Source organism: Candidatus Poriferisodalis sp. (assembly GCF_965208895.1).
GTDB lineage: Bacteria > Actinomycetota > Acidimicrobiia > Acidimicrobiales > Poriferisodalaceae > Poriferisodalis.
The window spans coordinates 1,312,964-1,370,486 of record NZ_OZ242363.1 but is presented as its reverse complement, the minus strand read 5'-3'; the positions used below and the strand labels follow the sequence as shown (position 1 = coordinate 1,370,486).

Sequence of the window (57,523 nt, the reverse complement as noted above, 5' to 3'; positions counted from 1 at the left end):
TCAGCACCGGCGCCAGCACGTCAGCGTCGAGTCGCAGGCCGGGGCTGGTGGAGAGCCTGCCGGTGGCGAAGTCGTCGACGAGCTCCGATGCCAGCGCCTCAACAGCGGTGGCAGCCTCGGACGGGTCGGACTTCAGGCCGATGCTCGCGCCGCTGCGCTGCTGCTCGAGGGTGGCGAACACATAGGTGAGGTGTCGCACGAGCATCGTCGCATTGCCGGGGATGAGGCGGCTGCCGAGTCGGGTCTCCCCGACGTAGTGCTGGGCGCCGGGCAGGTCATAGATGACAAAGCCGGGTGTCGATTCGAGCTGGCGGGTCTCCACAGGCCAAGTCTGCCACTGCCCGCCCGACAATCCCTGAGTGCTCGCAGATGGAACTGCGTCCGCGGGGCGGCCGGTGTCTTGACATGCACTATTTGTAAGGTAGTGTTACTAACAATATGGCAGAGGCATCGGGTACCGCCGTGCTGAGACTGCTCAGCGGGCAGCGAATCGCCGACGCGCTCTTCGCTGCGCATCCGGGTCGGATGTCGCGTGCGGATATCGCTCGCGCCACCGGGCTGTCGAAGCCGACGGTGTCGGCGCTGATGGCCGACATGGAGTCGGTCGGCCTGGTTCGGATGGCCGAGGCGAGTGCCCGGTCGGGTTCGATTGGTCGACCCGCATCGCTCTACGAGCTCGTTCCGTCGGCCCGTCACTGCGTCGTGGCCGATATGGGAGCGACGCGGATGCTCATCGGCCTGGCAGACCTGCTGGGCAACGTGGTCACAGAGGTAGAGCTCGAAACTGGTCCCGATGCGCATACGGCGTTGGAGCGGCTCGTGACGGCGGCGTCGTCGATGCTCGCGGAATCCGGACGGCCCTGCCATGCGGTGTGCGTCGGCGTGCCGGGGATCTACCGGCCCGAGCAGGACCAGGTTGAGCAGGCTCTCAACCTGCCCGGCTTCGACGGTCTCGAGGTCGGCGCCTACCTGAGCGAGCGCTTCGGTGTCCCCGCGTTCGTGGAGAACGACGTCAACTTGGCCGCCTTGGGCGAGCTTGCTCGCTTGAGCGATGAGGAAGCAGGCGGAGACTTCGCTGCGGTGTTCGCTGGTACCGGCATCGGTTTGGGCTTGGTGGTCGGGGGAGAGCTGTATCGCGGCGGCACAGGCTCGGCGGGCGAGCTGGGCTCGCTGGCAGTGGCCGTTCCGCAGCGCGATGCGACCCCCGTCACGCTCGAAGACGTGGCGTCGGCCCCGTCGATCCGCAAGCGCCTGGGAAGGGCCATCGAGGATGGTCGCCCCTCGACGCTCGATCCAGGCGCCGACATCGCAGAGATTCTCGCCGCAGCGGGACGTGGCGACACAGCGGCCACCATGGTGCTGAGCGAGGTCGCGGGCGCGATGGCGTTCGCGGTATCGCATCTGTGCCTCATCGCGGATCCGACTCGCATCGTGTTCGGCGGACCGGTCGGCGCTGATCTCGTCTTCATCGACGCCGTGCGGGATGGCCTGTCGAGCCTCGTCACGACGGCTCCGGAATTGATCGCTTCCAGTCTTGGAGATCGGGCAACGCTCATCGGCGCGGCGTCCATGTCCCTGCGGCACGTGCGCGAATCGCTGATTACGGAATTCCTCGGGGAGCAGCAGTGAGCCCGGCGCCCGACCGCGCCCCACCCGCCCCCGCCCCCGCGACCGCGCCAGAACGCGCCGCGGCGACCGTCGACGGCGACGAGGTCGTTCGGTTGGTGCGGGAAGCCACCGCCATTCCCAGCGTGACGCCCAACGAAGGGCCCTTCGCCGAGTGGGTGCTTGACGCCATGAACGCCGCCGGCGCTTTCGACGACACCGGTTCGGCTGCGTTCGAGCCCGGCAGGCCCAACGTGTGGGGCTCGGTGGGGGGTTCGGAAGGCCGGTCCCTGCTGCTTGCCGGCCACCTGGACACGGTGGCCACGCAGGATTGGTCCCAACACTGGAAGGGCACCGAGCGCGCGGATCCATTCGGCGCTCATGTGATCGACGGCGAGATCTGGGGCCGCGGCGTGGCAGACCAGAAGGCAGGGATCTGCGCCATCGTCGAAGCGGTCAGCGCGGTCCGGCGTGCCGGGCTTCGGCCCGCCGGCAATGTGTCGGCGCTGTTCGTGTGCGACGAGGAGTCGGGCCAGCCCGGCAGCGGTGTGTCGGCCGGCATACGTGCGGCTGTGCAGGGACGCAGCGGCCCGGTCCCGAGCGCGGACTTTGCGATTTACACCGAGCCCACAACTTCCGCGATCTACACGGCGCAGATGGGTTTCTTGATCGCCGACATCACACTCACCGGAGTGTCGGCCTATTTCGGCCGGCCCGAGCTGGGCGTCGATGCGTTGCGGGCAGGTCATTCGCTGCTGGCGCGGCTGTGGGAATGCTCTGAGGGGCTGCGGAAGTCTGTGCCGTCTCACGAATTGCTGGGTGAGGCGTTCCTGCTGGTCACGTCGGTCTCTGCTGGCGGCAACATCGCCGTGCCGGGCCGGTTCGACCTGTCGCTGATTCGCAAGCTCCTGCCGGGCGAGAGCCTCGACGATGCGGCAGAGCAGATCCGCTCGATCGCTGTGGACGCAGCGGAGGCCCACGGTGTCGACTGCGCCGTCGAGTTCAACGCCGCTCGCGACCACCCGGTGGGCGGCACGCCCGACGAGATCGGCGCCGGCCATCCCGGAGTGCGGGCGCTGGCTGACTCGATCGAGGCCGTGACCGGCGAACCTGCACGTGTCGACGGCGCTCCCTACTGGTCAGAGAAGTCGTTCCTGGCAGACCTGGGGATTCCCAGCGTCTATTTCGCTCCGGGCGACATCTCGAATTGCCATACGCCATTCGAGCGGCTCGGCATCGACGAGCTCGTGACGGCGACCCGCACCCTCGCGCACTTCATCGCTGCGTGGTGCGAGACCACTGATCCATAAACGGAACCCTGGGAGGGGACATGATCAACAACACACGGACACCCCGGCTGCTGTTGTGGGTGTCGCTGATCGCGGCATTCACACTGTTCGCCGCGTCGTGCGGCGATGACGGCGGTGACGGCGACGGTGCAACTCCGGCGACCGCCGCCGCGCCAGCAGCGACGGAACCCGAACCGGAACCTGAGCCCGAACCCGAGCCGGCACCCGAGCCGCCGAAGACACAAGGCCCCGGCGGCGAAGAAGCCATCGCGTCGGGCCAGATCACGCTGAGCGACGACGAGATCGCCGAGGTGCAGCAGGGGGGCTACACAGCGGCGCTGCTGTGGCACACGGCCGGCGCGTTCACCGACGCGGTGAGCCAGGGCGCCCGCGACGCATTTGCAGAACTGGGAATCGAGGTGGTCGCCGAGACGAACGCGAACTTCGACGCAGCCCAGCAGGCCAATGACGTCGAAACGGTCATGGCCCAGCAGCCGGACGTCATCATCAGCCTCGCCATCGGCCCCGATGCGGGTGCGGAGGCGTTCCGCCCGGCGGTGGAGGCGGGGGTGCAGCTCGTGTTCCTGTCCAACATCCCGCAGGGTTACGTGCACGGCGAGGACTACGTGGGCATCGTGACTGATGACTTGGCCGCCATGGGCATCACCGCGGCAGACCTGCTTGCTGAAGCCCTCGGCGGCGAAGGCGAGGTGGGCTACATCTTCCACGATGCTGCGTACTACGTCACCAACCAACGGGATCAGGCGTTCAAGTCCTGGATCGAGATCAACTATCCCGGCATCACGATCGTCGCGGAGCAGGGGCTCGCCGACCCGGCCGCCGCTGAGGAGATCGCCACGGCGATGCTGACCCGCCACCCTGATCTGGATGGCATCTACGCCCCGTGGTCGGCCGGCCCAGCCGACGGGGTGCTGGCCGCCCTGCGTGCTGCGGGCGCCTCCGATGTAGCGCTGGTGACGATGGACCTCGACACCAACGTGTCCCTCGATCTCGTCGAGGGCGGCAACGTCGTGGGAATCGCAGCCGACGAGGCATACAACCTCGGTCGCACGATGGCGCTGGAAGGGGCCTACGGGCTGTTGGGCAAATCGGCACCGGCGTTCGTCGTGGTGCCTGCGATCGGTGTCACCGCCGACAACATCGTGGAGGGCTACCAGCAATCGCTCGCGGCCGATCCCCCCCAAGAAGTGCTCGACGCGCTGGACCGCTGACGAGGAATCCCTCCCCGTGGCTCGTGCCCCGTCGGCGAGACTCGTCGGCGGGGCACGAGAATTCCATCGTCGTCTACATGAGTGAGTTGCGGTCGGTCAGTTGACTGAATCTTCGATCAGACGGTTCGCCCAGCGCAGGCAGTTCGCCGCGCCTCGCCAGTATGTGGTCTATGCCGCCGCGGGCCTCATCTTCGTCCTGTTCGCTGTCGTGCTGCGTGACGACGGGTTTGTCACCGTCTCGAACCTGTTGAACATCGGCCGTCAGGCGGCGCCGATCGCTGTGATGGCGGTCGGAATGGCGTTCGCGCTCGGCGCAGCCGAGATCGATCTGTCCATCGGCTCGGTTGCGGCGCTGTCGTCGCTGGTGGTGGCTGACGCTGTCGGCAGCTTCGGGTTCGCTGCCGGTGTCGCGATCACGTTGGCGATCGGCGTCGGGATCGGGGCCGTCAACGGGCTGATCGCCGTCAAGGTCCGCATCCCGTCGTTTCTGGTCACGCTGGGGACGCTCGGCATTGTCAGCGGCATCGCCCGCAACCTCAACAACCTGCAGTCGCTGCCGATCCGCAACGACACCTACCTGAACGTGTTCGGCGCCGGATCGCTGGGACCGATCTCGTCGCTGCTGATCTGGACCGTCATCGTCGGTGCCGTCGGCCATCTGGTGCTGCACCACTTGCGCTGGGGCCGACATGTGCTCGCCGTCGGCGCAGATCGTTCCGCTGCTGGGGCGTTGGGGATCAAGACGGATCGGGTCCGTATCACCGCGCTCGTCGCCAGCGCCTCGGCTGCCTCGCTTGCGGGGATGCTGCTGGCCGGCCGGCTCGCTATCGGCCGCCATGACCTCGGCGAGAACCTGCTGCTGACGGTGATCGCCGCGGTGGTCATCGGGGGTACCAACCTCTTCGGCGGGCGCGCCTCGGTCGCAGGCGCCATCACTGGATCGATCGTCATGGCGATGCTCAACAACGGCCTGATCCTGATGGGTTTGCGCGTCGCTGATCAGCTCATCGCCCGTGGGGTGATCATCATCCTCGCCGTTGCGCTGAGCATGCGAGAGCACAAGGAGGCCTGAGGTGTTCCTGCGCACGCTCCTGCAGCGCAACCCCGGATTCGTGCGCGCTGCCGTCGATCTGCACCAAGCCGGCGTGATCCCTGCCAACAGCTACGTGCTCGACCTCGACGCGATCGAAGCCAACACAGCCGGTCTGTGCAGCCATGCCCGAGATCTGGACCTCACCGTGTACGCGATGACCAAACAGATCGGTCGCGCACCCGCAGCACTCGACGCGATCGCGGCAGGAGGCGCCGACGGGTTCGTCGCGGTGGACATGGCGTGTGCGCGCCCGATTGTGCGCCGCGGCCACAGCCTCGGTCATCTCGGCCACCTCGTGCAGGTGCCTCGCGGGGAGGCTCCCGAGGCGGCCGGCTTGGCGCCCGACTACTGGACGGTGTTCTCGCGCAACAAGGCGGACGAAGCTGCCGCGGCCGCTCGCAGCCGTGGCCGCTCGCAGCCGCTGCTGGTGCGCGTCTTCGACGATGGCGACGAGTTCTACGCAGGTCACGAGGGAGGGATTCCGCTGAGCGACCTGCCGGCCATGATCGACCACATCGCCTCGCTTGACGGCGCGACCTTCGCCGGGCTCACCACCTTCCCTGCACTGCTGTACGACGGGTCGTCTCAGAGCGCTCGCATCACCCCGAACATGAGCACCCTTGCTCGGGCCGCCGCCGTCGCCCATCGCCGTCATGGGGCCCCAAGCCAGCTGCAGCTCAACGCCCCCGGCACCACCTCAACCGAGGTGCTGCGGTTGCTGGCCGAGGCCGGTGCGACCCAGGTGGAACCTGGCCACGGCCTCAGCGGCACCACACCGCTGCATGCGGTGCGCGAACTCCCCGAGCTGCCTGCAGTGCTCTACCTCAGCGAGATCGCCCACCTGCACCACGGAGTTCCGCTGTGCTTCGGCGGCGGCCTGTACATCGACCCGGTGTTCGGCGACTACCAGGTGCGCGCTGTCGTGGCCGACGATCCTTCGGAGATCGCGACGCCGCCCGTGCCGGTCGAGATGCCCAGCCCGGCTGCGATCGACTACTACGCCAAGCTGGTCCCCGCGGGCGAGCGCACCTTCAAGGAAGGCTCGACGGTCATATTCGGTTTTCGGGTGCAGGCCTTCGTCACCCGTGCGTTCGTCGCCTGCGTCGCCGGTGTTGCCCACCGCAGGCCTCGCGTCGTCGGCGTCTGGAATGGCTTCGGCGACCCGGTCCAGTTCGAGGAGCCGGCATGAACGCCGGAGCAACGGTCGCCGCCCTCGAGGTGGAGGGCCTGTGCAAATCCTTCCGGGCGGTGCAGGCCCTGGACCACGTAGATCTCGTGCTCCGCTACGGCGAGGTCACAGCCCTGCTGGGCGATAACGGCGCGGGCAAGTCGACGCTCGTGAAATGCGTCGCCGGGGTGTACGCGCCCGATGCGGGAATGATGAGGGTCGACGGCGCCGAGACGTCGATCACCACCCCCGACGCAGCCCGAGCGCTGGGCATCGAAACCGTCCATCAGACGCTGGCCGTCATCGACACGCTCGACGTCGCAGAGAACCTCTTCCTCAACCGCGAGCACACCCGTGGGGGGCCAATCGGCGCGTGGCTCGGCGTGCTCGACAAGAAGCGCATGCGAAGCGAGACCGAGCACATACTCGAACGGCTCGGCATTCGCATTCCGTCGCTGCGACATTCCATGGGCGCGCTGTCAGGCGGCCAACGCCAAGCTGTCGCCATCGGACGAGCCACCGCCTGGGGCCGCCAGATCGTCATGCTCGACGAGCCCGCAGCAGCCCTTGGGGTGGAACAGGCGGCCCGAGTGCTCGACCTGATACGGAACCTGCGCGACGGCGGAGCGGCGGTGCTGCTCATCACCCACAACATGGATCGGGTCAGCGACGTCTGCGACCGGGCGGTCGTGCTGCGCCAAGGGCGCAAGACCGCCGAGGTCGCCGTCGCCGACGTCACCAAGGACGACCTCGTCGCCTACATCACCGGCGCCAAGACCCAGCAGGTCTTCCGATGAGCACCATCGCCGCCGCCGACCCTCTCAACGACTCGCCACCCGCCGATCGCGACGGCCTGGCCGCGCAACTCGGCATTGACGTCGGCGGCACCAGCATCAAGGGAGCCATCGTCGACCTGCACACCGGCCAGCTCGCGGGGCCGATCCACAGCGCGCAGACACCGGGCACGGCGACACCAGAACAAGTATCGGCACTCGTCCGGCAGATGGCTGCGGCAGAGCACTGGACAGAGCCAGTCGGAGTCGCATTGCCGGGCGTGATCGTCGGATCGTGTCTGCGCCACGCACCGAACCTCTCCAGTGCGTGGGAGCGTGAGGGCGCACTGGATCGGCTCCGGACGCCAGGCGACGCGGAAATCGTGCTCATCAATGATGCAGACGCCGCCGGACTCGCCGAACTCACCTACGGACAACCCGACAGACCCGACAACGGTCTCACCGTCGTGCTCACGTTCGGCACCGGCATCGGAAGCGCCCTGCTCCACGACGGCAACCTCATCGCCAACTCCGAACTGGGCGGACTCGCGGTTGACGCCGTCCGGTTCGAAGATGTCGCGTCGGGACGTGCCATCTCCGACGACGAGCTCACGCCTGCGGGGTGGGCCGAACGCGCCCAGCCGTACTTCGATCAGCTCGAAGCAATGCTCAACCCGGGTCGGTGGGTTCTCGGAGGCGGGCTCAGCGAGAGCTTCGAGAAGTATTCGTCTCGGCTGAAGTTGTCCAAGCCGGTGGACATTGCGCACCTCGGCATGCATGCCGGAATCGTCGGTGCCGCAGCCGCCGTCGAACGGTCTGGCCTATCGGGTAGGCCATCGGATCGGCGATGAGAATCGTCGTGGCCCCCGACCGGGCTGCGGCGGCGCAGCACGCGGCGGACATCGTCGAACGATTCGTCAACAGCGCCGTAGCGACAGCGCTGGGCATCGCCACCGGCGAAACCATGGAAGGACCTCTCGCCGAGATCGCCGGACGCTGTCAGCGGGGGGCACTGAGCTTGGCTCATACCGAGGTGTATCTGCTCGACGAGTACGTCGGCCTCAAACCCGACGATCCCTGCTCATTTGCCAGCACCGTCAACCGGCTGCTTGTCCAGCCCACCGATCTCTCGCCGGGCGCCATGCACGGGCCCAACCCGCACAACCCGGACCTGTACGCCGAGTGCGCCGACTACGAACGACGTGTACGCGCCGCCCGCATCGGGCTCCAACTGCTCGGCATCGGAACCAACGGTCACATCGCCTTCAACGAACCAGGTTCGTCTCTCGCCAGCAGCACGCGCGTGGTCCAGCTCAACGAGCAGACCCGCAGCGACAACGCCCGCGCCTTCCCCGACGGCACCTGCCCGCCAAGAGCGGCAATCACACAGGGAATCGCCACGATCCTCCTGGCCCGCAAGCTGCTCCTGGTCGCATGCGGACAACCAAAAGCCCGCCCGGTCGCCCGGGCTCTCGAGGGACCGGTCACCAGATCAGTGCCTGCCTCGGCGCTGCAACTGCATCCCGACGTCACCGTCGTCGTGGATCCTCCAGCCGCAGCACTCTTGGCAGATGAGCCCAGTCAGCCTTGCCGCCAAGCCTGAGAAACCGAAATCCCGCGCGGTGTCTAGCCTTGGCCGTTGTGCGGCGAGCGGCCATTGTCCTGTGTGCATCGGTTCTCGTCGCCGCTTGTGGCGGCGATGTGACAACACCGACCACCACTGCGCCAGCCGGCACCGAATCCGCTGACGCGCCCGTGGTCACCGCGCCAGTTGATGCGCCGGCTACTTCGGCGGAGGCCACGTCCGCTTCAGACGCGCCGCCTGGCCAGACGGAGGTGTTCGGCACGGCGCTGCCGCAGTTCGAGCAACTGGAAGACGACCCCGCCGTCGGGCGAACGCCGCCGGTGGTGGTCGGCCCAGACCTGCTCACCGGCGAATCTGTGCGCATCGAGAGTCAAGGACGGCCGATGGTCGTGGCCTTCTATGCCCACTGGTGCCCGCACTGCCAAGCCGAGGTGGACGATCTCACCAAGTGGCTGGAATCCAATGAGCTGCCCGCCGGCGTCGACTTCTACGCCGTCTCGGTGCTCGAAGATCCCACCCGCGGCAACCATCCGCCGGAGAAGTGGCTGCGAGACAAAGGCTGGCAGCATCCCGTCGTTGCCGACACGCCGGCGCTGTCAGTCGTCGATGCATTCGGTCTTCAGTCGGTGCCGTACCTCGTTGCCGTCGATGCAAACAACGAGGTGGTCCTGCGGTTCGCCGGCAACATTCCCGGCGGCCCGCCGGAACTCGCCGCATTGTTCACCTTTCTGCTCGAACCCCCCTCCTAGAGGGTTTGAGCTGCGAGACGCAGATGCCATAGCGGGCGCACCAACGCGCGCGACCACGAGCAGGGCTGCCACTCTTTGCCTATGGCAGAGGGCGAAGCTGCGCCGCGCCGCGCCCTGAGGCGCACCGGCACGCAGACTTGGCGCGCCCTCGCAGGGGCCGCCCGCGGGCGGCCTGCTGGCCGCGCATTACTCCGTCCGGTGGCCAGGCTGCACCCGTTCGGCTTCTTGCGCGGCTTGCTCGGCCCCGACATCACCGGCGCCCGCCAGAGCCTCACGGCGCTCGCGGTCAGCAGCTTGACCGCCACAGCGGCAGGTGTGCTGCTGGCCGCGGTCACCGGGACGCTCGAGCGCCTGCCGGGCCTGCTCGTGCTGGTTCCTGCTGCGATCGGCATGCGGGGCGACATCTTCGGCGCGCTCGGCAGCCGTCTCGCCACGACCATTCACGCAGGGACGTTCCGCGCGACGGCTCGGAGCGACACGATCGTCGGTCAGAACGTGATTGCCGCAGCCGTGCTGACACTCGTGACGGCGGTGGCGCTCGGCGTGATGGCCAAGGTGCTGGCGCCGGTGTTCGGGCTCTCCGACATCATCGGTGTCACCGATCTCATCGTGGTCTCCGTCGTCGGAGCGCAGCTCGCTTCCATCGTCGTGCTCGTCGTGACACTTGGGCTCGCAGCGAGTTCCACACGGCGAGGCTGGGACCTGGACAATGTCAGCGCGCCCCTCATCTCCGCGATGGGCGACGTCGTGACGCTTCCGGCGCTGTTCCTGGCCAGTTACCTCGTCGGGATCACCGCCCTCACGCCGCTTATCGCGATCGTCAGCGCCATCGGGGCCGCTGCTGCGATGGCTTGGGCGTGGCGTTCGGGACTGGAACAGCTCTGGCAGATCCTGCGCGAATCCATACCGGTACTGTGCGTCGGCGGCCTCGTGCTCATCGTGGCCGGCGTGGTGATCGAACACCGTCTCGATGACTTCATCGACAAGCGGGCGGTGCTCATCTTGGTGCCCGCGTGTCTGGCAGCCGCGGGTGCCATCGGCGGCATCTTGTCGAGCCGGCTGTCGACCAAGCTGCATCTCGGCGTCATCGAGCCCCGGGCGCTGCCTCAACGCGGCGCTCGGCTCGACATTCTGTTTGCCTTCACCCTGACCGTGCCGGTGTTTGTGCTGAACGGCGTGCTCGCCAGCGCAGCAGCAACCGTGTTCTCGATGTCGACACCGGGTGTGGCTCGGCTCGTGGCCATCTCGCTCATCGGCGGCATGATCGCCACGGCGCTGGCCGGGGTCATCGCCTATTACGGCACGGTTGTTGCCACTCGTATCGGCGTCGACCCGGACACCTATGGCATCCCGCTCGTCAACAGCACGGTCGACCTCGCCGGTGCCGCGGCGCTCGTGCTGGCCGTCAGCTGGGTCGGCCTGTCATGACAGGCGCAGTGCAGCAGCCTGTCATGACAGGCGCAGTGCAACGGCCAGTCGTGACAGGCGCGATGTGGCAGCTGTCATGAATTCAATCTTCCTTCCCGTGCCGCTGTGCCTACGCTGTGGGCGGCGGCGCAATCGTGTCCCCAAGCTGAATGGAGCTCGTCGCGTCGCCCGCTGACGATCTGAAATGCGATCAGACCCTGAAGACAAACCCCGAAATCTGAAATCCATGCTCGCGGAGGCCAAGGACGCGTCCGAGCTCATGGTCGATCTGGCCTACGCCGCGCTCTACTTCGACGACGAGGGCATGGCCGACGCGGTGCTGGGTCTCGAAAAAGACATGTCCGCCTTGGTGCACGAGATGCGGTCGCTGGCGATGCTGGCTGTGCGGCACCCGCGCGAGGTGGACGGAATGAGCTCGGTCCTGCAGGTGGTGTCATCCATTGAGCAGATTGCCAATGCGGCAGTGGACATCTCCAAGACGGTGCTGCACCACCTGGGCATTCCTCGTGCGCTCATCGTGGATCTGGCGCAAGCGGCCGAGGTATCGCACCGGTTGGTCGTAGCCGCCGGCAGCCACTTGGCGAACCGGCCGCTGCGTGACATGGAGCTGCCGGTAGCCGTCGGCATGCGCGTGGTCGCCATTCAGCGAGGACGTCACTGGCTGACCGACGTCGGCGGCGACAGCATCGTGGAGCCCGGCGACGTGCTGTTCATGCGCGGCGACCCAGCGGGCATCGTGCGGCTGCGGGAACTGGCCGCCATGGAGCGCTGGAACCCTCCCGAGCCCGACGAAGAGCATGCGCTCAGCGACCTCGATCGGGCCGTCGACACGCTGGTCGAGATGAAGAACCTGTCCGAAGCGGCCATCGGACTGGCATATTCCTCGCTCGTGTTGCACGACCTGTCGCTGGCCCGCGAGGTGCGGTCCATGCAGGAGCGGCTTGACGGCATGAAGGTCTCCATGCAGACGTGGGTGCTGCGCGCAGCGGCGGATATGGCCGCCGATGCCCCAGACGCCGATCCCGCGGGCCTGCGCGGCCTGCTGCACGTGGCCGAAGCAGCGGAAGACATCGGTGATCAGGCTCGCAACATCACCTCCCTCGTCCTCGAAGACGAGGACATACACCCCGTGCTGGCGCTCGCACTCGGCGACACCGATGACGTGGTGGTTCAGGTGCCGGTCGCACCCGGCTCTGAGGCCGACGACTCGACGCTCGCGTCACTGGGTTTGGCGGTGGACCCCGGTTATCACGTGCTGGCCATTCGCCGTGCCGCCAGCTACATATACAACCCGCCGCGCACGGTGCGGCTGTGGGTCGGAGACGAGCTGCTCGCATCGGGGCCCGAGGAGGGGCGCGACCGCCTCGCTGCGATCTGCGGCTACTCCATAGACGTCGATGAGGAAACCGGGCACATCGAGCTGACACCGACCGGATGACCGCCGTGACTCTCTCCGGCGGCCTCCGACAGACAGTCGGCGCAGCGCTCATGCCGATAGCTTGACCGCCGATGTCGCAGGACACAGGTCTGTCAATTCTCGCGGTTCATGCTCATCCCGACGACGAAGCATCGAAGGGCGCGGGCACGGTCCGCCGGTACGCCGATGAGGGCATCCGCACCACGCTCGTGTGCTGCACCGGCGGCGAAGAAGGCGACATCCTGAACCCGGCGATGGACCGGCCCGAGGTGAAGGACAATCTGGCTGAGGTCCGGCGCGCAGAGCTGGATGCGTCCGCAGCGGAGATCGGATACGACGAGGTGGTCATGCTGGGCTACCGCGACTCCGGAATGCCCGACACCGAAGCCAACGCCCATCCCGACGCTTTCGCCAACGCAGACCTCGACGAAGCCGTTGCCCGGCTCGTGACCGTGATCCGCCGAGTGCGCCCGCACGTCATCCTGACCTACCCGCTGGTGCAATCGCGCTACCCGCATCCCGATCACCTGCAGGTCACCGCAATCTGCATTCCTGCCTTCGCTCACGCCGGCGAGCCGGCCTGGCGCCCCGAGTGCGGACCGGCCTTCACGCCGATGAAGATGTACGCGCCCGTCTGGTCCCACAAGCGGATGCGCCTCATCCACCAAGCCTTCCTGGACCTGGAATTGGAGTCTCCGTTCGACGAGAAATGGCTCGGAAGGCCGAGTCGGGACGACCGCATCACCGCGGTCGTCGAGGTCGACAACGCGGTGCGGCGCAAGGCGCTGCTGGCCCACGCCACCCAAGTCGACCCCGACTCGCCGTTCTGGTTCGGATTGCCTGACAACGTTGCCGATTCGATCCATCCGTACGAGGAGTACATGTTGCTCGAGTCGCGCATCTCGACCGAGCCGATGGAGAGCGATCTGTTTGCCGGACTGCGCCGGTGAGCTTCCTCGACGACGAGTTCCTGGCGACGTGGGCAGACGCTGGCCATGAGCCTCTCGGGACGGTGTCGGGCACGATCGTGATGAAGACTGCCGGCGGCCCCGACGGCAAGGTCGCCGTCAGCCTGTTGTTCGAATCCGGCGTTTTGACGTCGGCGTCTGCGGGAACCACCCGGGGTGCCGACCTGACGCTCGAAGCCCCGTGGCAGCTCGCAGCCGACGTGGTTTACGGCGATGCCGATCCCGCCCGGTACTACATGGCCGGGGATCTCAAGGTGTCCGGCGATATGGCGCTGTGGCTGGAGCTCCTGCCGGCATGGCGCGCCGCGGGCTCACTGGGCGCACCAAACTGAGCAGAGCCGGCGTGGGTCAGCCAGCGCCGGACCGCTGTAGCGCCCGCAGCTCCCGATAGCCCACGAGCCAGATCCCGCTGCGCTCGATATGTGTGCGCAGCTCGGCGTTGTCACGCAGGTGCAGCAGGTCTTCGACGCGCGAACCCCATTCGGCGGTCAGCGACCTCCTACGGTTCACTGTTCGTTGCAGCCGGGTATGCGTTGATCGTGCCGATACTAGTACATCTGGCCCAAAACGCGACACTAGCTGTGGTGGGGAACCGAACAGCATGACATTGCTACCGACGCTCGTACTAACGACTAGCGTTGCTGCCGCTTGGTTTGCAATATATCGACTGCCGTTAGCCGATCGACAGCGCGCGAATCGCGTTGCCTTGGTGTTGGGTACGATCACTTCGCTTCGCCCCGCGTTGGCATACGCCATATCTGGCACGATCCTCTATGCCGCTCTAGGTATGGGAGCATGCATAATTGTTGCTGATCTCGCACGCATATCGTTCACGGATCTTTTCCTAACGAATCTCAGTTTAGAGCTGCTGGCTTCAACATGTCTAGGTCTGATCGGTAGTTTGTCTTGGGTAGCCATGGGTGTGGGTACTGTGATGGCGATTCGACCGGCTACTGACCTCCGGAATTCGATTTGTAAGGTACGTTGGTTGGCCGTACTCGATGCGATCCCGCTGAGAGTGCGATTTGCTGCACCGATGCTGGGCGCCTTGGTTGAGGAAATCTACTTCCGTGGCGTGGTATATGCAGCAGTTGATGCCGCGGGTGGCAGCGCATGGCTTGCTTTTGCGACGGGCGCGCTATTGTTTACGGCAGGCTAGGTCATGTTTTGCGATAACAAGGTGGCTGCCTTGGTGATCGGTTCGGCGAGCCTAGTTATTTCGGTCTTCGGTGGTATTCTGGTGGTCGCCTACAACAACGTCCTCCCGGCCCTGGCAGTTCATATGTCATTTGCATGCTACTATTCAAGTATGTCTTTCTATTCTGGCGAGATGAGCCGCCAATCGTGACCTGTTCGGTTGCCACCTGCTTTTTGCGCCGGGCCGCCCGGAGACCGTGGCCATCGTGAAGCTCAATACATCACCGCCCCTGCGGGCACGAAAGGTAAGCGTCAAATACGGCGATCTATATGGTGTACGTGACGTGGATGTCGATCTTGATCCTGGCGAAATCCTGGGCATCATCGGACCCAACGGCGCGGGCAAGACATCGTTAATTGAGTGCATTGAAGGATTACGTAAAGGATCGGCTGGCGAAATCAGGCTCTTCGGCCTGGATCCCATCAAGCATCGGGGCAAGTTGGCCGCTCGGATCGGTGTACAGCTCCAGCCGACATCTTACCCGTCGCGTACAAGAGTGAATGAACTATGCGAATTGTTCACCGGCTTCTATGAGTCTCCGCGTTCCTTCGCCGATCTGCTCGCTCAGTTTGGGCTAGATGCACGGCGAACCGAGTACGTAGACAGGCTCTCAGGCGGTGAGCAACAGAAGCTGTCACTCGTCTTGGCCTTGATTGGACGACCCGAGATTCTGTTTCTGGACGAACTCACGACAGGCCTCGACCCGGTGGCGCGCCGTGCGACCTGGGAGATACTACGGACGCTGAGCGAAGCCGGCACAGCGATTGTGCTCACATCGCACCATATGGATGAAGTCGAAACACTCTGTGATCGCGTCATGTTGCTCGTAGACGGCGCCGTACGCGAGAGCGGAACGGTAAAGCACTTTATCGATCAGTGTTCAGATTGGAATCATTACGTTTTGGATGCGAATATTGGTGACAGGCTTGATCTCGATACGCTCCAGCGCCTCAATCATGTCACGGCAGCAGAACGTCAAGGCCGTCGTATCGTCCTGCGTGGGCCATATCCGGCTGGCCACGACGCGATAGCGGCCGCCGTGCGTGACCATGGAGGCGACCCAAGCCAGATTCGTCATAAGTCACCGAGTATGGAGGATGCCTTCATCTATCTCACGGGTTTAGCGCCAGAGGAAGGCTCCAATGCTCGTTAGTGCTATCCGCTTTGAGTGGCGTCGAATCCTGCGCTTCTTTCCCACCGTTTTCTTCTCGCTGGCATTTCCAGTTATGATGTTGCTGATTTTCGGTTCGATATTCGGCAACGGGCCAGCCGAAATATTCGATGGCCTCGGTACGGTAGACATCACGGTCCCCGCCTATATGGCATTAGTAATTGCTGTTACCGGAGTGATGAGTTTTCCGCTGACTATGGCAGAATATCGTGACAAAGGAGTTCTGCGTCGCCTGTTGGTGACGCCGGCGAAGCCATCGACGTTACTGTTGGCACAGTTGATCGTCAATCTGGTACTTACACTTGTGGGACTGATCCTCTTGGTGGTGGTCGGGGCCCTTTTTCTGGATCTTCGCATGGCTGACAACTGGTTCGGATTGGTACCGGCACTGCTGTTGGTGTTGATGTCAACCTATTCGATCGGTTTCCTCATCGCATCATATGCACCGAACGAGCGAACTGCCACCGTTGTCGCTATGCTCGTCTATTTTCCCATGATCTTCTTGTCGGGTGCTACATATCCCTTAGAACTGATGCCGCCGGCGTTCCAGACCGTAGCTAAAGCACTGCCGTTAGCGTGGGGTATCGATCTTTTGCAAGGCGTCTGGCTTGAGGCTATCGATCCAAACTGGACTACTGGAACCGCGATCTTGGCGGGATCTACATTCGTCTGTTCTGTGCTGTCAATCCGCTGTTTTCGATGGGATTGAACACGTCCTATGCGCGATAACCTAGCTAGTTGGCCTCGTATCGAGACGTTTCATGCGGCGTATGCTGCCGCGCTAGCTCGGTCATTTGAGGCTAAGAGAGCGGATGCCTTGGTGGTAGATAACTTGGCAGCCCTGTTTCTCGCCGACTCACCAGTCGCCTACTCACGGTTGGTTGCTCTGCTTGGTGATAGCGCAGATCTAATTGCATTGAGATCGCTTATGTTCGACAAGCTCATTGCTGATTCGATTAGTGAAGCTCGCATCAGTGATATCCTTAATGTGGGCGCAGGCTTCGATACCAGACCCTACCGAATGCGCTTTGCCGATGAAGTTAGACTTATAGAGGTTGATGATCCCAGAGTCCTTGAATGCAAAACGCAGTTGTTGGTGAATCACTCGTCGACGACGAGACTCGTGCGATGTGCACTTGATGTGGGATGCTCGGGTTGGTTTGACGCGCTCCTTGAACATGTACCGGACATTGACGGCGCTGCTGTCGTTGCAGAGGGATTCTTCATATACCTTAGTCGTCCTGAGGCCCAGGTTCTGATGGAAGAACTTGCGCGGTCAGGACGCTGCCGCTATCTCGTAGGAGATCTTGTTTCGCCCGGCCAGCTGCGGAAACTGCGGGATACTGCAGAGCGTTTAGGAACTCGATTCGGTTTTTATGGGTTAGAAGACTTGCAGATATTCGAGCGCGCCGGGTGGCTCTGTATTGACTACTGGCCGATGATGACGGCTCTGCGGCGATATCGTCCTCGAAGTCCGATCGCGGCGATGATGCCCACAACAGTTTCGAGCGCTGCTGAGCGGGGTCTTATTGATGGTGTCGCCGTCTTCGAGCTACTCTGAAATCTGGTGTGAGACTTTCAGGTAGCCTCTCTGGTAACTAGTTGAAGCTAGCTCAGGGTGCTGGCTTCGGACCGCTGCAGCCCCCGCAGCTCCCGGTAGCCCACGAGCCGGATCCCGCTGCGCTCGATATGTGTGCGCAGCTCGGCGTTGTCACGCAGGTGCAGCAGGTCTTCGACGCGCGAGCCCCATTCGGCGGTCAGCGACCGCAGCTCAGGCAAGTCCGCGGCGGGTTGCAGTTGCAGCTCGGTCAACCCCGGTTCGAGCGAGTCCAGCAGCGCCTCGATACGCCGGTATCGCCCCATGGCTCCGGGCGCAATGCGCACGACCCGATCTGGTGTCACGACGCCCTCGGACTCGATCAGGTCTTCAGCAGGAAATCCCAGCTGACGTCGAGCCTCGGTAGAGATGAGCCGCACAGGCAGCCCGAACTCGACCGCAAGTTCCAAGTACACGTCGAAGAACTCGGGACGCACGCTCAGCACGTCGAGGTGGCTGTCGAGGTGTGTGACGTCGAAGCCCCACAGGATTGCCCGTTCGATCTGCGCTCGGCATTCCCGTCGGACCTCATCGAGATCGGCGTGGTCCCACACGTCGCTCACGGTGCTGGGCATCCCGCCGTTGCCGTCGAGCAGCGACGGGGCGTAGGTGATCGGTCCCCACCGGTACAGCTCGAACTCGGCATTGAGCGTGAGCGAGACGCCGATGTCCTCGCCCCGGAACCTCGCCGCGGCCTCGCGCGACCATGGGCACGGCACGAGCAGCGTTCCGGTCGTTGCCAAGCCGTCTCGCAGAGCGGCGTACACGCCTTCGTTCATTGCGTGGCAGCCGCCGAGTCCGGCCGCGCTGATGATCAGCAGTCTGTCGTCGGGGCCGTATCCGAGCCGCTGCGGCAGCGGTGCCACGCCGACACGCTAACTGGCGCCTTCGAGCTGCCGGTTCGGACCGCCGCAGTCGGCCCAGATTCCCCTGCGGGCAGCGCGCGCCTCGGCCTCGGCAGCGTCGAGCACGGCCCGGTGCTCGGTGTTCGGCTCGAAGTGCATGGTGCCGGCGTAGCCGTCGAGCACGAGGTAGCGATTCACGAACAGTCCGTCGGCTGCCCGGTAGACGTACGCCAGTACTCGGTCATACCGGTCGTACAGCTCGATGTCGCGCTGCAACAGCACATCGGTGCCAGGCGGGAGCAGCTCCGCCGTTCGCTGAGTGGCCGCATCGCCGCCGCACTCCGCCGGCAAGTAGCCGCCGGTTTTCTCCGGCGTGTCGATGCCGAGAAATCTCACGGTCGCACGGCGCCCGCCGAGATCGACGTCCATCGTGTCGCCGTCGATCACTGCCAGCACGACAGCATTCGACTCGAGAGCGGAACTTGCGACTTCCGCTCCGGGTGCCGGTTCGCCCTGCTGGGCCGAACCGGCGGCGGCTTGGGGCTGCGGCTGTTGAGGGGCGCTGCCGGCGGGGCTGACCGAGGCCGTGTCCGGCAGGCGCTGTGCCGACGACGTCTGCGCTGCCTCGTCGGATGCGCCGAAGTACTGCCACCCGCCCCACGCTGCTGCACACGCCGCGGCGAACACACCGATGCGCGCGACCGCTGTGTTGCGACGCCGTCGAGCGGGCCGAACGTCACGGGCACCGGGCCCGACACGATGATCGGCATGGTCGGGCGATGCTGGCCAAGACATTGGACGAGGGCGCCTCGGTATGTCACCCGGCGGTCGGCGACCAACGCGTTGGCACGTCTCGCCTTGGCGGATTCGACGATGCTCGATTGGCGCAGATCAGAGTCGCTCGAGAAGGGTGCCGGTGCCCAGCCCGCCGCCGCAGCACATCGTGACGAGCGCGGTGCTGCGGTCGGCTCGGTGCAGCTCGTGCACCGCCTTGGTCAGCAGGATCGCACCGGTGCCGCCCAGCGGATGACCCAGCGCGATCGCGCCGCCGTTGGGGTTGACCCCGTCCATGTCAGGGTTCACCTCACGCTGCCAGGCCAGCACGACCGACGCGAATGCCTCGTTGATCTCGACGATGTCAATGTCGGACATTTGCATGCCGTTGCGTTCGAGCAGGTAGTTCGTGGCCTCGATCGGCCCCGTCAGCATCAGCACGGGGTCGCTGCCGACCAGGCAGGTATCGACGATGCGGGCGAGCGGTCGCAGACCCAGTTCGGCGGCTCGGCCGGCACGCATGAGCAGCACCGCGCCCGATCCGTCGCTGATCTGCGAGGAGGCGCCCGCTGTGTGCACGCCGCCTTCCATCACCGGCGTGAGGCCCGCAAGCCCCTCCGCCGTCGTGGGCCTGATTCCGCCGTCTCGCACGACGTGGCGAACCTCATCGGTGGGCTTGCCGTCTTCGTCGAGCACCGGCGCATCGATCTCGACGATCTGGGTGCCGAAACGATCTTCTTCCCACGCCCGGGCGGCGTTGTTCTGGCTGCGCAGGCCGAAGGCGTCGCATTCTTCCCGGCTGATGCCCCACTGCTTGGCCATGAGCTCGGCGCCCTGGAACTGCGTGGTGTACTCGTAGTGCTCCTTGTAGCGGGAGGTCGCGGTGCGCTGCCCCTTCTTGTAGCTCGAGCCCATCGGGTTGCGCGTCATGGACTCGACACCGCAGCCGATGGCAGAGTCGACCACGCCGCTGGCCACCAAGCCATACGCCAGCGTGGTTGCCTGCTGGCTCGAACCGCACTGTGCGTCGACCGTGGTGGCGGCAACCGACAACGGGTAGCCGGCGCCGAGCCACGCCGTGCGTGCGATGTTCGCCGTCTGCTCGCCGGCTTGGCTGACACAGCCGCCCACAAGCTGGCCGATGCTGGCGGGGTCGACTTGCGTGCGCTCCATCAGCGACGTCATCACATCACTGAGCAAGTCGGACGGATGCATGCCGCTCAGATCCCCGCCGCGTCGGCCGACGGGGGATCGGACGGCGTCGACAATGACGATGTCGTCGGAGTGCGGGGTCACAGATGCGCTGCTCATGGCCGGCACTGTACTTGCGACCCTGCACAGCCTGCCCAACGGATTGCCCGACGTCGGCCTGCCTCCGCCAACATCAGGCGGCGTCAAGGTCGATTTCAGGGGGAGGTGCCGTAGCGGCCAGCGCCAGCCGTGCCCGGGCGACGCCACGCAGTCCTTCCTGACGGGTCGCGCGGGTCAGCCGGTGGGGCATCCGGCTGGTTGACACCAGTCTGAGCTGGGGTACGAGATCAAGCTGTTCTGTCATGTGCCCAGTGTGATCAGGGGGTGTTACACGAAAGCCTGCATCGGGTTGCGCCGTACTGCCGCGCGGCCGACCAGATGTCACAGAGTCCAGACGTCACAGCAACCAGACGTCACAGAGATACGTCTCGTCACGGCTCACTAGCCTGCGCGCCGTGACCGACAATCGACACGGCTGGCGCTACGGCATCACGGTTCCCTTCGGCGATCCCCTCCACGCCCAAGCCGACCTCTATCGCGAATTCGCCGACCTTGGCTACACGGAGTTCTGGAGCTCTGAAGCGGACGGCACAGACGGGTTCACCCCGCTCGTCCTGGCCAGCCAATGGGTACCTGAGGTGCGACTGGGCATCGCCATCATCCCGGTGTTCACCCGTGGGCCTGCCCTGTTGGCCCAGCAGACGGCGTCCATCTGTGAGGCCGCGCCCGGTCGCTTCGCCATGGGCATCGGCGCATCCTCCAACGTCATCGTCGAACGCTGGAACGGCATCCCCTTCGACGAGCCGTTCAAACGAACGCGTGACACGGCGCGGTTCTTGCGCCGGGCCCTGACCGGCGAGCGGATCAGCGAGACCTACGACACCTTCGAGGTGCAGGGCTTCCGTCTCGGCCGACCGCCCGAGGTCCAGCCGCCGATCCTGCTGGCCGCCCTGCGCCCCGGCATGCTGCGGCTGGCGGGCAGCGAGGCTGACGGCGCGATCATCAACTGGCTCTCTGCCGACGACGTTGCCACGGTCCGCCCCTACGTCGACGAGGGCGGCGAGGGCAAGGAAGTGGTGGCGCGCATCTTCGTGTGCCCCAATCCCGACGCCGACACGGTCCGGACCGGCTTCAAACGGGCGATGGCTGCGTACCTGAACGTGCCGGTCTATGCCGAATTCCATCGTTGGCTCGGCCGAGGCGAACTGCTCGCCGCCATGTGGGAGCGGTGGTCTGAGGGCGACCGTCGCGGCGCGCTCGAAGTCATCGATGACGACCTCGTCGACGAACTGCTGGTGCACGGGCCCCCGGAAGCGTGCCGGGAGCACATCGACCGCTATCACGCCAACGGCGTCGACGTCTCGGCCATCTCGATCATGCCCTTTGGCGGCATCGACCCAGTCCAGGCCGCCCGAGACCTTTCGCCCGCAGCCCGTGGCTAGCTCGCACGAATGCCCGCCAATCGGGGCGCGTAACCTCCCGATGAGCCCCCAAACGGACGCACCACAGGAGCAGTCATGGATTTGGAGACGATCACCTACGACGTTCGCGACGGCGTTGCCCATGTGCGGTTCAACCGCCCGGAAGGCGCCAACGCAGTGAATCCGCAGTTCTCGCGCGAGCTGCGGGCTGTCATGCTTGCAATCGAGTTCGACGACGCGGTCAAGGCAGCGTCGGTCACGGCGGAAGGACGGGTGTTCTCCGCAGGCGGCGACCTCAAAGAGTTCCATGCGGCAGGCGACGGCCTGCCGCAGCTCGCATCGGACATGGTCATCGACCTCCACGCAGCGATCAACAAGATGAACCGCACGCCGAAGCCGTTCGTTGCAGGTGTGGGCGGAAGCGTCGGCGGAGCCGGCATGTCGCTGGCCGCCTCATTCGACCTGGTGGTCGCAGGCGAATCTGCAAAGTTCACCATGGCCTACACGCGGGCCGGCGTCACGCCCGACGGCACGTCGTCGTACTTCTTGGCGCGCCACATCGGGCTGCGCCGGATGCTCGACCTGACCCTCACCAACCGGGTGCTCTCCGCGCAGGAGGCCGAGCAATGGGGGTTGGTCAACCGTGTTGTTCCCGACGATGAAGTCGACTCAGCCGCAGCCGAGCTCGCCCAGGCGCTGGCCGACGGCCCGGCCTGGGCACTGGGCCACGCCAAGCGGGTGGTCTACGCCGGCATCGACTCGCCGCTGGAACAGGCAGGCGAGTTCGAAGGCAAGATGATCACCAACGCCATGCAGACCCACGACGGCCGCGAAGGCATCGCAGCGTTCGTGGAGCGTCGCGCGCCGAACTTCACCGGGAGATAGCGCCGTCTCGGGCAAGGTACGCGCCGCTCGGGACTGCCTGAGTCGCCAGCCGCAAGCAGCGAGAGAGTCCGCGACCGCGCAGGCGCCTGCTGATACGCCATCGACCCTCGCCCTCAGATGCAGGGCGGCAGCTCAGCGTCGGCACGGCGCATCAGCGTTGGGCACATGGGGGCAGCACCGGTCCTAGCGTCGAACGCTTGCGCGCACTAGACAAGGCGCGGGCGACATCGGTCGTGTCGCCGTTCGCGCGCGAGGAACACGCACCATGCCGCCACAGGAGATCACGCCGGAGCATTTTCCGTGGCTGGACACCAGCCGGTATTCCTTCTCACCGGGCATAGACGCACATGGCGCGGCGTGGCTGGCAGGGCAGACGGCAGGCGCGTACGACGCCGAATCGGGCCGCGTCACGGTGCGCGGCGACGGTGCCGAGCAGGCCAGCGTGTGCTGGGCCAAGGTGGAAGCCGTGCTCGACGCGGCCGGCCGGGATGTCAGCGACTGCTCGGAGGTGACCGAATACATCACCGTGGAAGGGGCGCCCGAGAGCGATGCGATCGCGGGGCAGCGGCCGCACAGTCTCGGTTCGTCGGTGGGCGGGGTCCGCCCCTCGACGTTCATCGTGGAATCGCTCGTGCGGCCCGAGGCACTGGTCGAGGTGGAGGTGGTGGCGGGCCAGGTTGACGGCTTGGTCCGTGTCCCGCAGGTGATGCCCGTCGACGACGACGGCAACGTGGTGCTGCCCGGCGATTTCGTCGGACAGTGCGAGTGGGCCCTCGAAGAGGCCGGCCGTCGGCTCGAGCCCCACGGCATGGATCTGTCCAACGTGGTGCGGGTGGTGCAGCAGACCACCGCAGCCACCCGCCGCCAGTACAACGAGACCGCAGAAGCACGGCGGCGGCTGCTCAGCCCGCAATTCCCGTCCTCAACCGGGTTGCTGATGGGGCAGCTGCCTCATCCCGATGCACTCGTCGTGCTTGACATGTGGGCGTCTGCGCATCCCAAGACGGTGGTGCCTTTCCGGCCCGAGGCGTACTCGTCGCTGACCTTCAGCCCCGCAGTGGAAGCCGGCGGACTGCTGTTCGTCTCCGGTACGACGGCGTTCGACATGTCATCGGGCGAGACGGTGGCGGAAGGCGACATCGGCGGACAGGCCGAGTTCGTGTACGGCGAGATCGCCGCGATCTGCGAGATGGCCGGAACTTCCATCGACAACCTCGTCAAGACCGTCGAGTACGTGACGCCCGACGGAGTCGAGGGCTACCGCGCTGTGGGCGATGTGCGTCAGCAGGTGCTCGGCAGGCCGTTCCCGGCGTCGACCGGAGTAGTGGTCGGCGGCTTGCTGAGCCGCCGTTGGCTGATCGAGGTGGAAGCCATCGTCTCGATGCCCTGAGACTTGGCCCGAGCAGTCTCATGAGCCAGCTGCTGACCGAACAAGTGCGTGCAGCACTCGGTTGGACGGTGACCTACACGGCACCGGAATCGCTGAGCCGGGCCTCGATCCGCTACTTCGCACTGGCTATCGGTGCCGATCCGCAGCGTTGGCGTGACGAGGCGCCGCCGACGCTGATCTGCGAGACGGCACAGCTCACCGGGCGCGCTGTTCCCGACCGAAACTCATATCTCGGGCACGTGTGGGAGCTGCCGCTGCCGGTGCGCTGCGCCATGTTCCGCGGCGGCAACGACTACCGGTTCGATCGGCCTGCGCGGTTCGATGACGTCATCGACACGACGTGGACCTTGACCGATGCGACCGAGCGCCGCGACCGCGACGGCGACCCGCTGTTGGTCGTCACCGCCGAGGCGGTCTATTCCGTCGGCGGCGATCGGTTGGCGACCAACGCCGAGACGATGATCTTCCGCCCGCTCGGTGCCGCTCAGCCCGATCGCGATGCCCGACCTGAAGAAGCGGACCACGAGCCCGCAGCGGACACCGCGCCTGCGACATCGCAGCCCGATGACGACGCCCCGGACGCCGCTGGTACTTCGGATATACCAGAACCGCTGCCCAGAGCCGCGTTGCGGCCCGGTCGGCCCCTTCGGCCGCTGCGCAGGCGCATCGCGCTGGCAGACATGGTCGCCTACGGCGCCGCCACCTGGGACTGGCACCGCCTCCATTACGACGAGGCTCACGCCCGCCGTCTGGGAGCGCCGGCACCCGTTGTCGACGGTCAGATGCTCGGCGCACTGCTGGCCGAGTGCGTCGTGCGAGATGCGGGTGCTGGCGCCCGGCTCGTCCGGCTCGCGTACCGCAATCGTGCACCGGTGTACGCCGGGGAGACGGTGGTCTGCTCCGGCACGATTGCGACGTCCGACGATGCAGGCTTCAGCGTCGACCTGTCGGTCTCAGTCGGTGACCGGATTGTGGTGGCGCCCGCCTTCGCCCAGTTGGCCTGGACCTCGGGCTGACACCTCTCGCAGCCCGCTGTCGCCTTCGCTCAATTCCCGAGCCAACCCGCCATAACCTTGCTGCGAGCCATCTCGGAGGACACTCAGGTGCCACTCAGCGACGACGAACTGCGGACGCGCCTGCAACTCGGAGAGGATTCGCGCTGGGAGTTCAAGCAATTCGAATTCCGCGAAGACCGGCCCACGTCGCCGCAGCGTGACGATCTGGCGCAGGAAATTGCGGCTTTCGCGAACGCTCAAGGCGGCGCGCTGCTCTGCGGCGTCACCGACGATGGGACCATCCAGCCGATGAGTCGGCCGCAGCTCGACAGCGTGGAGACGCTCATCGTCGAGATCAGCCGCGATTCGATTGAGCCGCCGCTGGCGCCGCAGATCCACCGTCGGGAGCTGGATGCTCGGATATTGCTCATTGTCGAGATTCCTCCAGGGGCGAGTGCTCACGAAGTCAAGGGCCGGTGCTTCGTGCGTATCGGCAGCTCAGCGCGCCTGATGACCAGCGACGAGCGACATCGCCTCGCCGAACGCCGCGCACAGTCGCGGCACATGTGGTTCGACGAGCAACCGGTGTCGCATACTGGCATTGCCAGCCTCGATCCGACACTGTGGCGTCCGTTGCTCAGTGCGCGGGGCTCTGCCGATCCCGAACGCGCGTTGCGCCAGATGGGCATCTTGAGCGACGATGCACAAGGCATTCCGCGGGCGTCAGTGGCAGGAGTCCTGCTGTGCAGTCAGACTCCGCAGGACTGGCTTCCCCAAGCCCGCATCACGGCAACCCGATACTCAGGCAGATCGCAGGCATCTGGTCAATCTGACACTCGCGAAATCGACGGTCCGCTGCGGACCCAGATAACCGAAGCCATGGCCTTCGTGCGGCGCCACAACCGGGTCGCAGCCCGCAAGACGCCGGCCCGAATAGACATGCCCGAATACAGCACGAGAGCAGTGTTCGAAGCCGTCGTGAATGCCGTGGTGCATCGCGACTACTCCCTGACGGGCAGCGCGATCCGCTTGATGATCTTCAATGACCGTCTCGAAGTGGTCTCGCCCGGCAGCTTGCCCAACGGGCTGACGCCGGAGGGCTTGGCGTCACGCCAAGTCACCCGCAACCAAGCCCTGGCGTCTGTCGTGCAGCGCGTCGAGGCCACGGACATCGAAGGTGCCGGGGATCGGCAGTTTCTCATGGAACGACGCGGCGATGGTGTGCCGATCATCTTGGAAGAGACGCGCGCTGTGAGCGGCAAGGAAGCGACCTACCGGCTTGTCGATGACACGGACCTCATTCTGACGATTCCCGCCGCGACCCTCGAGAGTTCTCCGGCCGCGGCCGTCGTCAGCGTGTACTCGAATAGCCGGCCCCAAGGGGGAGTCGATGTGGTGGCGTTGTTCCCCAACAGGACGTGGAACCGGGTCACCACCGACGACAACGGCGAAGCAGTGCTCGACTTGTATGCCACGCACCTGCCGATGACCGTTTTTGCCGCCGCGCCGGGTCGCTGCGCGGGTCACATCGAGCGGTGGGTACCTGCCGAGGGGGCGCTGACTGTCGAGATGGACGGTCTCGACGAGGGCGGTTCGGCGATTCTTGCTGAGGCAACGGGGCAAGTCCCGGGCTTGAACGGGCGACTGAACCTGAAGCTGGATACGCACGGCCGCACTTACGTGTATGCCGACAACGTCGCTGTCAACGACGGCCAGCCCCAACCGGTGAACTTCATGTACGGAGAGCCGCTGGAGATGGTCGACGCCGACGGCAACCGATTCGAGATCGTTGTCGTGGACATCGTCGGACGCTCGGCGCTGCTGCAGTATCGCCGCCTGCCGCGGCCATAGGCGAAACTGACGCAGCCTCCGCTGCGGCAGCCGGCATGGAACGGCTGGACTCAGCGCCGGGACCTAGCATCGGGCGCCGACACGGGGCCGAAGCAAGGGGGCACAACGTGGACTTCTCCATGAGCGACGAGCAGGCGCTGATCGTCGAGACGGTGCAGCGCTTTGTGGAGAGCGAGATCATCCCGCTGGAAGCTGACCTCGATCCTGACGCCGGCGAGCTGAAGCCCGATGATGCCGCCCGCCTCACCCAGATGACCCGTGACATGGGCTTCTACGGCCTCGACATCCCCGCCGAGTACGGCGGACCGGGCCTCGACACGACCACCCGGGCGCTCATGGCCATCGAGATGTCCAAGCACCGGGCCGGGCTCTACAACCCGTGCTACGGGGTATTCGGCGGCGCCGGGCTGGCGCAGCTGTACGAGGCCACCGACGAGCAGAAGGAGCGGTGGCTGTACCCGACCCTGCGCGGCGAGAAGATGGGCTGCTTCGCCCTGACCGAGCCGTCTGGCGGCTCCGATCCCGGTCGGGCCATTCGCACCCGGGGCTTCAAGGACGGCGACGAGTGGGTGTTGAACGGCTCGAAGCTGTTCATCTCCGGTGCCGACAAGGCCGACTATGCGCTGCTGTTCGCTCGCACATCCGACGATCCGGGGCGCAACGGCGTCACTGCCTTCATCGTCGACACCGACACGCCTGGATTCAACGTGCGCCGAGTGGTGCACACGCTGCGTGCGACGCGCTATGCCACCGAGCTCGAGTTCGTCGACATGCGGGTGCCCGAGAGCCACGTGCTGGGCGAGGTGAACGGCGGGTTCGGCATCGCCAACGACCGGCTGAGCCGCCAGCGCATCCCGTACGCGGCGGGCTGTTTGGGCCCCGCGATCATGGCCCAGGAGATGGCGATCGATTGGGCCCGCAGCCGTGAGACCTTCGGCTCGGTGCTGGCTGAGAAGCAGGCGGTCCAGTGGATGATCGTCGACAACGAGATCGACATCCGCCACGGGCGCTGGTGCGTGCTGGAGGCTGCCCAGAAAGCCGACCAAGGCGAGCGGTTCCGCACCGAGGCGGCAATGGCCAAGCTCGTTGCCTCCGAGGCCGCTGGTCGGGTGGTCGACCGGTGCATCCAGATTCACGGCGGCATCGGCGTCACCAAGGACCTTCCGCTTGAGCGCTGGTACCGGGAGTTGCGGATCCGCCGTATCGGCGAAGGCCCCAGCGAGGTGCAGCGCTTGATCATGGCCCGCGACATCCTCGGCGGCAGCTTCAAGTGAGCGATTCGGACGCGGGGTAGGAGCCCCGACCCGGCCGCCGCCGCTCATCACTTCGAGCCATGCATCATCGAGCATATGGAGGGTGTGGTAGCCACTGGTCAGCGGACGGCTTGCAACGAGCCGTCTCACCACAACTCGATGCTCGACAGGAGTCCACGACGCGTCATCAACGCCACAACTGTCCCTCTGGTGACAACTGTAACCTCTCAGGTGTGGACGCATTCTTCAGCGGCATTCGACGGGTTCAGATTGTGTTGCGAGCACAAGTCGTTGCCAACTGGACTACGGATGTCTTGTAGTTTTGATGTCCGCGCGCAAGACGGCGAAAGACCGTGTCGGTTGGTGCCTAACAGCATCCTTGGTCGGCCTGTGTGTTTTGCTGCTACTTGGCTGCCGCACTGGCGATGAAAGAGCCTCTGCACCGTCATCGGTATCGGGTAGAGATCTCGCCACCAAGGCAGCGTCGTGGCGTCAACAGAATACGGGGCACCAACGAGTTCTCGCCAGCGGTTGGAGGCTCTGTTGAGTCCGACTAAGGAAGTCACGCGGCCTTCCCGACATCCTCCAATAGATCCGAACGCGTCAGGGACAACCGAAATCGGCTCTGTTCCAGTCGCGTTCGCCGCGGCTGAGTTTCGCATAATGCATATCCCGACGGAGGATTATGACAACATGGGTTTGCCTGGATACTTACGCATCGAGGATGATTGCGTCTATTTGGACTCATTCCATTCTCCCGAACCGGGTCTATCGAGCTCACTACGGAGCGTCCTGTCATTTCCACGCAGCCGTACTCGGTATGACGTGGCCCGTGAGAGGATATATTTCGTGGAAGATGACGGAAGTGCGCGAGGCCCCTTCGAAGACGGCGACTTCGTCCTGGCTGGTGGTTCGCCCCGGGAACTGACTGACGAAGTCTGTATTGGGCAAGCGGCCTTCGTCTCACATGGACTGTCCCGATGTGACAAAAGCAGTCGGCCTCGGCTATGCACAGACAGCGACTATGCATCGTTATTCGCATTGGATGAATCCGAGGCACAGTGTCGCTTAGACCGGATTCCGGAACTCGTATCGTTGCTCGATGAGCTGCGAGTCATCGAGGCTGATCGTGTCGCCGCTTGGGGTATCTGTCACAGACCATTCTTCGGCGCTCGTTTGTTTCTTATCGGTGGGACCGAGCCAAGTGAAATCGCGCAGGCAGTTGTTGAAGGCTATGACGATATTCGGATATTGGTCGGAGCTTCGGACCGGCACCGAGATTTGATGAAGACCCCGGCTGAACAGATGCAAAATGGTTCGGCGCGAAGTTCGATCACCGGTTGCGAATAACTGAATGTCGGCGTGGAGGGGTGCTTGCGTCGAGCGCTCTACTGCGCCTTCATTCTGTTCGGACACGGTAGCCGCCCGAGGCTGGGTCTGTCAGGTTCGTCAAACGCCACCTTGTCAGGCGGGGGAGAGGCGACCGATTCGCTGTGCTTGGTCGGTCTGGGGCTCGGGCAATTCGCCATGGTCGGCGAGGTGCAGCATCAGCAACTCGTCCCAGCGGCTGCGGTAGTTCGACGTGAACTCGTAGCGAAACTGGGTGGCAGCTTGGCCGAGCTGTTCGGTCTCGCGGCGGAGCGCTGACTGCATCCCGAACGGCTCTCGTGCGCCGGCAAAGCCGACCGACAGCACTGTGCCATCCGAATCGGCGACGTGGTACACGCCGAGCTGCGACGGCAACGCTTCGATTGCAGCGTTGTCGAGTCGCTGCCAGGGCTTGTCGAGCCGGATTCCCATTAAGCGATGACCTCTCTTCCAAGGATCGTGTTTCTGACGTCTGATTTTTTCGGTCGGCGTCCTGCGCGTTTCGGGATTACGCAGCAGCTGCCACGACGGGCACGTCCGCCGCCGCGGTACCCATCAGGTCCTCGAAATTCAGCCGGAAGAACCGCTCCTGCACGTCGGCGGGCAGGTGCTCCACCTCGCGGTCGAAGCGCCTCAGCGGGTTGCGGCCGCCCTCCACGTGGGGATAGTCGGAGCTGAACATGCAGATCTCCGGTGCGGTGTTCTCGATGATCCAGCCAGTCGGCTCGGTGGGATAGGGGGTGACTCGGACCTGGCGGTGCACGTACTGCGAGGGGCGCAGGCTGAGATTGCCGAGCCGCTGCTCGTGACGCTCGAACGCATCGAATGCCGCTTCGAGCTGGCGCATGAATCCCGGCAGCCACACCGCTCCCAGTTCGATCACGCCGATCTTCAGGTCGGGAAACCGCTCGAGCACGCCGTCGAAGATCAGCATCGACAGCGCCTGCAGCGGTGCGGCGGAGATGGCCATGTACGACACGGAGCGGAAGTTCTCGCCGCCGCCGTGGAAGTCGGGCTCGGGCGGCAAGCCGTTGTTGCGATGCTGAGGCGGCATCACCAGGTCGGGCGTGGCCACGTGCATCACGACGGGGATGCCTGCCTCCTGGGCGGCTGCCCAGACGGGGTCGAAGCCGACGTGACTGTGGGCGTGGAGCTTCGGCATGCGGTTGGGGATGAGCAGCGCCGCTGCGCCGTCGTCGATGGCCTGACGGGCATGGGGGCCGGCGTGTTCGATCGACTGCAGCGGCACCGAGCACACCGGCAGCAGCCGCGGATCGACCGAGCAGAATGCGATCTGGGCCCGGTTCGCCGCCGTTGCCGTGGCGTAGGTGAGATCGGGTTCGGCGGTGTGCTCCATCTCCTCGATCAGCGTGTTGGGCATGGAGGGGAAGATGAGCTGGCTGGAGAATCCCAGGTCGTCGAGGGCTTGGGACCGGTCAGCGGGATCCCAGGCGCCGGGCGCGATGTAGTTCTTGCGCAGCATCACCTCTGCGGCGGCGCCGGCACGGAACTCCGGGTCGGCCTGGCGAGCCCGGGCCGTTTCGATGTCGGCGAACGCCTTCTCGTTGTCGCCTATGGAGAAATGGTCGAGCGCGTACCGCGCCACCTCAGCGGAAGCGAACGGCTCCAGCCACTCCGGCGGCTCCATGGTGTGCGCGTCCGCATCGTGGATGATCCGGTCCTCGACGTAAGCCATGGCAGTGCCTCCCTGTATTCCCAGCGGCGCATTCGACGATACCGCTCCCATCGCCGCCGCTTCCGGGCTCGGATCGGCTGGGCAGACGCGCGCTCAGCATCACGGCGGTCATCGCACGACGACTGGAGAAGGGGCGCCTGCCTGGGCGGCTTCGAGCCAGCGTGTCGCGCAGAAAGCACCGTGAGACCCGAAAATTCCTCGTGACAATTCGGAGTGTGCGCATAGCCTCGCCGCACGTGGCGGAGGTGCAGTCACAAGCATGATCGAATTCGTCGTGGTCGGAACGCCAAGGAGTCATAGGGCTCGTTCCCGATCACAGTGGCAGGCCACCGTGAAGAACGCCGTTCCAGCACATGTCGGTGTTCTCGCCGGAGCCCTACGGCTGCGCATCGATTTCTTCTTCGAGGACACAACCGACCTGGATGCAGACAACATCATCAAGTCAATCCAGGACGCACTCGAGGGCATCGTCTACGTGGACGACGAGCATGTCGTGGATGTCTGTGCCAGAAAGATCAACCAACAACATCTGCCGCCGATCATCGATCCGTCGACGATGCTGAGCGACGCCCTTGCACTGCGTCCAGGCGACTTCGTATACATACGCGTCGCCACGGCCCAACCGGAAGTGACATTCTCATGAGCATGGCAGGCGAGGCCCACGAGGCGCTGCTCGACGCCAAGGCGAAGTACGAGGCCGAGGGCTACATGGTGAGCCTGTCCGAGAGTTTGCCGAGACCCTTCGATGCGTTTACGGCGGACGCGATCGCTCGCCGGGGCGATGACGTCGTGGTGGTCGAGGTCAAGTCGGCGAACATGAATGATTGGTCACGCGGGAGGCTTGAGGAACTCACAGAGATCCTGCGAACCGAATGCGGTTGGCGTCTCGACATCGTCACCTACGAGCGCGAGCCGTCCCCGTCGATGCCGGATCTGAAACTCGTGGACCAGCGAGTTCGTGAGGCACAGCAACTCGCCGAGGCGTCGCCTGACGCCGCCTGCCTGTTGCTGTGGTCAGCAGTCGAAGGCGCCTTGCTCTGGGAAGCCAACAAGCGACAAGTCGCCCCGACGCGTTCGTTGCCGCCGCGCAGCCTCGTCAAGCAACTCACCATCGACGGCGTGCTCAGCGACAATCAAGCGTCAGAACTCAGGGACTTTGCGATACGTCGTGACGCGATTGCGCACGGAATGGCCGCCAATCCGCCTGCTGCCGAGCAGTTTGACTGGCTCTGTCGATTCGTCATCGCTGTTGCACGGGATCAACACGCCGACCTGCATGACATGGCGGAGTGGTTTCGCGCGAACTACGCCTTGCCTGAGGATGTTGGCGTGCCGTACGCCAGTGATCTCGGCAGACATATCTGGGACAACAATGGTCCTTACGACGCCGAGGATGTCCTGCGAGATCAATTCGAAGATGCCCTGGACGCGGACATTCATGAGGCGGTGCAGATGCTCGAGCGCGACGGGACCATATGGGCGCAACGAGACCAACCTTGAGGTCTGGCATGCCGGGTCGGGGGTCGGCCCGAATTTCGTCGTTCAGGTCGACGTGGGCAGCAGGAAAGCAGACATCAGATCAATCCGGGCACGAATGCCTTCCTTCGAGACCTCGATGAGTCCCGCGTCCTCAAGTCGGTTGAGGTCGCGAGCGAGCGTGCGAGGCCCGGTGCGTGCATACATCTGCGCCAGTTGCGGGGTCAAACCGGCGACATCTGGCCGTGGAACTCTCACCGCTGGCTCCAACGCCATTACCAGCGCGCGTTGGCGTTCCGATGCGGGACTTGTCGGGAACCGTGCCATCGTTTCCGCGACGTAGCCCTGCCACGCAAGACCTAGGTGCTGCGCTCTCACAGCCGCCGAGTGCTCGACGAGTCCGTCCACGAGCCCTTCGATTCCGTATTCCAAGAATCCCAGGACATCTCGTTCGCGACTGGCCGCCGCGAGCCGCGAGTAGTACCTGTCACGCGTGAGGTTGAAGTGATTGGCCATCAGATTCGCCGCAGCCAGCGGGACCCTGCCCGATCTGGCGAGGATCAGGTATTCAAGCAACCGTGCAGTACGGCCGTTGCCATCGCCGAACGGGTGGATCCAAGCGATGTACAGGTGCGCGAGCAAGGCGCTCAGCACGGTGCGAGCGAAAGCCTCGCGGCTGTCGTCACCCTCGCTGCCGCTGGGTCGGAAGTCGTCGCCATCGAGCCAGTCGGCTAACCGTTCCAGCAGGTGCCAGCAGTCACGTGCGGAAGGACCGACATATGAGCCGACGACAACTGAGTGCGTTCTGGTGGCACCCGGTTTCAGCGCAGCGTCGGGGTCGACTCCTTCAAGCACCCATCGGTTCAGATCGCAGATCAACTCGGCGCTCAGGCGGAGGTCGCCATCTTCGGTCACCATGTCGTCGAGTCGTTCGAACGCTTCGAGGACGTTGCGGACCTCGCGCTCCTGATACGCGCGGGATTGGGGTGCGGAGAAATCTCCGGCGTAGATGCTCTGCACCTGCTCGAGGGTCAGCGTGTTGCCCTCGATGGCCACCGTGGCCTGGGCTCCTCGGATGAGTGCATGTTGGTGAAGCGTTTCAGCAACGGCCGGGGCGAGGGGTGTTCCTGAGAGTTCTGCGCACCTCGCGTATGCCTCGCCAATTTGCATCCACGAACGAGCGCCCAGCCGGTTCGCGATACTCGCATCGAAGTCGATCCATGGATGCGTTCTGAGGTACTCACAAGTCTCGTCGCGGCAGGTCACCACAGTTCCGCCTGATAATGAGCGCTCATCGGTGCAGTGTAATCAGGTGTAATGCACTATTGGTATCTAGTTTTGACCTAACCAATGTCAATCAAGGTGTCACTCGGCTTGGCCGGTATGACCTGATATTGGGCGCCGCAATTCAGTTCTTGTGGAGTTCGGGGTTGATGCCTTCCCAGCGACTGGGGTCGGCGACCCGCATCTCTATGGCACCGCTGGTGCTGTTGCGAATGAGCAGCATCCCCGAGCGGCCCGAGATGTCGCGACCCTTGACGACCGAGCCATCGGGCAGAGTGACCCGGCTTCCGGCAGTGACGTACAGGCCCGCCTCGACGGTGCAGTTGTCGCCGAGCGCGATGCCGATACCTGAGTTTGCGCCCAGCAGGCAGTGCTCGCCGATGGACACCCGTTCCTTGCCGCCACCCGACAGCGTGCCCATGGTGGAGGCGCTGCCGCCGAGGTCCGAGTGCGCTCCGACGACGACGCCCGCAGAAATGCGACCCTCGACCATCGCAGGCCCGAGTGTTCCGGCATTGAAGTTGATGAACCCTTCGTGCATCACCGTGGTGCCATCTGCCACGTGAGCGCCCAGCCGCACTCTGTCGGCGTCGCCGATGCGCACGCCCGACGGGATGACGTAGTCGACCATGCGAGGAATCTTGTCGACCGCGGTGACAGTCACCGCCTGGCCACTCGCAGCCGCCATAGAGCGCAGGTCGTCGACGCGTTCGGGCAGTACCGGCCCGGCGCTGGTCCACGCACAGTTGGTCAGCAGGCCGAAGATGCCGTCGAGGTTGGCGTCGTGGGGCTTGATCGCCCGGCGGCTGAGCAGATGAAGCCGCAGGTATGCATCAGCCAAATCGGCGGGCGGGGTGTCAAGATCGTCGATGGTGACCGTCACCGCCTCGCCCGCGATCACGCCGAGTTCGACGGCCAGGCACGACCGGGCCGGTGGCTTCTCGGCGGTAGCCCCTGCCGGGAACCATGCGTCGAGCGGTGTCCCTGTCGCCGCGTCCACATAGCTGTGCCCAACTGCGGTGATGCTCCCCGAGATGCTCATGGGCGCATCCTGCCAGCACGAGCCGCCAACCCGTCGCTGAATTCCCTTCGCGAAGACGCTGTCTTCGCTCGCGCGACGCTTCCCGCAAGACGCCCAGTCATAGGCTCGACCCGGTGGTTCGTCAGCGACGCTCGGGGGTAGTGAGGTGGCTGTTCGTGTCGCTCGGCGTCATGGTCACGGCATGGGCATTGACGGGTTGTGGCGGCGATGAGAGCGGTGTGGTCGCGGCTGAGGGGAGCGACGGGGCCGAGCAGGTTGTTGACGTCGAGGCGCAGCAAGGCACTTCCCAGCGGATCGAAACGGTCGATACCGATGCCGCGTCCTCGCAGCCAGCAGTGCAGTCCGATCAGGCGGATGCAACCGGAAGTCTCGACGACGGCGCAGTGGCCGCGGTTCCCTCGCCCGAGGACATGTCCACCGGTCCGGTCCTGCAGTGGACCGAGATCGAGCTCGATATTCCCTATGGCATCGCCCTTCATGCGACTAGCGACGGCAGAATCGTGGCGGCGGGAGGGCGGCTCCCGGGCGAGTCCTTCGCTGGTGCATCGCATCTGCTGGTGACGCAGGATGGTGCTGCTTGGACTCGCGTGCCCTTGCCGCATGAGCTTTACCCGTTGGGCCTCGACATGTCCGATCAGCGCATCGCCGTGAGCGGAGTGCCCCTTACAGCACCCCCTGTCGGAGGCGATGAGGCCGAAATGGGTGTTCCGGTCTTTGTCTCCGGCGATGAGGGAGCGACGTGGACACGGGTGCAGCTCGACACTCAAGCCGCCCGCAGAGATCTGCACGACGACGCGACGGTGGAGTTGAGTCTGACTTCGGTGTACGTGTCCGGCGACTACGTCCTGGCTGCCGCACAGGGTCAGGTCCGGCTGGATGTCGCGTCATTACTCGTCAATGCGGGGCTCGTGGCTGCCGATACTCACATTGTCGGGTGGACGACGGTCGGCAACTCCGTGCGCGTCTGGCTCGACAACGGCGACGGAACTGAGGCCGAGTTCGACTTCTCACATGACGATCTGGCGCTGACGGACTCGCAGATAGCAATGCTCAGCGACGCACGCGAAGAGCCGCTTCACGGCTGGCGGGTGTTCTTGTTCGGCGGCAGCGGGCCAAGTCTTGCTGCTGTCGTTTCATTCGACGGATGGCTGCATGCGGGCAACGCATCAGATGACGGCTTCCGCCTGATCCTGTCTACCGGTGACGGCGAGAGTCTCGTGACATCACCCGACGGCGAGTCGTGGAGTGTCCATCCGCTCGGTCACGCCAGGACTGCCGAATCTCATCAATCGCATGCGTTCGCAGGGGACGGCACTGTGTGGACCGTCCGTTTCTCGACTGCCCTCGATGGAGGCGGCGGCGGTTCGATACACCGCTGGCGCGTCGGCGAGCAATCCGCCCAGACAGCGAACTTTCCGAGCATCGACGCCTTGGCGGACATCGCGGCGGGCCCTCCAGGACTCGTCGTGACGGGTTTCACGGAGTTGGAGCAGGTCGAAGAGGGAAACGAGGAATTCTGGTCTGACGGGCGGGTGACGAAAGAGGGTTACGAAGTGCGCGTTGGCGAGCCCGAAGGTGGGTTGACCTTGTGGGACCTGTCGAGGGGCGAAGCGGTGTACGTCTTCGGTCCCGAGGTCGTCGGGGGCAGCGAGGCGCCGCCGGGCGTGCGTATCGAGGGGATCGGCGACCTCGGCACCATGACCTTCGAGGATCCCGAGACCGGCGAGGACCTCGTTACGTTCACCATCGAAGAACTGCTTCCGGTGCTGGACCTCCCAACGCCGATGGAATCGGATGTGCCCGACGTGTGGGTGGGCTGGTCGGCAGACGGTGTTCGGTGGGGATGGGAATCGGCTCAGGACGCTTTCGATCTCGGCGACCAAGCAGGCGCGCCCAGATTCGCCGTCGGAAATGACTTTGTAGTCGCGATGGTGACGATCATCCCGCCTCTCGAGTTTGACGAGGGAACCGACTTCGGCAGCCCACTTCCCGCACCGCGTTGGTTCATCGCCCAGATTCCGTGACGCCTCCGGGAACTGCTCGGCGGCGCGTGGGTCTTCTGCTTCTTGTCGCCGCAGCCGCATCGAGCCTCGCGGGCTGCACGCCTAGCAACGTGGCGGTCCCGGCGCCCGCCGACCTGTCCACTGGTCCAATCCTGCAGTGGACCGAGCTGGACTTCGAACTCGAGTCTGTGTTGTTTGCGGAGACCACGAGCGACGGTCGCGTCGCGGTCGGCGGTCGTGAGCCCACAGGAGCGTTCGCCGTTCGCGTTACCGACGACGGACAAGAGTGGACGGCGCTGCCGGTGCCCGACGGTGTCGTACCCCTCGCCGCGGACGCCGACGGCGATCGATGGGTCCTCATCGGTGCGCCCCTCGGCATTCACAGCGATGACGCCGAGACCTTCGGCGACGTGTTTGTCAGTGACGACAACGGTGTGAACTGGACCCAGGCGACGCTCGAGCAGATGCCGGGCGCGCCGTTGCCGGAATACGCATCTCGGTCAATGCGTGTGGTGGAGGCGCTGACATCGGGCCGTCAGATTGTCGTTGCTGTGCTCAGCTTCACCACGTTCGATCTCGCGTCACTCCTTGCTGACCGAGGTCGGATCCCAGACGGCATGTTCGTGGCCTACTGGACACTGGACGAGGATTCGATCGCCGTTGAGTTCCGTCGCTTGGGCAACAACGCGGATGCTCCCGACGTATCCGAGGTCCATCTGTCGTATGCGGAGCTAGCGCTCAGTCCCGAGCAGGTAGACGCCATCGAACGTGACCAGAGCGATGCACGCATTCATCTCTTCGGCGGTGAGGGCACAACCCTCGCTCACATGGCGGCAACAGGAGGCTCGGACGCAGTCGGGAGGTGGACAGAGGGCGGTTTCACCGTGCTGACTGACGACTGGTCACACGTGGCACCGCAGCCGCAGGCGCCACCGGGGCCAGCATCCGACGGCGTCATCTTGGTCGTCACCACCGAAGAACTGATGAAGCTGACCTCGCCTGATGGCCGCGAATGGCAGTCCGAACCGTTCGTGCAGTATTCCGAGGGCTCGAGTCGAGAGACATCGGCAGTCGACCCGACAGGCGCTGTGTGGTCCTCGTGGCGGGAAGGCTCCGAGCGCGGACGGGTGCGCATCACCCGAGAATCCGCCGGCCAGCCTCCCGTTGGGATGGCGGAGTTCGACCGCCTCAGCTCCACTGATTTGTTGGGGGTGGGGTCGGCCGGCCTTGCGGCGACTGCCAGATTGGTGATGCCAGATGGCTGGTCGTACGCCCGAGCCGGGCGAGCAGCGAAAGACGGCTACGAGCTTCGCTACGACGAACCGCCCGGGGGTGTGACGTTGTGGGACGTGACCTCGGACAAGGCGGTGTATGTGTTCGAGAGTCGCTTTGTCGACGGCCTCGACACGCCCGACGGCACGCATCAGCGGGGCGAAGGCTCGTCATACACGCTGGTCTTCGACGATCCCGACTCGGCCGATGAACTCGTCTCGTTCGACGCCCTCGATCTCCAGCCGGTGTTCGGAACGTGCTGGTGGACGTCCGGCCGACCGGGCGTCTTTGTGCAGCGGCAGGGGCTGCGGCTGGAATGGGCCGCAGGCACCTTCCCGGAATTCTGGCCGTGGGTCGGCTGGTCCGCGGACGGCGTCGACTGGGGCTGGCAAGCGCTCCCCGAAGCGTTCGACACCTGTGATGCTGGAGCAGAGCTCAGCCTCGCGGTCGGCACCGAATACGTCGTCGCAGTTCTGCAGCCTTCCGCACCGTCCCGGTTCGCCGCCGCAGGCGCCGATGACGACGCCGACACGGATCCGCCAGCGGCACCTCGCCTGTTCGTCGCCCAGCTGCCCTGACCGTTTCTGGAGAAATGGGCACCGTTGGATGCGACGCGTTTCTGGCGCCCGACGGTGCGAGAGCTGCTGATCGGGGTGATCGGTGCGAAGCTATTCTCGGCTCAGTGACGTGTGGTCGAGGTACTGAAGCTGCGAAGTGCCTGATGGCGGCGCTCGGCGTCATGGCTACGGCTTGGGCCTTGGCGGGATGCGGCGGCACTGAGAGCGGTGTTGTCTCCGCCGAGGGGAGCGACGGGGCCGAGCAGGCTGTCGAAGTCGAGGCGGAGCAAAGCACCGCTCAGCGCATCGAGACGGTGGACGCTGAAGTCGTGCCGTCACGGGCGGACGCGCCGTCCGATAACGCAGATGCGGCATCGAGCACGGGCAATGTCGCTGCTGCGGGAGCTCTGTCGCCCGAGGACATGACCACCGGTCCGGTCCTGCAGTGGACCGAATTCGACCCGGCCATCGACGGTTCTGGCACGTTGTTCTCGATCGGCGACGGCCGGGTCGTGATCCGCGGCGAAGTGCCGTCGGGTGAGTCGCAGCTCTTGAGCACTTCAGACGGCTCCGATTGGTCGGCGGTGCCGCTGCCGTCTGGCCTGTCGCCGCACACCCTCGACTTGACCGGTGCTCGCTGGGCGGTCGCTGGATGGTCGTACGACGATCCGAGTGACTTCGACCTCAGCGGCCGGATCTACATCTCCGACAATCGGGGCGTCAGCTGGACCGAAGCGACGCTTCAGATCGACCCGCCCGACCTGCCTGAGTACGCAATCGCATACGTGAGGGTGATCGCAGTCGCCACGTCAGGTGCGCAGGTTGTTGCGCTCACCACCACCCATCTCGACCTGGATATACAAGCGCTCCTCGCCGATCGGGGACTGATTCCCGCAGGCGCAGAGGTACACGGAATCTCGGTCGGCGGCGGTCAGGTCGATGTCTGGTTGTTCGAGGAGTCCCCGGAGGCCGACTCGCACGACGAGAGCCCGCAGCGGACAGGCGAGAACGAACTGAGGTTCACGGTCGATGAACTCGACTTGTCAGCCGAACAGCTTGCAATCATGGGGAGTCCGATCTCCGGTGAGTCCATCCGCGTCTACTCGGGCACGGGCGCGGAGCTCTCCGAAGTGGCGACGCTCGAGGGGTGGCGCACCAGCGCTGTCGGAAACGACGACGGCTTCGTGCTGCTCACCCTGACCGGCAGGGAAGAGGTCAGAAGGCTCACGTCGCCCGACGGTGAGGACTGGACGTCTGAGTTGCTCGATCCGTCTCTGGTACCAGGCTGGGTCAATTCCACGGCCCTCGGGGCTGACGGCGCCGTGTGGATTGTCAGCTCCGACGGAACCGAGAGCCACGTCACGAAATGGGGCACGGACGGAGCAGACCACACGACCACCTGGCTCGGGAGGCTCAGCAGTTCGGGCGAGTTCAGCGTTGGCCCCGCGGGCCTCGCGACGTTGGCGTTCCCGCCGCCGCCTGATCCCCCGGCGGGCACCAGCGACGATTCCGGCCTGCCAACTGGTCGGGTCGCCAAGGACGGCTACGAGCTGCGATACGGAGAGCCAGAGGGCGGGATTTCTCTGTGGGACATGGTGGCCGACGAGCCGGTGTACGAGTTCGGCCCCGAGATCATCGAGAGCGGTGAGCTTCCCGAGGGCGTGCGAGAGGTGGATGACGGCGACATCTTTGAGCTGACGTTCGAGGACCCCGTCACCGGCGAGGAACTGGTGACCTTCACGCTTGCGGATCTCGAAGCCGTCGTTGGTGCCGCGCTGGACTCGCCAGATTGGCCCGACATGGACCTGTGGGTGGGATGGTCGAGCGACGGCACTGATTGGGGATGGCAGGACGCTCGGGAAGCCTTCGGCCTTGGGGATGTCGAGGCGCACGTCGTCGTCGCCGTCGGCTCGGACTTCGTGATCGCGTCGGTGCGGGCCTTCACCTCGGTTGGAGCCAGCGACTCTGGGTCACTCAGTGGCGCACTCAGTGCCGACGGAAGGGACTCCGTCTTCGAGACGGAGCAGTCCATCGAGCGAAGCGCAGCGTCCGTGGGCCAGCGTTGGTTCGTCGCCCGAGTTCGGTGAACCGTGCAAGCGGCTGCGTTGAGGTTCCGCTCGGGCTACGGGTCCTGCCAGAAGCGGTGGTCATTGCGGCGGCGCTGCGGCGGGTGGCCGTGCGCCGGTAGTTTCGGGGCATGAAGACTCCTGTGTGCGAGATGCTCGGCTGCGACGTTCCGATCGTCGCCTTCACACATTGCCGGGACGTAGTGGCGGCTGTGACCAAGGCGGGCGGCTTCGGCGTGCTCGGCGCAGCGGGTCACACGCCAGAACAGCTCGACATCGACATGGGCTGGATCACCGACGAGGTGGGCGGCCGGCCCTTCGGCGTGGACATCATCGTGCCCGCCAAATACGAGGGCAAGACCGAGGGCGAGCTGTCGGTCAAGGACCTCAAGGCGATGATCCCGCCACAGCACCGTGAGTTCCTCGACGACATGATGGAGCGCTACGACGTGCCGCCGCTGCCGGCTGAAGACAAGCCCGGCGCAATCGCCGGCGACTCCGAGCCGCCCATGACCTACGCGCAGGCAGTGCCGTTGATGGACGTGGCGTTCTCTTACCCGATCCGGTTGGCCGTGAACGCGCTCGGCCCGCCGCCGCCCGACATGATCAAACGGGCGCACGACAACGACGTGCTGGTGGGAGCGCTGGCGGGCAAGAAGGTGCACGCCGAGCGCCATGTTGCCGTCGGCGTCGACATCGTGATCGCTCAGGGCCACGAGGCCGGCGGCCATACCGGCGACATCGCCTCGATGGTGCTGGTGCCCGAAGTGGTGGATGCCATCGCGCCGGTGCCTGTGCTCGCCGCGGGCGGCATCGGCAACGGCCGCCAGGTCGCAGCCGCGCTGGCACTGGGCGCGCAGGGCGTGTGGTGCGGTTCGGTGTGGCTCACCACCCAGGAAGCCGAGACGCACCCGGTCGTGAAGGAGAAATTCCTGGCGGCCGGTTCGTCGGACACTCTGAGGTCACGGTCTCGCACCGGCAAGCCAGCACGTCAGCTCCGCTCAGCATGGACCGACGAGTGGGAGGGCGAGAACTCGCCGGGAACGCTGCCGATGCCGCTGCAGCCGATGCTGATCGGCGCGGCCAGCCGCCGCATCGATCGGGCCGCCATGAACCCGTCCAACACGGGTGCGGTCGAGCTGGCCAACTACTTCGTGGGCCAGGTGGTCGGGCAGCTCAACGAGTCGATCTCGGCCACGCGGGTCGTCGAAGAGATGATCAGCGAGTATCTCGACGTCATGGAGCGCTTCGAGCAGCTCAACGCTTGACGCCGGGCTCAGCAGACATCGCAAAAGGGGGACAGACATGGAGACGATGACGGGACGCGTCGCGGTGGTGACCGGGGCGGCTTCGGGAATCGGCAAAGCCCTGGCACTGGGGTTTGCCGGTGAGGGCGCCAATGTGGTGCTGGCCGATATCGAGGAGGCGCCGTTGCGTGCCGCCGAGGCCGAGGTTGCCGACCGGGGCGTCGAAGCGCTGGGCGTCATCACCGACGTGACCGATGCCGACTCGGTCGGCGCACTGGCGCAAGCCACCATTGACCGCTTCGGCGCCGTGCACATGGTGTGCAACAACGCCGGCGTCGGCGGGGGAGGGCTGATCCGAAACCAGCAGCTCGTCGACTGGCAGTGGGTGGTCGATGTCTGCCTGTGGGGCGTGATCCACGGCGTCCACCATTTCCTGCCCCATCTCATCGAGGCGGAGGAATCCCACATCATGAGCACTGCCTCGGTGGCGGGGCTCATGTCGGTGCCGGGGCTCGGCCCGTACAACGCCGCCAAGTACGGCGTGGTGGCGATCATGGAGACGCTGCACCTCGAGATGCAGCGTGACCGCAACGCCGATGTGGGTGTGTCGGTGCTGTGCCCTGGGGTGGTGCGAACCAACATCGCGACCGCGCAACGGAACCGTCCAGAAGAGCTGCGTCGTCAACGTCGGCCGCGCCCCGAGGGCGAGGCACCGTCGGAGACAGCGGATGCGCGCCGCCGCAACGCCAACATCGCTGCGGCGCTGGAGCGCGGCATGGATCCATCGCAGGTCGCCGCGAAGGTGATCGAGGCGATGTACGAGCGGCGCTTTTGGGTGCTGTCCCATCCCGAGCTGCTCGCTGAGGTCAACCACCGCAACCAGCAGCTGGCGGACCTCGAGAACCCGACGATCTTCACGAGCTTCACCGACGGCGAGGACTAGCGCCCGCCTGGCTCACCCTTCAGTGCGAGTGGTGGGGCGCAGGCTCGTCCGCCGCAGCGTCTTGCTGATCGGGCGGAGGACGACGCAATGCCCTGACCACTCCGGTCACTGCCAGCGTCACCAACAGCATGATCACTGTCGCAAGCGCCATCGTGGCACCGGCGGCCGTGTCGTGGTGGTAGCTGACGAGCAACCCAACCAGCGCGGCGATCGCACCGAGCACGACTGCGGTCATCATGATGCGCGGCACTCTGCGCACCAGCAGGCTTGCCGTTGCCGCCGGGGCCACGAGGAAGGCGAACACGAGCAGGCTGCCCACAGCTTCGAATGACGACACGATGGCGATGGCCAGCAGGGCCAGCAGTGCCGCGTGGGCCAGTTTCGGCCGCATCCCCGCGAGCTGCGCCTGGGCCTCGTCGAACGTTGCGACAAATAGGGCCCGGTGCAGGAGGACGGTGCATCCCACCGAGACAGCGGCGGCGATGGCTTGGCGCCGGAGGTCGCCGCTGTCTATGCCGGTGATCGAGCCGAACAGAAAGCGGGTGAGGTCGCCGGAGTAGGCCCCTGCGCCGCTCGACATGATCACGACCGCCAGCGCCAGGAACCCCACAAACAGCACACCGATCGAGGTTTCCTCCGACAGCGGCGAGAAGTTGCGTATCAGATGGACGCCGGCCACCATCAGCAGAGCTGCGGCCAGCGCCCCGAGCGTCGTGCTGAAGCCGATGATGTACGCGAACGCGATGCCTGGCAGCACGCCGTGGGCGAAGGCGTCGCCGAGGAACGTCAGCCCTCGCAGCACTACCCACGTCCCGACCACCGAGGTCGTGAGCACTGCGAGCAGCGCCGCCCACAGCGCCCGGCGCATGAAGACGTTGTCAACAAACGGCTCGACCCACCACCCGGACGGATCGGTCAGGAATTCCACATCGCTCCTTGAAACCGCGCCTCGTGGCGCGGTGCGCACCCGCCCGGAACCGTATTCGCTCGTGGGTCACCCGGACGCTGAGATGCCGGGTGTGTGTCAATGACGGCGAGGTGTTCAGCCGTCCGATTGAAGGGCTGCGACGATGGCTGCGGTATTGCTGGTCAGCAACCCGATGTAGGTGTCACTGGGGCTGCCGGCCGGCCCGAGGCTTCCGGTATCCAGGCTGACAACCTGGACATCGCCGATCTCGGCGGCCAACTGCTCTGCGGTCTCGGTGGAGTGGGTTGTCTCGCTGAAGATCGCGGCGACGCCCTCGTGCTCGATGATCTCGGCGAGCGCTTCGAGATGAGCGATGCTGGCTTCCGCAGCCGTCGTCGCGGCCGGGATCACGGAGCCGACGACGCGGAAGCCGTAGCGGTCTGCGAAGTAGCCGAGCGCATCGTGGTTGGTGACGAGCACCCGGTGGCTGGGCTCGAGATCGGCCACGATGTCCTGTGTCTCGTGGTGTGCGTCGTCGAGCGCCTCACGGTATTTGGAGGCGCAGGCTTCGATTTCCGACTCGCTGAGACCGGTCGTCTCGGCGATCTCATGGGCGAGTTCATCGAGGGTGCCTGAGATTCGAACCGGGTCGAACCAGATGTGCGGATCGGCACCGCCGGCGTGATCGTGGCCGTGCTCGCCGTCGTCGTCGTGGTCTGACTCGTCGTGATCGTCGTTGTCGTGGCCGTCGTCGTCGTGGTCTGACTCGTCGTGATCGTCTTCGTCGTGGCCGTCGCCCGAGCCGGATTCGCCGACGACTATCGGGTCGAGATGGTCGCCGATGAAAAACACCGGTGTCCCGTCCGCCGCCACAGCATCGAGGGTGTCCTCGAGCGACTCCTCAAGACCCAGGCCATTGGCGACGACGAGACTTGCGTTCGCCATGTCTGCTCTGTCGCGCAGCGAGGGCTCGAACGTGTGCGGATCGGCTCCGGGCGGCATGAGGGACTTGACATGCACCAAGCCGTTGCACGTGACGTTCTCGACGACATCGGCCCAGATGTTCGTCGTTGCGACGATGGTGGGAGCGTCCGAATCTGCGGCCGCATCTGATGAGTCGTCGCCACCCGTACATGCAGCTGCGATCAACGCACATGCGGCGGCTGCCGCCAGGATCCGGCCGGATCGTCGGGTCGCGAGCCGACGGCGGCAACGGGGGTCGAGGGGGGGCACACTGATGGAGTCGTGTTCGGGTACGCGCACGGCGAGAACTATAGTGAGACTCATTCCCATTATCAATCCAAGGCCCACCTGAGCCGAGAAAGACAGCGCTGACGTGTTCACACTCGATGACGTCAAGGTGTCCTTCGGCAATCGACAAGCTCTCACCGTCGAGAAGATGAGACTCGATTCGGGCGCCGCGGTGGCTCTCATGGGCTCGAACGGTTCGGGCAAGACGACGCTGCTCCGAGTGCTTGCCGGATTGCTCACGCCGACGACGGGGAGTGTTCGCAAGGACTACGAGATCACCGTCGGCTACGTCAGCCAGCACCACCACCCGCACGCATTCATGCCGATGACGGTGAGCGAAGTGCTGATGATCGGGCGCTTCAGAGAGCGCGGCCTGCTGGGTCGCATGCGGAAGGCCGACCGGGACGCGATGGACGTCGCAGCCGAAAGGCTGCAGGTGGCAGACCTGCGGCGGCGGTCCTTCGGCCACCTGTCGGGCGGGCAGCGCCAACGGGTCCTCATCGCTTCTGCACTTTCCTCACAGGCCGACTGCTTGCTGCTCGATGAGCCCATCACGGGCCTCGACATCCCGAGCCAGGACATCGTGCTCGAAGTGGTCGATGCCGAGCGGATGCGCAACAAGCTGGTCGTGCTGTCGACGCACCATCTCAGCGAAGCGCGCCTATGCGAGCGGATCGTGCTGCTGAAGGGCGCTGTTCTGGCGGACGGCACGCCTGCGGAGGTGCTCAACGAAGAGAACATGGCCGCAGCGTTCGGGGCCAACGCACTCACGCGCCTGGAAGTCGGCGAGGGCGACACGACGTCATCGCTCTTGGTCCTCGAAGAGCCAGGGCACACGCACGATGCCGAATTCGGCCGCTCCAGTCACATCGCCGGAGAGTCGGTGTGGACGCTCGGGCCGAGAGCACGGCCGTGACGGGCGTGGCGGCGCGTGCGACGCCCGACGCTGGCGGCGAAGCGCACGTCAGCAGCACCCCGCGCACCTGGTCGAGGAATCTGGGCGAACTTCACGAAGCCGTCGCAGGCCGCCTGAGCGAGGCCGAGCAGCGCTACACGAGTGGCCGCCGCCGACTCGTCGAGGCGCTCGCCCGTGCGGCCAGGCCGGTCAGGCTGCCGGACATCGAGTCAATGGCCCCCGATCTCGCCCGCAGCACGGCCTATCGGAATCTGGAGGCGCTGGAACGATGCGGAGTGGTGCAACGCCTCGAGACAGGAGGCGAGCGCGCCTACTTCGAGCTGGCGGAATCGCTGCTCGGCCATCACCATCACCTGATCTGTGTGGCGTGCGGTGCGATCACCGACGTCGAACTCGACAGCGAGACTGAGGCGCGCATCGACGCCTCGCTCGCTGCAGCTGCGAGCGAGGCAGGATTCGTGCCGCTGCACCACAACCTGGACCTTTTCGGTCGCTGCGCCGACTGCGAAGCTGCTCGCTGAGGCCGGTCGCTGAGGCCGGCGGGCTGACTCGGGGCGTGCCAAGAGATTCGGAGTGCCTGTCATAGGCTGAATCGCATCGCACACCAGCATCACCACGACTTGCGGGAAGTGTCCCGTCGACGGCTCAAGGCTGCGCTTGCGCTGACCGTCGTCATTGTTGCGGCCGAGGTGGTCGGCGCCGTCTTCTCTGGAAGCCTGGCCCTGCTGGCCGACGCCGGTCACGCATTCACCGACTCAGCCGCCATCGGTCTGGCCCTGCTGGCCACGTGGGCTGCGCAACGCCCCGCCTCCATGAAGCGCACGTTCGGTCTTGAGAGAACCGAGGTGCTCGCAGCGGCCGCCAATGCCCTCATGTTGTGGGTGATTGCAGCGTGGATCGGCTGGGCCGCCATCGGACGCTTCATCGACGGTTTCGGCGGCGATCCGGTTGAGGTTGCCGGCGGTTGGGTGCTGGCGGTCGGCGGCACCGGCCTGGCGGTGAACATCGCAGCGGCGTACCTGCTGCACGGTTCCTCACCCGGCAACCTGAATGTGGAGGCGGCGTTCCGGCACGTCCTCGCCGACCTGATGGTGTCGGTGGCTGTGATGATCTCTGCCGCGGCGATCCTCATCTTCGGCTGGTGGTGGGTCGACCCTGGGTTGAGCCTGCTGATCGCAGCGCTCGTCGTGCTGAGTTCGTGGAAGTTGGTGACGTCGGTCTTCGAAGTGCTGATCGACGGTGTGCCCTCCGACGTGGATCTCGACGAGTTGTGTGCCGACATGGAAGATGTGCCCGGCGTCACGGTGATGCATGACATCCACGTGTGGGCCGTCACCTCGGGCTACGTCTCCATGAGCGCTCACGTGCTCACCGACCCCGACCACGGTGCCGACCACGGAGCCGTCCTCGCCGAGTTGCGACAGGTCGCGAAGGATCGGCATGGCATCTCGCATGTGACGCTGCAGCTCGAGACCTCAGAAGCCGACTGCACCGAGGATCATCACCTCGACCGCGCCAGCCTCCGCGAGCACGCCTAGCCGGGCGAAAGGGGAGCGAACGCTGTGTCGGCGCGTTAGGCCGAGGCGCCGGTGTTGACGACCGGGGTGGTCTGCTGTTCGCTGGTGAGCACGACCAGCAGGTTGGCCACCATGGCTGCTTTGGCCTGCTCGTCAAGTTCGACCACCGAGCGCTGCGCAAGCAGCTCCAGCGCATCCTCCACCATGCCGACGGCCCCTTCCACGATCGTGCGTCTCGCAGCAACCACTGCGGCAGCCTGCTGGCGGCGCAGCATGGCCTCGGCGATCTCGGTGGCGTACGCCAAGTGGTTGAGCCTGGTCTCGATGACTTCGACCCCGGCCCGTTCGAGGCGTTCCTGCACCTCTTCGTGGAGCGTGGCGCCGACGATGTCGGGGTCCGAACGCAGCGACACCCGGTCGCCTTCGAAGTCGTCGTAGGGGTACTGCGTTCCGAGATGGCGAATGGCGGTCTCGCTCTGGACGAAGACGAAGTCCTCGAAGTCGTCGACCTCGAACACTGCAGCGGCGGTGTCCACCACTCGCCACACGACCACCGCAGAGATCTCGATGGGGTTCCCCTCGGCGTCGTTCACCTTGGACACGCTGGTCGTGAAGTTGTGTACCCGCAGGGAGATCTTGCGCGACTCCATGCGGGTGAAGGGATTGGCCAGATGCCAGCCGGGCCGCTCGACGGTGCCCCGGTACCGGCCGAACAGAATGAGCACGAGCGCCTCGTTGGGCTGCACGAGGTATTGGCCCGGCAGAGCCCCGACGAAGAAAATCGCTCCGACAGGCAGCAGGAACACGAACGGCCACGCCACGACGGCCACGCCCACGATGCCCGCTGCCACCACCACCAGCCCTGCCAGCGCTATTAGCACGCCGAGCACGCCCGGCTTGGTGCGCGCAGAGTGGGCCGTCACGGCCTGCGAGCCAGTCGTGCTCGGAGCAGCGTCGGAATCGGTGGCATCGGTCATGGGCGCCATCCTGCCACGGCGGCCGGGGGCGGCGTCGCGGGGCCGTTCAGTCCGCCCCGCTGCGCCCCCGCACCATTCCTGCTCTATTCCTGCACTATTCGGGTTCCTTGAGGGGTACCTACAAGTGTTCGCATCAAGCCTCTGACCTGCGGTTTCGCGTCGCGTTGCAAGTGCCCGACACTATTCCTGCACTATTCCGGTTCCTTTGGGGGTACCTACAAGTGTTCGTCTCGGGCCTCTGACCTGCGGTTTTTCGTGACGAGCCGAGTCGTCATGTTCTCTTCGCGTTCTATTCGGGGGGTCTCATCGGTGAAGTGGTCGTCCTCGTTTGTCGGGCAGGCGGCCAGCGGCGGCCGGGTGGGGCCCTCCACGATCGTTCGTATCGCGGACGCCGGCTGCATGGTCATGCATGAGACGCTCACGGCCCGTGTGCGAACGCGGCTCCAGGGTCAGCAGCAGCGTTTCAGGCGCGGGCTTGCTCGTCGGTGACGACGGGGGGCTCGGTGGACCAAGGGAAGTTGATCCACAGGTCGGTGCGCTGCCACACCCAGTCGCAGGTGACGGTCGACCACGGCTTCTCGTACAGCACAGCGGTGCGCACGCTGCGCACCCGAGGCAGGCAGAAGTCGTACACCAGCTTGAGCGTGTGGCCGGTGTCGGCCACGTCGTCGGCGATGAGGATGTCGGAGTCGCGGTGGTCGACCAGGTCGGGCGTGGGCGGCAGCATGATCGGCACCTGGAGCCGCTCGTCGACGCCGGTGTAGTACTCGCAGTTCATGACGTAGATGTTCTTGACCGACAACGCGTAGCCGAGCGAGCCCGCGCAGAACAGCCCGCCCCGGGCAATGGCCAGGATCATCTGGGGCCGGTAGCCGTCATCGGCGATCATCTGCGCCAGCCCACGCACGGCCATGCCGTAGCGCCGCCAGTCCATGACTTCTCGTTCCTGCGCGTCAGTCGCCTCGCCCACGTGCCCTCCCCGGTCTTTGCGTCCCGACTCACCCCGAACTTATGCGCGCAATCGACCACCCGCACTGTTCCCGCACTATTCCGGTACCTTTAGGGGGTACCAACAAATGTTCGTATCACGTCCCTGACCTGCGGTTTTGTGTGTCGGCAGCCGCGCTCCGCCACTATTCCCGCACTATTCGGGGTGGGGGTGTAGCGAGTCCCATGACCGGCTCATGGAGCTTCGCGGCGCGCCTCATTCGAGGGAGTGGTCGGTGCTGATTGGTCAGGCTTGGTCGGGGAAGGGGTCGTCCCAGTCGGCGGGCAGGGGGATCTCGAATGCGTTGAGCGTGTGGGAGATCAGGCAGTAGTAGCCCACCGTGGTGACGAGCTCGACGAGGCCTGCTTCGCCGAAGGCTTCTGTGGCGGTGGCGTAGGTGGCGTCGCTGAGACGGTGCTCGCGGAGAAGTTCGGCGGCGACGGCGTGGGCGGTGGCCTCGTCGCCGGTGAAGCTCGGCGCGTCGCCGACGCGCAGCGCTTCGAGGTCGGCTGGGTCAAGGCCGGCTTCGAGGCCGAGGATGCGATGCGCAGCGAATTCGAACTTGGCCCCGTGGAAGGCGCCCACGGTGCAGATGGCCGCCTCCTTGACGCTCTCGGGCAGCGACGACGCGAACCGCACCGCGGCCCCCAACGCTTGGGCTTCGATGCCCACACTTGGCGCCCGCACCCATACGCCGTAGGGCCCGACGAGGCCCTGCAACTTCGGGCCCCGCCCCGAGGCCGCTCGAGGCCCGCCCCGAATGGCGTCGAGCACCGCTGCCTGCTCCGGTGTCAAGTCTTCAGGTGTGATGTCGTCCAACCGCATGATGTTCTCCCCTGAGCGTTCGCCGGTAAGTGCCCCTACTCTCGCATCGCTCGCGGCGAATTGCGGCGTTGGTGTCGCCAGCCCGTGCTTCCGTCATCTCGGGAGGCGGTGCGCGCCGAGTCAATCGCGCCGTGACTGATGTAGCTGCTTCTCGGCAGGGGATCAGCGAGGACATCCCCCGATTCATTGCGGAGATCCGCAGCTGTCTCGAGGGCCGACGGTGATGCACTCTGGCCGCGGCGAGTCATTCATGGGGTCCCTGGTGTTCGGAGGTGCTTCGCTTACGCTCGCCGCAAGGCCAGTGGGGCTTTTCCGCGGACCCACACCGCACCGCCCCACAGACTCATGAAGAATCGGGGCTATTCGCGTGATGCCCGACTCAGTGTTGGTGCATCACTGGGCGCAGGACAGAAAAAGGGACCCCGTGCGGTCCGGGGTCCCGTCGCCGCGGTATGTCGGTTGCATTCGGCTCGCGCCTACTAACCGGACCATTCGACGAAGCCCACTGTAGGCGCGGGCACGAAGAGATGCAACCGGATCGCAACCCTCAGAACAGGAGGATCTGGTTCGTGAATGTGCGCCACGCATGGGTGCGATATGCGTTTCCGTCGGCAACGGCGCTCAGCGATGAGAGTCGGCGACCGACTGCTGCCAACCGCTGATCGCCTTCGAGCACCCTGCGTCGAATGCCTGCGATGAGGTCGGCGGCTTGGATGGCTTGAGTCGTGTGGGAGCTGGCGTAGTAGACGCCGGGATGGATGTTGAGCCGGTAGGACGCGGCATAGCTCGCGACGCTTCGGCTGGCGTGTTCGTCGAGTTGATGATTGGACCAGTCCGACACCACGATTCCGGTCGCCTGCTGCGTCTTGCACTCCACGGCGAAGTGTTCGACGAGGGCCTGAAGCTGCAACGGGACGGTGGTCTTGAGCGTCATCGGATGCAGCATGTTGGCCTTGCGGATGCCTGCGGTGTACGAAGTGCATGACAGTCGCTCGAGGATGCGGGTCAGCTCGTCAATGAAGTCGCGGTTCTTGCGGCGCCTCCATGCATTCGGTGAGATCGTGTCTGTGGACTTGACTTCCCAGTCCGTCGGGTTCCCGCGATTTGGATAGAAGCGCGCCTTGGCGCCCACGATTCTCCGACTGAGATCGGGGACGTCTTCGGCGGCGATCGAGAAACCGCCGATGACCACCGCCATGGTGCCGTCGTTCGCCGCAGGCTTGCCCGAGTCGTCCAAGAACAGCAGTCGGGTCGCCATCGACGTGACACTACGAGCCCGGCGTTCGCGGTCTGCTGAGAATTTCTCGCTGCCCGGATCCGCCGCTGCGATGTGGGCTGATGGCACCTCGCTCCGGCTGCAGCGAAATTCGTGGGGTCCCCGGTGCTCGGAGGTGCTTCGCTTACGCTCGCCGCAAGGCCAGTGCTGCCACCGACCCGGGGTCATGAGTGAACGAGATCTATCTCGACTACAACGCCTCCGCGCCTTGCGATCCGCGGGTGGCGGACGCTGTCACGAAAGCCATGACCGACGGGTTCGGCAATGCGTCGTCAGCCCATCGATTCGGCCAGCGGCAGGCCGCAGCGGTCAGTGAGGCCCGTGAACAGGTGGCGGCTCTCGTGGGCGGAGCACCGGGTGGGGTCGTCTTCACCGCCGGCGCTACGGAGGCCAACAACCTCGCTCTCGGCGGATTCGCCCCGGCGAGCCACGGATCTCAGCCGGATACGACAACGATGCTGGTGGTCTCCGCGGTGGAGCATGCATCTGTCAGCCGAACGGCAGAGGCTCTCGCCGCGACCGGTCGTTGCAAGCGCCGCACTGCCGCCGTCACGCCTGGCGGGTTTGTTGACGTCGACGCGCTGGCTGACTTGCTGGCAGAGACGGGACGCCCCGTGATGGTGTCGGTCATGGCTGCCAATAGCGAGACGGGCGTCCTCAATCCCATCGAGGAGATTGCCCAGATCGTTCATCAGGCAGGGGCGCTGTTCCACTGCGATGCCACCCAGATGGTTGGTCGGCTGCCGTTCGATATGACGACGCTCGGCTGTGACTTGGTCTCGCTGAGTGGTCACAAGATCTGCGGCCCGACGGGCGTGGGCGCCCTGGTCGGGACTCGTGAAGCCCTCGCTGCTTTGCACCCGATGCTGTGGGGCGGTGGCCATGAGCGCGGCCTTCGCTCGGGCTCGCTGAATGTCGCGGGCATCGTCGGCCTGGGAGTCGCTGCGGAGCTTGCAGCCAATGAGCTGGAAACGGAAGCCGAGCGAGTCGGCGCGTTGCGAGATCGATTCGTTGATGCGCTGATCGACGCTCTGCCTGCGGTCGAACAGAACGGCGACATCGAACGTCGGCTCCCCAATACCGCCAACCTCCGCTTCGCCGGAACGGATTCGGATGCCGTGCTCGTGAACATGGACCCTGTCGCAGCATCCGCGGGGAGCGCCTGCAGCACCGGTGCGATCGAACCGTCGCCGGTACTGACGGCGATGGGGCTGTCGCGTGAAGCGGCGTTCGAGTCGGTGCGGTTCAGCGTCGGACGATTCACCACATCGAGCGAAATTGCCGCCGCCGCCGAGAAGGTTGTCACAGCCGTTCGTTACGTTCGGCTCATGACTACAGAGGCAGCGTGACGTGCAGCTGAGCGAGGCCGCGGAGCCGGTATTCGCACGCCATGAGACATTCCATCCTCGCTACGGCTGGTTCAGGAAGGCGTATGTAGCGGCTACTGCTGACCCGCGTGTCTTTGCGAGCGAGGACGCTCCGGTGCGCCTGGGCGTGGGCAAGAACATGGTTCGCGCCATTCGTTTCTGGGGGCTCGCGGCCAAGGTGGTTGTCGAAGTTCCTGATCCCGACGCTCGGTCGGGTCGCAAGCCGACCATCGTGATGCCGACTCGCTTTGGCGAAGCGCTGTTTGGTGAAGACGGCTGGGATCCGTGGATGGAGGATCCGGCATCGCTGTGGCTGCTGCACTGGCGCCTGCTGGCTCGCCCGTGCCGATTGCCAGTGTGGTGGTTGGCGCTCTGCGACTTCAATGCGGTGGAGTTCGAGGTGGAAGATCTCGGCAGGTCCGTGATGACGCAACTGCGTTCGGTGCCCGACTGGAAGGAGCCGAGCCAGTCCGCGGTCGAGAAGGACCTCAGCGCTTTCATGCGCACGTATGGCCCGACGTCTCGTACTAGCCGAGCGACTGTCGACGATGCAGCAGACTGCCCTCTGCGGGAACTTCGTCTGGTCGGCCGGTCCGAGGCGACCGGCGCCCACCGCTACAAGCTGGGTTTGAAGCCGACACTGGCATCTGCGGTTGCGGCACACGCCGTGCTGGACTGGATCGCGCGCACCGGCCTGACGGGCCAGACGATCACACTCGAACGAATCGTCGCGGAGAGCGGCTCGCCGGCGAGCGTGTTCAAGTTGAATGCCGCCGACTTGTTCACGGCTCTAACCCCGGCAGTCGAGGTCGCGGACTCGTTGGACTTCACGACACCGACAGGGGTGCCCCAGCTCTCATGGAAGGGCGACGCTGCTGTGGTTGCGGCCGAACTGCTGTCCGAGCACTACGGCGTCGTGCCCCCTGATCCAATTGCCGGGCCTCTGGGCGACGAGCCGACGGTTCGCGCAGACGAACCGAGCGACAACGACGTAACGGAAGATGTTCTGACTCGTTTGCATGTGCGGCAGGCGCGACGCGACGGGGGGCCGGGGCGGTGACCGTGCTGGCTGACGTGCTCAGCGTCCGGCGTCAGTTCGCCCGATCGGCGAACCTCGAACGCGACGCCGAGAACGCCGAACCGCTCGACGGCTACATAGTGACGGCGCGGGCGCTCGATGTGGTCGAACGCATTGCGTCTTCCGCGCTCGGGCCCGCTGGCGGTGCGTGGTCGGTCACAGGACCGTACGGCTCTGGCAAGTCGTCGCTGGGTTTGCTGCTCGATGCGGCGTTCGGACCTGCGGGTATCGCACGAGATCGCGCGCTCGACAAGATCGCAGAAGCATCGCCAACGGCCAAGAACAAGCTGAATCAGGCGCTTTCGGCGCACCGCAGCCGTTCGCGAGGCTTCTATCGAGCGCTGGTCACTGCCGATCGTGAACCAGTTGCACGAACGGTGCTGCGCGGTCTTCATCGAGCAGTGACGCGCCGCTACGGCAAGGTTCCAGGTTCAGCCGAGTTCCCGGCATCGTCCTTGCTCAAGCTTGCGCAGCGGCGAGTCAGGCGAACCGAAGACCCGGTTGACCCATCGGTGAGCGAACTCGTAGAGATTGCGCGCTGCATGGCCTCGCAAGACCCACTGCTCATCGTCATCGATGAGTTCGGAAAGAACCTCGAGGCCGCAGGCGGCAACGAGTCCAGCGACACCTATCTCCTGCAACGGCTGGCCGAGGCCGGGCAGGGCGCCGGGCTGCCGATCTTCGTGGTCACCCTGCAGCACTTGTCGTTCGAGGAATACCTCGCCGATGTCGACGATCGTCGGCGTCGCGACTGGGCGAAGGTGCAAGGCCGCTTCGTCGATATCGCGTTCACCGAATCGGCCCCTCAGACGCGAGCGCTGATAGCTCAGGCGTTCCGAGTCAGCGACGAACAGCTGCACCAGCGCATCGACAAGTGGGCCACGCACCATGCGAAGTTGCTTGCGTCGGCAGGCATCACCGATCTCAGTGACCCAGGAACGATCGCGGCGTGCTGGCCGCTTCACCCCGTCTCGACGCTTGTTCTGCCCGAGCTGTGCAACCGATTCGGCCAGCACGAGCGAACGCTGTTCTCCTTCTTGGCCGGCAGCGAGTCAGGGACAGTGGCTTCGCTCGCAGCGGACATCAAGGTCGACTGCTCCGACGACGTGCCTTCGATCGGCCCCGAAGCTGTTTACGACTACTTCATGGCCACGGGCGGCGCCGGCGTCAGCGCCGTTGGTCGCTCAAGCCGATGGACCGAGATCGCAAGCCGGCTGCGAGATGCCAACGGGATGTCGTCTGCGGAGCAACGCGTCGCCAAGACAGTGGCGCTACTGAACCTCGTCTCCGCTTCTGGCGCAGTGCGGGCCAGCGCTCCTGTCCTCGACCTCGTCGACTCTGGGTCGAAGGATGTGCTCGCCGGCCTTGAACAGCGCGGTTTGGTGACGTACCGATCATTCGCCGACGAATACCGAATCTGGCAAGGATCCGACGTCAATATCTCCGAGCTGCTCGAAGCGGCATACGACCGAGCCACTGATCGGCCGCTGCACCGAGTGCTCGGCGCCGTCTACGAGCTCGAGCCAGTAGTTGCTGCTCGACACAGCGCCCAGAACGACGTGGTGCGATTGTTCAGCCGCCGTTTCGTGAACGGCGACGAGACCGTCGTGCCGCCGGCGCCGCTCGATCCGATTGACGGTGAGCTGCTGCTGGTGGCGAATCCGGGCGACGGACTACCGAGGCTCTCTGAGGAAGCGCTTCGCAGTTCTGGCCGTGCACTGGACGATTCGGACCGGGTGCGTCGGCTGCAGTCAAAACCGGTGGTTGCGGCTCTGCCCGAAGATGTTGCAGCGCTAGATAGCGCTGCGCGCGCCGTGGCTGCGTTGAGCGACGTTCTGTCGGCTCCACAGGTGGAAACTGACTGGGTCGCCCGACGCGAAGTGGGCGAGCGGCTGGCGTCGGCGCGCGTACAGCTTGAAGCGGCGGTGACTTCAGCATTCAGCACAGACAGTTGCCGATGGGTGCTGCTCGATGACGACGCCGGGGTTGTGCTGCGACCAGGACGGGGGAGTGCGCCGCTCTCGGAAGCGGCAGATCTCGCCTACCCAGATGCGCCGCGTGTACCCAACGAGATGCTGAACCGCTCCGATCTGACTTCGCAAGGAGCCAAGGCCCGTCGGATCTTGCTGGAAGCCATGATCGAGCGCAGCGCCGAGTATCGGCTCGGCCTCAAGGGTTACGGACCCGAGGTCGCCATGTACGAGGCGGCGCTGAAACATGCCGGACTGCATCGCCCCAAGAAGGCCGGCGGTGATCTCATCTTCGGCAAGCCGCGAGTGCGCCGCGGCAGCAAGCCATCGCAAAGCAGCCGACAAATCGAGCGGTTGCGCCTCATCCCTGCATGGCAGGCGATCGAACAGGTATTTGAGTCCGCGAAGACCAAGCGCCTCAATGTCCGAGACCTGTACATGACCTTGGCATCGCCTCCGTATGGCGTGAAGGCCGGTGTCATCCCCGTGATCGTCACCGCCGCGTTGCTCGCACGTGCCGACCGCATGGCGATCTACGAGCACGGCACCTTCCAGCTCGGCCTGTCGGCTGACCTCTCGGAACGCATGGTGCGCAATCCGGAGCACTTCGAGGTCAAGCACTTTGCGAACGTCTCCGGCCCCCGCAAGGCCGCACTCGATGCGCTTGGGGCACGCTTTGGCATTGACGCCGGCATCGGCAATCGCCGGGTCGGTAATGTGCTGTCGGTGACCCGGCACTTCGCGGCTCGAACTCGCAGGCTCGAGAACTGGACTCGCTGCACGTCGCACCTGAGCGATAGGGCGCTCGCTGTACGAGACGCGCTCACCGAGGCGACTGAGCCAGACGTGCTGCTGTTTGAAGCGCTGCCCGATGCTCTCGGATACGCCCCCATTCCTGCGACTGCGACGGATGCCGCTGTCGGCACACCTGAGATGGGGGGGGGGGGGGGGTAATCGCGATGAATTCGCGAACAACCTCGCGCTCAGCCTCGACGAGCTCACCGGACGCTGCCGCGAGTTAATTCTCGAGCTATGCGCTGAACTGCTCGCAGCCGCCGGTGAGCGTGCTCGCGTTGCAGTGTCGGGTCCAGCAGTCGGACTCATAGATGAGGTGCTCGACCCGCAGATGCGCAGCTTTGTGCTGGCGCTCTCCAACGACGTCTACGAGGACGACCACGATTGGATGGCGTCAGTCGCCACCGTGCTCGCAGGCAAGGCACCGACCGAGTGGAACGATCGAGACTTGGCGGCTGTTCGCGCGCGACTGCCGCAGAGGCTTGCGGCGTTCAACCGGCTGAGGGCGCTGCATGCCGAGCGGCGAGCAGCCGACGGTCTGCCATTCGAGGCATTGCGCATTTCTGTGACCGATCCCTCAGGCGCCGAAGAGGCGCGCCTCGTTGGCGTCGCACACGATGAGCGATCCGCCGTTGAACCCGCAGTCGACGACCTGCTTGCCAGAATCACCGAAGCAGTCGGTTCACCGCAACGAGCCCACAACGCAGCACTGGCGATTCTCGCAGAGCGCCTGCTGGCCCCGGCTGGCGCCGCGCGGACCGATG

General features: G+C 65.2%; 55 protein-coding genes (2 of these 55 cut by a window edge). 37 read left to right on the top strand and 18 right to left on the bottom strand.

The window, feature by feature from the left end:
- Positions 1–322 carry the 5' end (the start) of a hypothetical protein gene (locus tag ACOGJB_RS06185; RefSeq protein ID WP_419839939.1) on the bottom strand. Its footprint begins 731 nt before the window's first position, so the window shows 322 of its 1,053 coding nt (coding positions 1–322); it begins with the start codon at positions 320–322; its stop codon lies beyond the left edge, outside the window.
- A gap of 116 nt (positions 323–438) precedes the next feature.
- Here ACOGJB_RS06185 and ACOGJB_RS06180 point away from each other — a divergent pair, with 116 nt between their 5' ends.
- The 13 genes from ACOGJB_RS06180 to ACOGJB_RS06120 all read left to right on the top strand — a co-directional run bounded on the left by ACOGJB_RS06180 (position 439) and on the right by ACOGJB_RS06120 (position 13,639).
- Complete coding sequence (locus ACOGJB_RS06180) at positions 439–1,629, top strand: ROK family transcriptional regulator (protein ID WP_419839938.1); 1,191 nt, start codon at positions 439–441, stop codon at positions 1,627–1,629.
- Positions 1,626–2,915, top strand: a complete 1,290-nt coding sequence (locus ACOGJB_RS06175) for a M20 family metallopeptidase (RefSeq protein ID WP_419839937.1) — start codon at positions 1,626–1,628, stop codon at positions 2,913–2,915. The genes ACOGJB_RS06180 and ACOGJB_RS06175 overlap by 4 nt, the downstream gene beginning before the upstream one ends.
- A 20-nt stretch (positions 2,916–2,935) precedes the next feature.
- Positions 2,936–4,126, top strand: coding sequence for a substrate-binding domain-containing protein (locus tag ACOGJB_RS06170; RefSeq protein WP_419839936.1), 1,191 nt, complete (start codon positions 2,936–2,938; stop codon positions 4,124–4,126).
- A gap of 100 nt (positions 4,127–4,226) precedes the next feature.
- The gene (locus tag ACOGJB_RS06165; protein ID WP_419839935.1) at positions 4,227–5,198 is read left to right on the top strand and encodes an ABC transporter permease; all 972 of its coding nucleotides are present in this window, start codon (positions 4,227–4,229) and stop codon (positions 5,196–5,198) included.
- Between the two features lies 1 nt (position 5,199).
- Positions 5,200–6,408: an alanine racemase gene (locus ACOGJB_RS06160; RefSeq protein WP_419839934.1), complete on the top strand. Its 1,209-nt coding sequence runs from the start codon at positions 5,200–5,202 to the stop codon at positions 6,406–6,408.
- Positions 6,405–7,184, top strand: coding sequence for an ATP-binding cassette domain-containing protein (locus tag ACOGJB_RS06155; protein WP_419839933.1), 780 nt, complete (start codon positions 6,405–6,407; stop codon positions 7,182–7,184). The genes ACOGJB_RS06160 and ACOGJB_RS06155 overlap by 4 nt, the downstream gene beginning before the upstream one ends.
- A complete protein-coding gene (locus ACOGJB_RS06150) occupies positions 7,181–8,011 on the top strand; it encodes an ROK family protein (protein WP_419839932.1) in 831 nt (276 codons plus the stop codon). Before ACOGJB_RS06155 ends, ACOGJB_RS06150 begins: the two co-directional genes overlap by 4 nt.
- A complete protein-coding gene (locus ACOGJB_RS06145) occupies positions 8,008–8,763 on the top strand; it encodes a glucosamine-6-phosphate deaminase (protein WP_419839931.1) in 756 nt (251 codons plus the stop codon). Before ACOGJB_RS06150 ends, ACOGJB_RS06145 begins: the two co-directional genes overlap by 4 nt.
- A gap of 98 nt (positions 8,764–8,861) precedes the next feature.
- Entirely contained in the window at positions 8,862–9,494 is a 633-nt protein-coding gene (locus ACOGJB_RS06140) for a TlpA family protein disulfide reductase (protein WP_419839930.1), read from the top strand.
- Positions 9,495–9,575: 81 nt separating this feature from the next.
- Positions 9,576–10,922, top strand: a complete 1,347-nt coding sequence (locus ACOGJB_RS06135) for a magnesium transporter (RefSeq protein WP_419839929.1) — start codon at positions 9,576–9,578, stop codon at positions 10,920–10,922.
- A 226-nt stretch (positions 10,923–11,148) separates the two neighbouring features.
- Positions 11,149–12,360: a potassium channel family protein gene (locus ACOGJB_RS06130; protein WP_419839928.1), complete on the top strand. Its 1,212-nt coding sequence runs from the start codon at positions 11,149–11,151 to the stop codon at positions 12,358–12,360.
- Positions 12,361–12,431: 71 nt separating this feature from the next.
- Positions 12,432–13,289 (top strand): PIG-L family deacetylase, encoded by an 858-nt coding sequence (locus ACOGJB_RS06125; protein ID WP_419839927.1) that lies wholly within the window; start codon positions 12,432–12,434, stop codon positions 13,287–13,289.
- Positions 13,286–13,639: an SCP2 sterol-binding domain-containing protein gene (locus ACOGJB_RS06120; protein WP_419839926.1), complete on the top strand. Its 354-nt coding sequence runs from the start codon at positions 13,286–13,288 to the stop codon at positions 13,637–13,639. Before ACOGJB_RS06125 ends, ACOGJB_RS06120 begins: the two co-directional genes overlap by 4 nt.
- 16 nt (positions 13,640–13,655) lie before the next feature.
- Here the strand turns inward: ACOGJB_RS06120 and ACOGJB_RS06115 are convergent, their stop codons facing one another.
- Positions 13,656–13,817, bottom strand: a complete 162-nt coding sequence (locus ACOGJB_RS06115) for a hypothetical protein (RefSeq protein WP_419839925.1) — start codon at positions 13,815–13,817, stop codon at positions 13,656–13,658.
- A gap of 199 nt (positions 13,818–14,016) precedes the next feature.
- On the opposite strand from ACOGJB_RS06115, the gene ACOGJB_RS06110 reads away from it, so the two are divergent.
- The 4 genes from ACOGJB_RS06110 to ACOGJB_RS06095 all read left to right on the top strand — a co-directional run bounded on the left by ACOGJB_RS06110 (position 14,017) and on the right by ACOGJB_RS06095 (position 17,237).
- On the top strand, positions 14,017–14,466 hold the full coding sequence (locus tag ACOGJB_RS06110) for a hypothetical protein (protein WP_419839924.1): 450 nt from the start codon (positions 14,017–14,019) through the stop codon (positions 14,464–14,466).
- A 244-nt stretch (positions 14,467–14,710) separates the two neighbouring features.
- Positions 14,711–15,658, top strand: coding sequence for an ABC transporter ATP-binding protein (locus ACOGJB_RS06105; protein ID WP_419839923.1), 948 nt, complete (start codon positions 14,711–14,713; stop codon positions 15,656–15,658).
- Entirely contained in the window at positions 15,648–16,385 is a 738-nt protein-coding gene (locus ACOGJB_RS06100) for an ABC transporter permease (protein WP_419839922.1), read from the top strand. Before ACOGJB_RS06105 ends, ACOGJB_RS06100 begins: the two co-directional genes overlap by 11 nt.
- A gap of 9 nt (positions 16,386–16,394) precedes the next feature.
- The gene (locus ACOGJB_RS06095) at positions 16,395–17,237 is read left to right on the top strand and encodes a class I SAM-dependent methyltransferase (RefSeq protein WP_419839921.1); all 843 of its coding nucleotides are present in this window, start codon (positions 16,395–16,397) and stop codon (positions 17,235–17,237) included.
- A gap of 47 nt (positions 17,238–17,284) precedes the next feature.
- Here ACOGJB_RS06095 and ACOGJB_RS06090 read toward each other — a convergent pair whose 3' ends face one another.
- From ACOGJB_RS06090 to ACOGJB_RS06075, 4 genes are all read right to left on the bottom strand, one after another.
- Positions 17,285–18,139, bottom strand: coding sequence for a ChbG/HpnK family deacetylase (locus ACOGJB_RS06090; protein WP_419839920.1), 855 nt, complete (start codon positions 18,137–18,139; stop codon positions 17,285–17,287).
- 9 nt (positions 18,140–18,148) lie between these two features.
- Entirely contained in the window at positions 18,149–18,913 is a 765-nt protein-coding gene (locus ACOGJB_RS06085) for a thermonuclease family protein (protein WP_419839919.1), read from the bottom strand.
- A gap of 96 nt (positions 18,914–19,009) precedes the next feature.
- A complete protein-coding gene (locus ACOGJB_RS06080) occupies positions 19,010–20,203 on the bottom strand; it encodes a steroid 3-ketoacyl-CoA thiolase (protein ID WP_419839918.1) in 1,194 nt (397 codons plus the stop codon).
- A gap of 73 nt (positions 20,204–20,276) precedes the next feature.
- Positions 20,277–20,447: a hypothetical protein gene (locus ACOGJB_RS06075; RefSeq protein ID WP_419839917.1), complete on the bottom strand. Its 171-nt coding sequence runs from the start codon at positions 20,445–20,447 to the stop codon at positions 20,277–20,279.
- 151 nt (positions 20,448–20,598) lie between these two features.
- On the opposite strand from ACOGJB_RS06075, the gene ACOGJB_RS06070 reads away from it, so the two are divergent.
- The 6 genes from ACOGJB_RS06070 to ACOGJB_RS06045 all read left to right on the top strand — a co-directional run bounded on the left by ACOGJB_RS06070 (position 20,599) and on the right by ACOGJB_RS06045 (position 27,959).
- Positions 20,599–21,585, top strand: a complete 987-nt coding sequence (locus ACOGJB_RS06070) for an LLM class F420-dependent oxidoreductase (protein WP_419839916.1) — start codon at positions 20,599–20,601, stop codon at positions 21,583–21,585.
- 75 nt (positions 21,586–21,660) lie between these two features.
- Positions 21,661–22,449, top strand: coding sequence for an enoyl-CoA hydratase/isomerase family protein (locus ACOGJB_RS06065; protein ID WP_419839915.1), 789 nt, complete (start codon positions 21,661–21,663; stop codon positions 22,447–22,449).
- A 265-nt stretch (positions 22,450–22,714) separates the two neighbouring features.
- Complete coding sequence (locus tag ACOGJB_RS06060; protein ID WP_419839914.1) at positions 22,715–23,839, top strand: Rid family hydrolase; 1,125 nt, start codon at positions 22,715–22,717, stop codon at positions 23,837–23,839.
- 20 nt (positions 23,840–23,859) lie between these two features.
- A complete protein-coding gene (locus ACOGJB_RS06055; protein ID WP_419839913.1) occupies positions 23,860–24,855 on the top strand; it encodes a MaoC/PaaZ C-terminal domain-containing protein in 996 nt (331 codons plus the stop codon).
- An 87-nt stretch (positions 24,856–24,942) separates the two neighbouring features.
- Positions 24,943–26,685 (top strand): RNA-binding domain-containing protein, encoded by a 1,743-nt coding sequence (locus tag ACOGJB_RS06050; RefSeq protein ID WP_419839912.1) that lies wholly within the window; start codon positions 24,943–24,945, stop codon positions 26,683–26,685.
- Between the two features lie 119 nt (positions 26,686–26,804).
- Positions 26,805–27,959 carry an acyl-CoA dehydrogenase family protein gene (locus ACOGJB_RS06045; RefSeq protein ID WP_419839911.1) on the top strand — a complete coding sequence of 385 codons (1,155 nt, stop codon included), beginning with the start codon at positions 26,805–26,807 and terminating at the stop codon, positions 27,957–27,959.
- Positions 27,960–29,006: 1,047 nt separating this feature from the next.
- Here the strand turns inward: ACOGJB_RS06045 and ACOGJB_RS06040 are convergent.
- The 3 genes from ACOGJB_RS06040 to ACOGJB_RS06030 form a co-directional block, all read right to left on the bottom strand.
- Positions 29,007–29,354 carry a hypothetical protein gene (locus tag ACOGJB_RS06040; RefSeq protein ID WP_419839910.1) on the bottom strand — a complete coding sequence of 116 codons (348 nt, stop codon included), beginning with the start codon at positions 29,352–29,354 and terminating at the stop codon, positions 29,007–29,009.
- Between the two features lie 48 nt (positions 29,355–29,402).
- Positions 29,403–29,738, bottom strand: coding sequence for a DUF7508 domain-containing protein (locus tag ACOGJB_RS06035; protein WP_419839909.1), 336 nt, complete (start codon positions 29,736–29,738; stop codon positions 29,403–29,405).
- Between the two features lie 76 nt (positions 29,739–29,814).
- Complete coding sequence (locus tag ACOGJB_RS06030) at positions 29,815–31,002, bottom strand: amidohydrolase family protein (protein ID WP_419839908.1); 1,188 nt, start codon at positions 31,000–31,002, stop codon at positions 29,815–29,817.
- A gap of 259 nt (positions 31,003–31,261) precedes the next feature.
- Here ACOGJB_RS06030 and ACOGJB_RS06025 point away from each other — a divergent pair, with 259 nt between their 5' ends.
- Both ACOGJB_RS06025 and ACOGJB_RS06020 read left to right on the top strand, forming a co-directional pair.
- The gene (locus tag ACOGJB_RS06025; RefSeq protein WP_419839907.1) at positions 31,262–31,645 is read left to right on the top strand and encodes a RusA family crossover junction endodeoxyribonuclease; all 384 of its coding nucleotides are present in this window, start codon (positions 31,262–31,264) and stop codon (positions 31,643–31,645) included.
- On the top strand, positions 31,642–32,502 hold the full coding sequence (locus ACOGJB_RS06020; protein WP_419839906.1) for a hypothetical protein: 861 nt from the start codon (positions 31,642–31,644) through the stop codon (positions 32,500–32,502). The genes ACOGJB_RS06025 and ACOGJB_RS06020 overlap by 4 nt, the downstream gene beginning before the upstream one ends.
- A gap of 42 nt (positions 32,503–32,544) precedes the next feature.
- Here ACOGJB_RS06020 and ACOGJB_RS06015 read toward each other — a convergent pair whose 3' ends face one another.
- Complete coding sequence (locus ACOGJB_RS06015; protein WP_419839905.1) at positions 32,545–33,534, bottom strand: Fic family protein; 990 nt, start codon at positions 33,532–33,534, stop codon at positions 32,545–32,547.
- Between the two features lie 352 nt (positions 33,535–33,886).
- Positions 33,887–34,804 carry a DapH/DapD/GlmU-related protein gene (locus ACOGJB_RS06010; protein WP_419839904.1) on the bottom strand — a complete coding sequence of 306 codons (918 nt, stop codon included), beginning with the start codon at positions 34,802–34,804 and terminating at the stop codon, positions 33,887–33,889.
- Positions 34,805–34,917: 113 nt separating this feature from the next.
- On the opposite strand from ACOGJB_RS06010, the gene ACOGJB_RS06005 reads away from it, so the two are divergent.
- From ACOGJB_RS06005 to ACOGJB_RS05985, 5 genes are all read left to right on the top strand, one after another.
- Entirely contained in the window at positions 34,918–36,828 is a 1,911-nt protein-coding gene (locus ACOGJB_RS06005) for a hypothetical protein (RefSeq protein WP_419839903.1), read from the top strand.
- 89 nt (positions 36,829–36,917) lie between these two features.
- On the top strand, positions 36,918–38,657 hold the full coding sequence (locus tag ACOGJB_RS06000; protein ID WP_419839902.1) for a hypothetical protein: 1,740 nt from the start codon (positions 36,918–36,920) through the stop codon (positions 38,655–38,657).
- 143 nt (positions 38,658–38,800) lie between these two features.
- Complete coding sequence (locus tag ACOGJB_RS05995; protein WP_419839901.1) at positions 38,801–40,723, top strand: hypothetical protein; 1,923 nt, start codon at positions 38,801–38,803, stop codon at positions 40,721–40,723.
- A 110-nt stretch (positions 40,724–40,833) separates the two neighbouring features.
- Positions 40,834–41,970 carry a nitronate monooxygenase gene (locus tag ACOGJB_RS05990; RefSeq protein WP_419839900.1) on the top strand — a complete coding sequence of 379 codons (1,137 nt, stop codon included), beginning with the start codon at positions 40,834–40,836 and terminating at the stop codon, positions 41,968–41,970.
- Positions 41,971–42,007: 37 nt separating this feature from the next.
- Complete coding sequence (locus ACOGJB_RS05985; RefSeq protein ID WP_419839899.1) at positions 42,008–42,892, top strand: SDR family NAD(P)-dependent oxidoreductase; 885 nt, start codon at positions 42,008–42,010, stop codon at positions 42,890–42,892.
- Between the two features lie 19 nt (positions 42,893–42,911).
- Here the strand turns inward: ACOGJB_RS05985 and ACOGJB_RS05980 are convergent, their stop codons facing one another.
- Both ACOGJB_RS05980 and ACOGJB_RS05975 read right to left on the bottom strand, forming a co-directional pair.
- Positions 42,912–43,820, bottom strand: a complete 909-nt coding sequence (locus ACOGJB_RS05980; protein ID WP_419839898.1) for a metal ABC transporter permease — start codon at positions 43,818–43,820, stop codon at positions 42,912–42,914.
- Positions 43,821–43,934: 114 nt separating this feature from the next.
- Positions 43,935–45,062 (bottom strand): metal ABC transporter solute-binding protein, Zn/Mn family, encoded by a 1,128-nt coding sequence (locus ACOGJB_RS05975; RefSeq protein WP_419839897.1) that lies wholly within the window; start codon positions 45,060–45,062, stop codon positions 43,935–43,937.
- A 73-nt stretch (positions 45,063–45,135) separates the two neighbouring features.
- On the opposite strand from ACOGJB_RS05975, the gene ACOGJB_RS05970 reads away from it, so the two are divergent.
- The 3 genes from ACOGJB_RS05970 (at position 45,136) to ACOGJB_RS05960 (ending at position 47,504) form a co-directional block, all read left to right on the top strand.
- A complete protein-coding gene (locus ACOGJB_RS05970; RefSeq protein WP_419839896.1) occupies positions 45,136–45,966 on the top strand; it encodes a metal ABC transporter ATP-binding protein in 831 nt (276 codons plus the stop codon).
- On the top strand, positions 45,936–46,487 hold the full coding sequence (locus ACOGJB_RS05965; protein ID WP_419839895.1) for a Fur family transcriptional regulator: 552 nt from the start codon (positions 45,936–45,938) through the stop codon (positions 46,485–46,487). The genes ACOGJB_RS05970 and ACOGJB_RS05965 overlap by 31 nt, the downstream gene beginning before the upstream one ends.
- A 108-nt stretch (positions 46,488–46,595) precedes the next feature.
- Positions 46,596–47,504: a cation diffusion facilitator family transporter gene (locus tag ACOGJB_RS05960; protein ID WP_419840690.1), complete on the top strand. Its 909-nt coding sequence runs from the start codon at positions 46,596–46,598 to the stop codon at positions 47,502–47,504.
- A gap of 35 nt (positions 47,505–47,539) precedes the next feature.
- Here the strand turns inward: ACOGJB_RS05960 and ACOGJB_RS05955 are convergent, their stop codons facing one another.
- From ACOGJB_RS05955 to ACOGJB_RS05935, 5 genes are all read right to left on the bottom strand, one after another.
- Positions 47,540–48,469 (bottom strand): SPFH domain-containing protein, encoded by a 930-nt coding sequence (locus ACOGJB_RS05955; RefSeq protein ID WP_419839894.1) that lies wholly within the window; start codon positions 48,467–48,469, stop codon positions 47,540–47,542.
- Positions 48,470–48,675: 206 nt separating this feature from the next.
- Positions 48,676–48,867: a hypothetical protein gene (locus ACOGJB_RS05950; RefSeq protein ID WP_419839893.1), complete on the bottom strand. Its 192-nt coding sequence runs from the start codon at positions 48,865–48,867 to the stop codon at positions 48,676–48,678.
- A gap of 56 nt (positions 48,868–48,923) precedes the next feature.
- Complete coding sequence (locus ACOGJB_RS05945; protein ID WP_419840689.1) at positions 48,924–49,394, bottom strand: phosphoribosyltransferase; 471 nt, start codon at positions 49,392–49,394, stop codon at positions 48,924–48,926.
- 300 nt (positions 49,395–49,694) lie between these two features.
- Complete coding sequence (locus tag ACOGJB_RS05940) at positions 49,695–50,273, bottom strand: carboxymuconolactone decarboxylase family protein (RefSeq protein ID WP_419839892.1); 579 nt, start codon at positions 50,271–50,273, stop codon at positions 49,695–49,697.
- A gap of 547 nt (positions 50,274–50,820) precedes the next feature.
- Complete coding sequence (locus ACOGJB_RS05935; protein ID WP_419839891.1) at positions 50,821–51,531, bottom strand: DUF3800 domain-containing protein; 711 nt, start codon at positions 51,529–51,531, stop codon at positions 50,821–50,823.
- Between the two features lie 188 nt (positions 51,532–51,719).
- On the opposite strand from ACOGJB_RS05935, the gene ACOGJB_RS05930 reads away from it, so the two are divergent.
- The 4 genes in view from ACOGJB_RS05930 to ACOGJB_RS05915 are tightly spaced (at most 1 nt apart) and all read left to right on the top strand, a layout consistent with a single transcriptional unit that may run on beyond the window.
- Positions 51,720–52,898 (top strand): cysteine desulfurase family protein, encoded by a 1,179-nt coding sequence (locus tag ACOGJB_RS05930; RefSeq protein WP_419839890.1) that lies wholly within the window; start codon positions 51,720–51,722, stop codon positions 52,896–52,898.
- Between the two features lies 1 nt (position 52,899).
- Positions 52,900–53,976 carry a DUF4007 family protein gene (locus tag ACOGJB_RS05925; RefSeq protein WP_419839889.1) on the top strand — a complete coding sequence of 359 codons (1,077 nt, stop codon included), beginning with the start codon at positions 52,900–52,902 and terminating at the stop codon, positions 53,974–53,976.
- A complete protein-coding gene (locus ACOGJB_RS05920; RefSeq protein WP_419839888.1) occupies positions 53,973–56,918 on the top strand; it encodes a hypothetical protein in 2,946 nt (981 codons plus the stop codon). Before ACOGJB_RS05925 ends, ACOGJB_RS05920 begins: the two co-directional genes overlap by 4 nt.
- On the top strand, positions 56,875–57,523 hold the 5' portion of the coding sequence (locus ACOGJB_RS05915) for a hypothetical protein (protein ID WP_419839887.1). It continues 41 nt past the right edge of the window; 649 of the gene's 690 nt are visible here — the first part of the coding sequence; its start codon is at positions 56,875–56,877; the stop codon falls past the right edge of the window. Before ACOGJB_RS05920 ends, ACOGJB_RS05915 begins: the two co-directional genes overlap by 44 nt.

What these genes read in the sequence shown, in the direction of transcription:
- ACOGJB_RS05950 (WP_419839893.1), bottom strand. Translation starts at nt 48,867, where the DNA reads ATGACCATGCAGCCGGCGTCCGCGATACGAACGATCGTGGAGGGCCCC.
- ACOGJB_RS06035 (WP_419839909.1), bottom strand. Translation starts at nt 29,738, where the DNA reads ATGGGAATCCGGCTCGACAAGCCCTGGCAGCGACTCGACAACGCTGCA.
- ACOGJB_RS05995 (WP_419839901.1), top strand. Translation starts at nt 38,801, where the DNA reads ATGGCGGCGCTCGGCGTCATGGCTACGGCTTGGGCCTTGGCGGGATGC.
- ACOGJB_RS06025 (WP_419839907.1), top strand. Translation starts at nt 31,262, where the DNA reads ATGATCGAATTCGTCGTGGTCGGAACGCCAAGGAGTCATAGGGCTCGT.
- ACOGJB_RS06085 (WP_419839919.1), bottom strand. Translation starts at nt 18,913, where the DNA reads ATGTCTTGGCCAGCATCGCCCGACCATGCCGATCATCGTGTCGGGCCC.
- ACOGJB_RS05935 (WP_419839891.1), bottom strand. Translation starts at nt 51,531, where the DNA reads ATGGCGACCCGACTGCTGTTCTTGGACGACTCGGGCAAGCCTGCGGCG.
- ACOGJB_RS06075 (WP_419839917.1), bottom strand. Translation starts at nt 20,447, where the DNA reads ATGACAGAACAGCTTGATCTCGTACCCCAGCTCAGACTGGTGTCAACC.
- ACOGJB_RS06095 (WP_419839921.1), top strand. Translation starts at nt 16,395, where the DNA reads ATGCGCGATAACCTAGCTAGTTGGCCTCGTATCGAGACGTTTCATGCG.
- ACOGJB_RS06170 (WP_419839936.1), top strand. Translation starts at nt 2,936, where the DNA reads ATGATCAACAACACACGGACACCCCGGCTGCTGTTGTGGGTGTCGCTG.
- ACOGJB_RS06150 (WP_419839932.1), top strand. Translation starts at nt 7,181, where the DNA reads ATGAGCACCATCGCCGCCGCCGACCCTCTCAACGACTCGCCACCCGCC.
- ACOGJB_RS06065 (WP_419839915.1), top strand. Translation starts at nt 21,661, where the DNA reads ATGGATTTGGAGACGATCACCTACGACGTTCGCGACGGCGTTGCCCAT.
- ACOGJB_RS06100 (WP_419839922.1), top strand. Translation starts at nt 15,648, where the DNA reads ATGCTCGTTAGTGCTATCCGCTTTGAGTGGCGTCGAATCCTGCGCTTC.
- ACOGJB_RS06030 (WP_419839908.1), bottom strand. Translation starts at nt 31,002, where the DNA reads ATGGCTTACGTCGAGGACCGGATCATCCACGATGCGGACGCGCACACC.
- ACOGJB_RS06180 (WP_419839938.1), top strand. Translation starts at nt 439, where the DNA reads ATGGCAGAGGCATCGGGTACCGCCGTGCTGAGACTGCTCAGCGGGCAG.
- ACOGJB_RS06155 (WP_419839933.1), top strand. Translation starts at nt 6,405, where the DNA reads ATGAACGCCGGAGCAACGGTCGCCGCCCTCGAGGTGGAGGGCCTGTGC.
- ACOGJB_RS06055 (WP_419839913.1), top strand. Translation starts at nt 23,860, where the DNA reads ATGAGCCAGCTGCTGACCGAACAAGTGCGTGCAGCACTCGGTTGGACG.
- ACOGJB_RS06080 (WP_419839918.1), bottom strand. Translation starts at nt 20,203, where the DNA reads ATGAGCAGCGCATCTGTGACCCCGCACTCCGACGACATCGTCATTGTC.
- ACOGJB_RS06135 (WP_419839929.1), top strand. Translation starts at nt 9,576, where the DNA reads ATGGCAGAGGGCGAAGCTGCGCCGCGCCGCGCCCTGAGGCGCACCGGC.
- ACOGJB_RS05955 (WP_419839894.1), bottom strand. Translation starts at nt 48,469, where the DNA reads ATGGCGCCCATGACCGATGCCACCGATTCCGACGCTGCTCCGAGCACG.
- ACOGJB_RS05990 (WP_419839900.1), top strand. Translation starts at nt 40,834, where the DNA reads ATGAAGACTCCTGTGTGCGAGATGCTCGGCTGCGACGTTCCGATCGTC.
- ACOGJB_RS05940 (WP_419839892.1), bottom strand. Translation starts at nt 50,273, where the DNA reads ATGCGGTTGGACGACATCACACCTGAAGACTTGACACCGGAGCAGGCA.
- ACOGJB_RS06010 (WP_419839904.1), bottom strand. Translation starts at nt 34,804, where the DNA reads ATGAGCATCTCGGGGAGCATCACCGCAGTTGGGCACAGCTATGTGGAC.
- ACOGJB_RS06130 (WP_419839928.1), top strand. Translation starts at nt 11,149, where the DNA reads ATGCTCGCGGAGGCCAAGGACGCGTCCGAGCTCATGGTCGATCTGGCC.
- ACOGJB_RS05945 (WP_419840689.1), bottom strand. Translation starts at nt 49,394, where the DNA reads ATGGACTGGCGGCGCTACGGCATGGCCGTGCGTGGGCTGGCGCAGATG.
- ACOGJB_RS06060 (WP_419839914.1), top strand. Translation starts at nt 22,715, where the DNA reads ATGCCGCCACAGGAGATCACGCCGGAGCATTTTCCGTGGCTGGACACC.
- ACOGJB_RS05985 (WP_419839899.1), top strand. Translation starts at nt 42,008, where the DNA reads ATGGAGACGATGACGGGACGCGTCGCGGTGGTGACCGGGGCGGCTTCG.
- ACOGJB_RS06125 (WP_419839927.1), top strand. Translation starts at nt 12,432, where the DNA reads ATGTCGCAGGACACAGGTCTGTCAATTCTCGCGGTTCATGCTCATCCC.
- ACOGJB_RS06145 (WP_419839931.1), top strand. Translation starts at nt 8,008, where the DNA reads ATGAGAATCGTCGTGGCCCCCGACCGGGCTGCGGCGGCGCAGCACGCG.
- ACOGJB_RS06020 (WP_419839906.1), top strand. Translation starts at nt 31,642, where the DNA reads ATGAGCATGGCAGGCGAGGCCCACGAGGCGCTGCTCGACGCCAAGGCG.
- ACOGJB_RS06045 (WP_419839911.1), top strand. Translation starts at nt 26,805, where the DNA reads ATGAGCGACGAGCAGGCGCTGATCGTCGAGACGGTGCAGCGCTTTGTG.